Source organism: Terrimonas alba (assembly GCF_042434975.1).
GTDB classification, from domain to species: domain Bacteria; phylum Bacteroidota; class Bacteroidia; order Chitinophagales; family Chitinophagaceae; genus Terrimonas_B; species Terrimonas_B alba.
The window spans coordinates 574,568-632,238 of record NZ_JBHMQM010000004.1 but is presented as its reverse complement, the minus strand read 5'-3'; the positions used below and the strand labels follow the sequence as shown (position 1 = coordinate 632,238).

Below are 57,671 nucleotides of genomic sequence, written 5' to 3'. Positions count from 1 at the left end.
ATTCAACTCTTCAATAGAGCCGATACAAACTTCTTCTTCCCCATCTTCCGTTCTCCAAACTGGCAATGGCGTTCCCCAAAAACGGCTACGGCTCAGGTTCCAGTCAACCATATTCTCCAGCCAGTTGCCAAATCGTCCTTCACCAGTTGATTTGGGTTTCCAGTTGATGGTCTTATTCAGCTCAACCATTCTTTCCCGGATAGCTGTTGTTTTGATAAACCAGGCATCGAGTGGATAATAAAGAATGGGTTTATCAGTACGCCAGCAATGCGGATAGTTGTGTTCGTATTTTTCTACTTTAAACGCCCTGTTCTCTTTTTTCAGCTTTACTGCGATGTCAACGTTAACATCAACATAATCTTTCTCATCCTTATAATTCTTTACATACCGGTTGCTGAATTCACCAAGGCCATCAACGAATTTACCTTGCTTATCGACCATCGTCAGTATACCGATATTATATTTTTTACCAACCTTAAAGTCATCAGCACCAAAAGCAGGAGCGGTGTGTACAATACCTGTACCATCTTCGGTAGTAACGAAACTGTCTACTAAAACATGAAATGGTTTTGCACCCGGCGTTATTTCTTCAATTACCTGCAATGAGTTTGCTTCATAGGGAAGTAATTGCTCGTATTCACAGCCTTCAATATGGGAGCCTTTAAATCTTGTAACAATTTTCCAATGATTGACTTTTCCTCCTGAATAAAGCAGTTTTTTTAGTTCTTCTTCTTCCTTGTCTGTAAGATTTTCTTTTCCTTCAAGCAATTCTGTTATCGGGCTATGAACTACTTCTTCTGCTTTGATGCCATCTACTTCATATACACGAAAATATTTTTCAAGCAAATTATCTGCAATTACAACATTGATTGGGTTTGCGGTATAAGGATTAAAAGTTTTTACCAAAACGTAATCTATGTTAGCGCCGACAGTCAAACCAAGGTTTGAAGGAAGCGTCCAGGGTGTGGTCGTCCAGGCCAAAAAGAAAACCTCACTGGATTTTGCAGCATCAAATAAAAATTGCGATTTCTCATTCTTCACTGCTTTGAACATAGCAATGGCACTAGTATCCTTTACATCCTTATAAGTACCTGGCTGGTTCAATTCATGCGAACTTAAACCAGTACCCGCGGCAGGAGAATACGGTTGTATACTTACACTTTCATACAGCAATCCTTTTTTATACAGCTCACTTAGCAGCCACCACAGTGTCTCAATATACTCGTTCTTGAAGGTGATATAGGGATCATTCAGGTCAACCCAATAACCCATCTTACGGGTGATATCATCCCATTTATCTTTATAGCGCAGGACCGCTTCGCGGCATTTCTGGTTATACTCTTCTACGGAAATTTTCTTACCGATATCTTCCTTGGTAATGCCTAATTCTTTTTCTACTCCCAGTTCAATCGGCAGACCATGGGTATCCCAACCACCTTTACGTTTTACCTGGAAACCTTTCATGGTTTTGTAGCGACAAACCAGGTCCTTTAATGTACGGGAAATAACATGGTGAATTCCGGGCATGCCATTGGCGCTGGGTGGCCCTTCATAAAAAACAAAGGGGGTAGCTCCCTCTCTCAGGGACACGCTTTTTTCAAAAGCCTGATGCTCAGTCCATTTAGCCAGTATTTCCTGCTCGAAAGCGGGCAGATTTAATCCTGAAAATTCTTTGTATTTAGCTGCCATACTCCTTGTCCTGCCTGGTTTTTAAAGGGGGCAAAGTTACGGGAAAAAGGCAGGGAAATGACGGAGTAAACTGGATTTATAAGCATAGATTACAGTGTTGACAGGGACATTTTTTCAGCTATTTCTTTATCAGCCGGTTTTGCCTTCGATTTCTTTCTCCTTCCCCACCAGATCATAAAACCCGTCACCGGCAACGAAGCAGCAATAAGACTTCCAAAGAAAGCCAATATTTTTCCCGGCAAGCCCAGCACAGCACCTACATGTATGTCATAATTCATTCTTGCAATCTTATCAGCCAGGTTTGCTTCGCTGAATTTGCCATCCCAACTGCCGAGTACTTTTAAGTTTTGACCTGTGTATTGATCGTAATGAAAATAATCAGCATTGTAATAAGTACCGGGACGATGATTGACTATCACTTCAACCGGATCGGTTGGAAGATTAGCAAAATAAACGGCAATGCTTTCATTCGGCTTTACATCTTTTTTGTGTTGCTGCCAGAGATAATCAGCCATGTTTGCAATAGTTGCCGGTTTTGTTGTATCCGAAACCGGATGTTGATGCTCTACCATTGCTTCACCGCCGCTCGTAACCCAATAAACAGATTGGGCAAACCATTGAAAGCCGAATACCAAACCCGTTATCGCAATGAAGATAGCGATCCAGGTGATATAGAAGCCAAGCACATTATGAAGATCATAGTTTTTTCTTCGCCAACGTGCCGACCATTTAATGGTGAATCGTTGTTTCCTTGCTGCCTTGCTTCTGGGCCACCACAAGATCAAACCTGTTATCATCATCACTAAAAAGATCAACGTTGCTGAAGCAACAATGGGCTGGCCGATATGATGCGGCAGCCATAAATAAAAATGACCATCGAGTACGATCCGGAAAAAATCCCTGTTCATGTTCTTATGCTTCAGTACTTCGCCGCTGTAAGGATTGAGAAATATCAGCTCGTACTTTGATTCATCATAATAAGCAACAACAGCAGCTTTATATGCACCGGGATATTCAATACCCAATGCTTTTTTTGAAACAAGCTGTTTTTCTGCAATTGTCTTTAATGCTGAAGGTGGCAGAAACGATTTATCTTCTACTGTTACTTTGCGAAATGATTCAGTTAAGTTTCTTATTTCAATTTCAAAAGCAAGAATACAACCCGTGATGCCGAGAAATAAAACAACCAGCCCGGAACTGAGTCCGAGCCAGAGGTGAATTTTCCCAATGATTTTTTTAAATAACATGCTGTATTATAGTTAGCTCTTAAAACCTGTAGTTAACTCCAAGCCTCCAGTTGCGTCCTGCTTCAGCCTGCCAGTAATAATAATTGCCATAATTAGCTCCGGAATAAAGAAACTTGTCTGTAACATTAAAAATGTTCAATGCAACACGAAGTTTATCCTGCTCCCAGAAAATACCGCTATCTATTTTACTGTAATCAGGCAATGCTTCCTGCTTCGTAGCACCTGCCCATGTCCAGGTGCTGCGTTCTGCCAGGTAAGAAAATCCGCCAGAGAAACCAAGACCTCTTAATGCTCCATCGCTGATTTTATAATTAAGCCATGCATTGGCGGTATGTTTTGCATAACCCGGCACTTTGTTGCCAATAGTGGCTTGTGATGCAGCGCTGCTGTCGGCTTTGGTAATCCGCGAATCTGTCAGCGCATAGTTTGCTGTGGCAGTAAGCCCTTTTATAATTTCACCGCGCAGGTCGAGTTCAATGCCCCGTGAACGGGTTTGTCCTAATTGCACAATATATCTGCCGGTTGGATCACTGGGATCAGTAGAGTTTTCATTGTTTTTCAAAATGCGATACACAGCTAATGTAGTTCCCCATTTACCGCCAAACCAATCTCTTTTAATTCCGAGTTCCATATTGTTACCCGTTAATGGTTTTACACTGCTGCCATCTCTTTTAAAACCTGTTTGCAGCAGGAATGACTGATCGTACAATGCATAAACAGATGTTTCCCTGTCAACAGAAAAGCTTGCACCAATACGGGGAGTAATTTTTTTTGCATCAGCTTCAGTTCCATAATCATTATTTTTTACATAGCTATAGCGACCCGCCAATGTAAGACGTAACTTATTATCAAAGAATCCAAGTTCATCCTGTACATATACACCGGTATAAGTTTGGGCTACATATCCATATTGGCCGGCTCGCTGCCGGAGACTTGTTGTTCTGTCCCACACAGGATATCCGTTGGCGGGTGAACCATACACAGGGTTATGCAAACTAAACTTTGACTCATCAGTATCTAATGCATGAAACTGATTCCAGTCGGCCATATATTCTTTATCGTTTACATCGATACCTGTAAGGATGCGATGATGAATTTTACCAGTTTGGAAATCTCCGTTTAAAAATACCTGACCGTATTTAGCAGTGCTTGCCGCATCCCAGATATAAATGCCTCTCACCATGCTGTCGGCGCCAACAAAGGCCGGCCACAGGTCTGATCCCTTTTGTTTATAATCCAAATAAGCAGCCTGTGCAGTCAGTTTCCAGTTGTCATTGAATTTATGTTGCATGTTCAATGTGATGCTCTGATCGGTAACAAACGTGGGGTCCAGTCCGCGTTCTGCGGTGGTCAACCCGCGGGGCAATACACCATATCCTTCGGTTGAGAATACATAATAGCTGCCTACATCGAACATCTTTACTTTTTGCAAAACATATTCGGCAGTAAAAGTTGTTTTATCATCAAGTTTATAACTGATCACAGGAGCAATGCCGTATCGGTTACTATATTCATAAGCTCTGAAAGAATTTTTAGTTTGTCCTGCCGCATTCAAACGATACAACAGCTTTCCTTCTTTGTCGAGCTTACCGTCAAGATCAAGAGTGGCGCGGTACAAATCAAAACTGCCGGTTGTAAAACCAACTTCTCCTTTTGTGATGCCGGTAGGTTTTTTTGTAACAACATTATAAATACCGGCGGGATCGCCTACTGCCATCATAAAACCGGAAGGTCCCTTTACAAATTCAATATGATCAACAAAGCTCATATCTTCTGTAAGCGGAGACCAGTAGGATGTTATTGCATTCATGCCATTGCGAAAGGAAGAGGCACGGGAGCCACGCATATATACATTGGTATAAAGATCGGCCCAGTGTTCTAACCGCATAGCGCCGCTAACGTTGCGGATAACGCCATCAAACATGCTCACGACCTGCTGATCTGCCAATACCTTATTGGAAATTACCTGTATGTTTTGCGGTGTCTCCAGTAAAGGTGTTTGAATACGAAGGGTAGGTGACAACTTTGCTGAATTATAGCTGCGCCTGCCTGCGGCAACAATTACTTCCTGCAACTGTTTATCTGATACCTGCAACTGCAATTCTATCGTTTCAGTTTTATTGGCTGTTATTGTTACGTTACGATTGATGCTTTCATAACCTACAAGTGACAACTCTAATTCATAATTGCCGGCTTGTATATTTCGTATTTCAAATCTGCCATCGTCTCCCGACAATACATTTTTCTTGGTATTCTTTAATGATACGGTGACCATTGCAGCAGGTTTGCCATCGGTTGTAGTTATTTTTCCTTTGAGACTCCCGCTCGTCAATTGTGCTGAAATATTTAACACAAGTGTTGTTACTATAGTTAAAAGCATACTGATCTTCTTCTTCATAATTATTCCTGTTTGGTTTAGTGGTTTAGAATTTGGCGGGCACACTCCCGCAAAACTTCACAACTGCATAGCGAAAAACGGGAGTGGCCCTATTATGTAAAATGATTTCTGGCAGATTCGAGAACCGTCGGATGTAAAACCGAATGTTTTACTCAATCGTTATGATGTAAAACTATTTCAGCAATGAAAGAAGCAGATGCTTTATCGGGAAAACAGTTTTCGCAAAAAGGAAACTGACTTAGTAATGACAAACAAAATCGTTTGAAAATTTTTAGTGCCTCTCCAGGAATGAAGAGGTGTCTATCACATATTAGTATTCATCTTCGATCATTGATCGCTGAAAAGCTTCAGCAATAAAGAGGATTGCAATTCGGTATCGGCTTCCTCCAGCATGTTATCAAACTCTTTCAGCTCACGAAGACTAAGTAATAGTTTGATCCCTTCGCAAGGAGTAGGTACTGCAATGCAACGAATCGTTTCTTTTTCTATAGCAGAGTGCTCATGCATAATCCTCTTCAGCAAATTGCGAAATGAATTGAATGCATTGGTATTTATGGTTAGCATCAGGTTGCCGAACCCTATCTGTATGTGTTCACATTCATAGCAACGAACAACATATCCTATAACATCATCGTGATATAAAGCCTTGTAACAGCACACTTCTTTTTCTTTCAGTAAAAATCCATGATTGATTCTTTTGTCTCTTACGAATTCAGAAACCAATTCTTACGCAATGTGGAATCTTAGTGCAACGTGCAATAATTGCGGCAATGAAGATGCAGTGCGTTAAATAATTTTTTTGGGATATTCCCAAATCGCTATTTTTGCAACACTGGTGCAAAAAACAAAATGACTGCTTTAAGGCGATACAAGCATTTCCTGGCTGCTATTCTTTTAGCGTTATATGCTTTTGTTGCCACTCCTGTTCAACTTTGGCACCACCATGATGATGCTTCAACAATACCTGCTGCCACCTCATCCCGGGATACAAACAATGAGTCCATTTCAAAAGCTGGCAACGCCGCTTCGGAAAACAGTTGCCCGGTATGCTCTCATAAATATTCTACTTACAGCAATGAGGCAGTGGTTTCATCTGAATCATTCCTGGAAATACCAGCAGCAAAGAATGGATACTATTGTGTGCCGGTTATTTCAATTCCTGCTTTCTCTTTGCCCAATAAAGGACCGCCTGTATTATCCTGATTTTCCTTTTCGTGATTTAACCTGGCAAGTGCTGCCGGCCGTGATGCTTCTATCAAATCATCACCTTTTTATTTAAACATATACTTATGCCTGTATTACAAGCTATGCAGCTTGGCAAGCAGTACAATGGTACGCCTGCCCTGATCAATCTTAATCTATCAATAAACAAGAGCGAAATTTTCTGCCTGCTCGGCCAAAACGGAGCCGGGAAAACAACCACCATCAATTTGTTTTTAGGTTTTACAGATGCCAGCAGCGGCAAAGCCATCATCAACGATGTGGAAGTAAAACCCAATGATACGGCTACCAAAAAGTTTGTGGCTTACATACCTGAAGTAGTACAACTATATGGCAATTTAAACGGGATAGAAAACCTGGATTTTTTCAGCCGTTTAGCGGGATTCAAATACTCAAAAGAAATGCTGAAAGGTTATTTAACAAAAGCCGGTCTGCAAAAAGAAGCTCAACCCTCACGACTATCCACTTACAGTAAAGGGATGCGGCAGAAGGTGGGTATTGCTATTGCACTTGCAAAAAATGCTGATGTCATTCTGATGGACGAGCCTACATCGGGGCTCGACCCAAAGGCCACTGCTGAATTCACCAAAATATGCAAAGAACTGGCCGCTGAAGGCAAAAGCATCTTCATGGCAACGCACGACATTTTTAATGCAGTGAATGTGGGCACAAGGATCGGGATAATGAAACAGGGTGAATTAGTTCACACGGTAGATACCAATCATATTTCAGCAAACGAATTGCAGCAATTGTATTTAGAGACGATTTAAAACCAAACTAACAAATGAAATATTTTTCACTTTTTATCGCGGCAGTATTCTTTACAGCTATTGCTCACAGCCAATATAGCATTAAAGGAAAAATTACCGGCGAAAACAATAAGCCCATCATTAAGGCAACAATAAGCGTCAGTCAAAAAGCAAAAGTTACAGTTACTACAACCAATGAAGAAGGATATTATGAAATTACCGGCCTGGCAAACGGTAAGTGTGAAGTAATCGCCTCGGCAGCAGGTTTTGAAACCGGCATTGAAGTAGTAACGTTGAACAACGGTTCTCTTGAACTGAATTTTACACTGTCCATTGCATCTATACAACTGCAAACAGTAGAAGTGATAGGCCGCAGTGCCAGGAAATACAACAGCGATTATTCATTCAGCGCCACCCGAACAGCTATTTTAAATAAAGACCTTCCACAATCCATCGGCACCGTTACAAAAGAATTAATTACCGACAGGCAGGCCTTTCAATTAGCCGATGCAGTAAAAATTATTCCGGGAGTAATTCCCTCCAGTTATTATAATCAGTATGCCATTCGTGGTATCAGCCAAAATGAAGAAGGACAAATTATCAATGGCATGCGCACACGGCAGTATTATTTTCTGCAACCCATTACCAGCAACATTGAAAGAGTGGAAGTAATAAAAGGCCCGGCCAGCGCCACATTCGCCAGTGTTGATCCCGGCGGCAGCATCAACCTCGTTACCAAAAAACCTTTGCGAATTGACAGGAAAGAAATCAATCTGACAGCAGGAAGTTTCAGCACCATTCGCGGCACACTGGATTTTACCGGCCCATTGAATAAAGACAAAACATTATTATATCGTTTGAACGGCGCATACCAGGAAGCAAAAAGCTTCAGGGACCTGGTAAAAAATAATTCACTGCTCATCTCGCCATCTTTTTCATACATACCTAATGATAAAACAGCCATCAATGCTGAAATCATTATGAGCAACCTGAACGGCAACCTCGACCGCGGGCAACCCATCTTCGGAGCCGTAGCCGGCGTTACTAATCTTAACAGTACACCCACCAGTTTAAACCTCGGTGCTCCCAATGATTTTTTCAAGTCAAAAGAATTTATCATTATGGGTAATCTGTCACACAAGTTCACCAAAGCCATCAGCTTTAATGCATCGTACATGAAACAAACCTGGCAGGAAGATTTGCAGGAGCACCGTACCAACAATGCGTTTGCGCCGGATATCAATGGTCAGCCGATAAGCTCTTTAGTGGGAATGCAATTGGTACAGCGTAAACAAAACTGGAATATAGATAACATCAATAGCTATTTCAATTTTGATTTTGCCACCGGCAGTGCCCGGCACCTACTGTTAATAGGATATGATTTGCAGAGTTGGGAAAAATTAAAAGGTGGCGGACAAAATGCTGCGAGAGGTTTTTTATTAAAAGATGGTACAGTAGCTAATTCATTTATTATTGGCAATGCTTCCAATTATCAAACCATCACTTATAACGGGCAAACACTACCCAAACCCAACGTTGACCATTTCGATTTAAACAACCCTGTTTATACCATCCGCAATATCAATGATTATATTATGAACTCCAGGATTGTGATTCCTTCTGCTTTAACTACAAATAATGCAATCTACATCCAGGAGCAAATGAACTGGAATAAGTTTACTGTATTAATGAGTTTGCGGCAGGAATGGTTTAAAGACATTACTAATTACGAAGCACCGGGTGAATTATCATTTACCAACTCCAAACTGTTGCCACGCATCGGCCTCACTTATGCCGTTACCAAAAACATCAATGTTTACGGAACATACTTAGAAGGCTATCAGCCCCAGAGTAATACAGTAACATTAATGCCTAACACCGGTAACTATTTCTGGACCTCGCAATCCGCATCAAGATTTAAACCGCTTATCAGCGATTTAAAAGAGTTGGGAGTAAAAGCCACTGTATGGAAAGGAAAGATGCATATGAATGCGGCGGTGTATGAAATCAACCAGGAAAATTTATTGTTGAATGCAAACCTGCCGGCGTATCCTGATTCACTCATTACCCGTGGCGCAGAAAGAAGCAGGGGTTTTGAAATAGATGTAGCCGGTTACCTATTACCCAACTGGCAAATCAATGCATCGTACAGCTACATAGATGCAGAGATAGTAGAAGATAATTATGAGACATTAAAAGGCGCAAGAAAACAAAATACTCCTGTAAACAGCGCCAACCTCTGGACACGTTGCAACTTTTCCGGCATCCCTGCTTTAAAAGATATTGGTATTGGTATCGGCATGCAGCACAACGGAAGCCGCATCCCATGGTTTACGAGGGCTTTTGAAGTGCCGGCTTACACCATTATTGATATGGCTTTCTATTACACGCCGGGCAAAAGCAATGTGCAGATAGCATTGAATGTAAATAATGTGTTTGATAAAACTTATTGGATCGGCGCTCAAAATTATGTGCGCCTGTTTCCCGGTGCGCCGCGGAATGTAATGTTAACTGCAACGTACAGATTTTAAAACCTCTCTCCAACCCCTCTCCAAAGGAGAGGAGCTTAGACAAAATATGAATAGGACATTATTATTTACCAAACAGTTTTGCAAAAATGCTTTTCAGCAAAAAGCATTTTACATTCTGTGGTTCATGTTTGCCCTGCTATTGCTGTATGCCGGAATAACAGGTCATCAGCACATGGCAAAGCAAAACGATATCCGGCAACAATACCAGCAGGCTATCCGCAAAAGCTGGACAAATAACCCGGATAAGCATCCGCACCGCATGGCGCATTTCGGAAGTTTTGCTTTAAGGTTAAAACATCCGCTAAGCCTCTTTGATTTTGGAATGGAAAATTATGCAGGCAACGCAGTGTTTCTCGAAGCTCATAAACAAAATACAGTTAACTACAGTGAAGCAAGTTTCAGCACCGGACTTTTACGAATGGGTGAACTAAGCGTCGCCATGCTTTTGCAGATCATTCTTCCATTGATAATTTTCTTCTTAGGGTTCAATAGTATATCAGCCGACAGAGAGAACGGAACATTAAAGATCATCGGCAGCCAGGGCGCCGGAATTTATTCTTTGCTATTGGGAAGAAGTTTGGCGTTGTGGGCATTGAGCAGCTTATTTTTTATTCCTGCGTTTTTATTAACAGTTGTATTATTATCTGTTCACTCTTTAGAAAACATTCCTGCGCAGGCAGCCGGCCGTTTTGCATTCATCTGCCTTGCTTATATCATTTTCTTTTGGGTGGTATCAGTCATTGCTGTTCTAGTATCGGCCACCAGTAATACATCTAAATCAGCGCTGATAAAATTATTGGGCTTATGGTTGTTGCTGGCCATTGTTTTGCCAAAGACAACGCAAGTGGTGGGCAATAGTATTTATCCATCGCCTTCAAAGCTCAGTTTTGAAACGGCTATTGAAAAAGATATTGTGAAACAGGGTGACAGCCATAATCCCGATGATCCTTTCTTTAAAAAAGTGAGAGACAGCGTACTGAAAAAATATGGCGTAAGTACTGCAGACAGCTTACCCGTAAACATGGGTGGCATTATAGGAAAAGCAGGTGAACAACTCAGCACTGAAACTTACATAAAACATCAAAACAATTTAACCCAACTGCATAGAAAACAAAATGCCTTTTCAAAAATGTTTGCATGGGTCAATCCTTTTGTGATGATAAAAAGCAACTCTATGGCTTTTGCCGGCAGCGATTTTGAAGCCTATACTTTTTTTCAGCAGCAGGCGGAAGTTTACCGGTATGCACTGGCGCAGCGCATGAACGATCTGCAGATACAATATGTGAGCAATACAACACCCAAAGAAGGCTCGTATGGTTTGCATATTGATAAAAAACATTGGAATGAGTTTGAAGATTTTCATTACGAGTTTATGCCAGCCGGTAAAATTTTCAGGAACGAACGGCTATCTGTTGCCGCATTGCTGTTCTGGCTGGTTAGTTCTTTTGTTGGTATCAGCATTATTGCAAAACGATTTAAAATTATTGCTTAGACATGTACGGGTTAATGATCATTCAATTTCTAAGAAACAGAATCGCTGTTTTATCCCTTGCGCTTTTATTTACAGCGGGAGTTGTCAGCTTATTGGTGGGTAAAAGCTTTTTGACGAAGCAGCAGGCGGCTATTGAAGAAACAGCCGCTTATCAGCAAGACCATATAAACCGGCTGGTAAAATATGAAAACAAAGAAATGGGCTTACTGCTCTATTATTTAAAGTTTGCCTATATCAATCCCACTTCTGATCTCACAGGTTTAGCTATCGGCCAACGCGATATAAACAGCAGCATTCAATCTCCCTCCATACGAACCTTAGAGGCGCAGAAATATGATACCGATATCCGCAACCCGTATAATGCCATGGCAGGCAATTTTGATTTGAGCTTTGTGATCCTATATTTATTTCCGCTGGTCATTATCGCTTTATGCTTTAACCTGTGCAGCGAAGAAAAGGAACAGGGCACATGGCCGCTGATACAGGCGCAGAACATAAGCAGCCGCAAGTACCTTTTGACAAAAATAACCGTACCCTGTTTTTTTATTACGGCAGTATTGTTTGTTTTATACGCTTTAGCAGCTTTACTGTTGCACATTCCGCTCAATAATGCCTTTGCTGCCTTCATCATCAGCAATTTTCTGTACGTCAGCTTTTGGTTTGCGTTGGCATTGCTGGTTATATCTTTTTTTAAAAGCAGCAGTGTAAATGCCATCAGTTTATTAAGCGCCTGGCTGCTGCTCACATTGCTGCTACCCGCGGCGGTTAACAACTACATCACCAATAAATATCCCGTGCCGGAATCATTAAGCACTATGGTTAAACAAAGAGATGGTTATCATAAAAAATGGGATATACCACAGGATAGTTCTATGAGTTTGTTCTTTAAAGAATATCCTGAGTATGCATCATGCAAATGGACAAGTGAAGGATTTAACTGGCTGTGGTATTATGCCATGCAGCATCTCGGCGACGCTGATGCAAGACCGGGCAGGGATTTGTTTATGCGAAAGCTGCAGCAGCGGGAAAATTTAAGCAGTCAATTGAGCAAACTGATACCAACGCTTTACACACAATTATACAATACTCATTTAGCGCAAAGCAGCTTAAGCAATCACCTGCAGTTTTTAGACAGCACCACGCAGTTTCATGAAAGGCTGCGCAAATATTTTTATCCGAAAATATTTACAGCAGCGCCGGTGTCGCATGAAAACTGGAACCGGTTTACACCTGAATACTTCTATGTAAAAAATGAGACATCCTTACTGAGCAGTTTGTATGCAGGCTTGTTTGTGCTGCTGACAGCAGGAATAGCTATTATACGACTAAGACGTTCATCATAAAATTCTTTTTATGCGAAGGAGTTTGTCATACATCTTACTTTTGCTTTTTAACCAGGGGCTAAATGCACAGGATGCATTTAATTTTCCACCTCCTGCTGTTGCTCCGGTTGTACATGCCATTGAGGTAAACGAAACCATTATTGTAGATGGTAAATTAAACGAAGCAATATGGCAGCAGGCGCCCGCTATTAAAGATTTTTTCAAAACGGAACCGCGGCAGGGCGGAAAGTATTTGTATGAAACTTCAGTGAAAATAGTTTTTGACAAAAATAATTTATACTTCGGCGTTTTTTGCAAAGACAGTGTTGGCAAAAAAGGAATGCGGGTGCAGGATATGAAAAGAGATTGGGAGTATAGCAGCAATGATAACTTTTATGTTTCTCTTGATCCGCAAAATACCAAACGTTTCTGTGTTTCATTTATGACCACGCCATTAGGCAATGTAAGGGATGTACAGGTGTTTGATGATTCGTTTCGTGATATTGACTGGGATGCATTATGGAAAGTAAGAACATCGGTAACGGATAGCGGTTGGTATGCTGAAATGGCGATACCCTTTTCAAGTTTGCGCTACAATAAAACCTCTGAAACGGATTCAGTGAGCTGGGGCATTACGTTTGCAAGACTGGCAAGAAGAGATTATGAAAAAACAGTTTTCCCGGCGATACCGCAGGCTTTCACCCCTCAGCGAATGGCCTATGCTGCGCAATTAAAAGGACTGAGACTGCCGCCACCGGCTACCAATATCAGGCTGCAACCCTATGTATTATTTCAAAGCAATAAGAATACAATTGCAGCAGGTACCACATCTTCATCAAATCAATTTAAAAACGGTGGCGAAGCGAAGTGGGCTGTCAACCCGCAATCGGTTTTGGATATTACATTCAATACAGATTTTGCGCAAGCTGATTTGGATAGGGCAGTAAATAATCTAACAAGATTCAATGTGCTGTTTCCTGAACGAAGACAATTTTTTTTGGAGAATAGTGGACTATATGCAGGCGCAGACGTAAGAGGATTGAAACCTTTTTTCAGCAGAACAATCGGTTTGGCTAATACACAATTCAATGCCGATCCTGTGCCGATAGATGCAGGAATAAGATTTACGAACAGAAACCAAAAGCAGGCATTTGCCGGTTTATATGTTCATCAGCGGGCAACTGAATACCAGGGAGCCGCCAATTTTGCCGTATTACGTTATTTTGAAAACTACGGCAGGCAAAGCAATATAGGTTTAATGCTAACCCATCGCCTGGATGAAGCCAACGCATCTAAAGGATTTGATCAACGAAATAATACCACTGCAACGATTGATGGTTTTATTCGTCCGAAAGATGATTTTAATATTCAATACCTGCTAACTGCATCAAGAAATAATACCAGTGACAGCATCGGATTTGGCGGAAATCTCTGGTTTGAATACACACCTAATAAGCTATATGCTTATTGGAAGACCACTTTTATTGATGATAAATATTTGCCGGGGATGGGTTTCACATTTACCAGCAACACATTTTATAATAATGGCTGCGGCTATTACATGTGGCGGCCGAATAAAGGAATTGCCGGTAAACTTATACGCCGGTGGGATCCTGGTTTTTTTATCGAAACATACCAGGATGGAAGAACATATAAATTTCAAAGCGCCAACCTGTATCTTTTCCCGGTTTATATAATTTTTAAAGACAACAGCACACTCGAATATGCTATCTATCCAACCTGGGAACATTTCTTCTTTGAGCCGCTTGGTTTCAAAGTAGAACCAAAGAAATACTATTACACCCGGCAACAACTGCGGTATAATTCAGATGCCAGTAAAAAAATATCCGGTAACATTAGTTATTACTGGGGAAAATTTTATGATGGAAAGCTCGATGAACTTAATCTGGGTATCAGGCTGGCGCCCGATCCTAAAATTGCATTTACCGGAAGCTATCAACTTAACAAAAGCAGGCGACCGGGTATTGATGAAGCGGATGAAGATATTGTTTTGTGGACGATAGGTTGCCGCCTTGCCGCCAATCCACGTATACAGTTCAGTGGTTTTTATCAGTACAACACGTTTGATAAACAGGGAAGATGGAACCTGAGAGGAAGCTGGGAGTTTGCACCGTTGAGTTTTTTGTATGTAGTATTTAACGAAAGCAGTTTCCGTGATAGCCCCGTGCGGAATCAGAGTTTTATTTCGAAGCTTACTTATCTAAAGCAATTTTAGATAATCTGTAATGAAAACATCACTCAAAAGAAAAGCAGCCGTATCTCCGGCTGCTTTTCTTTATGCTTATAAAAACTGATTACAATTTCGCTCCTACGCTGATAAAGAATGTTCTTCCATCGGCGGGTAAAGCGCCGGGACCCGGATAACCACCGGCACGGCGTGTGAAGTATCTTTCATCAAACAGGTTATTGATACCTGTTTTTATATTGATTCCTTTTGAAAATTTATAGGTAGCTGTAAGATCCGCTACTGTATAAGAAGGGATCAATCCTGTTTGTGCATTACTGCTCACGGCAACGGTATTATTGGCATCGCTGAAAGTTTCACCCACATAGCTTAGCTGTGCTGTCAGCAGAAAACCTTTATACCCGCCTGTGATACCGGCACGAAGAATATTCTCCGGAGCATTTTCCACTTTCTTGCCTTTTGTAGCTTCATTTTTAAAATCGTCGCTGTATTTCGCATTGGTATATCCGTAAGAAGTGAAGATGATCAGGTCAGCTTTTGGATGTACAGCAAATGCTCGTACAGGATTAAATTCCACATAAGCTTCAACACCTTTACTGGTGCTGTTGCCCACATTCGTTACCAGGCGGTAAGAAGGAGTGCCACTAACAGTAACGGTGCCGATACGATCATTGTACTGAAGATAATAACCGCTTACATCAAACTGCAAAAAGTCTTTCACTTTGCCACGATAACCAAGATCGAGATTATATCCTTTTGAATCTTTTAATTCGGGATCTATCACATCCGTTGTAGGTGGCGCCTGCAGGTTGGCAAATTGTATGGGGCGATAAGCCTGTGAATAGTTTGCATAAAACTCTGTGCCGCTTGTAACATGATACTCGGCTCCCACGCCTGCTAACAAAAAGCCGCGGCTTCTTGTAACATTTTGTAATAAAACTTCAGCGCCAGCTTGTGTAAAACCATCTCTTCCGTTAGCCTTTCCTTCAAGCCATTCATAACGTATGCCTGGTACGAACAAAATTTTATCTGACAGACGGAAAATATTTTCTGCAAATACGGCTGCATTATTCGATGTAAAATCCACATCTCTCGGCCATACACCTTCAATACTTACATCATAGTTACTGCCGGTAGTTCCTTTACCATTTGCCAAACGATAAGTAGTTCCGGTATAAAGCCTGATACCGCCGGAGAACGTATTATCCATTTTACCCAATTTATAATCGGTGATAAAACGGCTTTCCATTCCGTAGTTGCGATAGTGATCTATCTGCACCGAGCGGTTAGCATATTGTAACGTGGCGGGATTGATGCTGTCTTTTACATTTATGCCCTGCAAATAACCAACACTGTTACGATCGCCGATAGTGGCAAAGAACTTTGTATTCAATCTTGTCTTTTCGCTGAAATAATAATTAGCGATTAAAGCCGGAGTAGTCCATTTAATATCAAACCAGTTGCGACTGCGAAAACTTTGCTGTGCGTCTGCTTCAATTTGAGCATCTGTTAATCCACCCGGCTGCTGGCTGCGGATATGCGAATGCATCAGTTCGGCTGTTAATGAAAATTTCGGCGAGAAGCGATAAGTAACCGTTCCATATCCTGCATTGGTATAGTAGCGGCTGTTTTGTCTCCAGCCATCTCCATTGCGGTGATCAAAGAAGGTATAATAATGTACTTTCTTTGTATTACCGCCTATTGCATTGTATGAATTGAATAAAGAATTGCTTCCAACGGTTTGCTGCGTTTCAAATTCAAAAGGTTTTTTGATCTCGCTGCCATTGCGCAAAATATAATTCACCAAACCGCCAAATTGCGGGCCATATTGCAATGAACCATGTCCTCTTACAATTTCTATTCTTTGCACAGCCTGCAGTTGCGGATTATAATAAGCTTCAGGATAGCCAAAAGGATCTGCAGCTATATCATAACCGTTTTGCCTTGTATTAAATTCCCAGCTACGGTTGGGGCTCAATCCTCTTGCAGCAATACCAATCTGGATACCGCTGGGATCGCTTTCCCATATTTGAATACCGGGCACTTTTGCCAATACCTGGCGCATATTGTTAGTCACCACATTTCCCTGTACGTTATCTAATACGATCAGTGCATTCTTTTTGCCCGCATAAATTGAAGTGCCCACTACTTCAGGCATTTGATGGTAATCAGATTTGCTTTGACGGCCTACCACCGTTATTTCGGGCAAATATTTGTGTTCTGGTTTGGTAGTGTCTTCAACAACCTGTAATCCGTTTTCCTGTGCAGTCAGTAAACCGGCTAAAGAAAGCAGGCCGGTCATCATTCCTATTTTTTTAAACATTTCCTCTAAACTTTTAGTGCCGCAAAGGTGCTTGCAAACAATCCAAGTGGTTTTCGGAAGTGGGAAAAACTGTTACGCAAGCCGGAATCTGACAAAATACTGACAATAAAAAAAGGCACCCCTTACAGAACAGCCTACTATACATGATTTTTGATGGTTATTTATTCTACTACAAGGATGCCTTTAGCAGTCACCCTGACCTCATTTTCCGGTTTCGTAATGGCATCTATCTCTTCTTTTGACTTTTTGGCGTCTTCAGCGTAGTGTTTTAACTCGGCTACTGAAATAGTTTTCTTTTTCACCTCGCCATCAATTACTACTGTTTTTCCTTTGGCGGCCAGCGGCAGAAAGAATCCGTAATCCTTCATTTTAACCATTGCCGTTTCTTTATCGTTTAGCTGCAGCTTCAACCAGCATCCTTTTTTGGGACATACGTCCACTATTTTGGCCTTTATTTTTGTGTTCAGTGTTTCTGTTCCTTCATTTAATTTGACTAATGCCTCACTTATGGGTATGGCATTATCAGCTGTTATTTTTTCACCATAGGTATCACCGGGTTTGGCATCACCGGCTGGCGGCTGGCTATTGCCCATAAAAGCAAAAAGAATTACAACAAGAACCGATATTGTTTTTTTCATGTGTGTAAGGTTAGATAAACAAAGATAATTTTTACAACTGATAATTGTCAGCGTCCTGGCGCTACGCATTTACCCAGGTTACTTTTTCTTCCAGTGGCAATCTTGTCGCACCTATTGACGGAATAGCTGTATGGCCGATATAAAAAAATCCAAGCAGTTTATCCTGGGCTTCCAGTCCAAAAAATGATTTTGCTTCTTCAAAATAGGTTACACCACCCGTGGTCCAATAGCCGCCCAATCCATAAGCCGTAACCGATAAATAAATATTTTGCACGGCACAGGCCACCGCTTCTATGTCTTCTATTTCAGGAATGTTTTTCGTTAGTGTTCTTTTCATGCCAATAGCAATGATATGAGAAGCTTTCAACGGATTGTTTTGCAATTTGCCATAAGTAATTTCCTTGAACTGGCTACCGGCTTTCTGTTTGTATAATTTGCTTTGAAAAGCGGCTAATTTTTTTAACCCATCACCGGTAAACACAGTGAAATGCCAGGGCTGTTGCTGACCGTGATTGGGCGCCCATGTCGCATTGATCAATATCTCGTTTATAATTTTATCGTCCACTTTTTTACCCGCTTCCAGCTGATCAGGAAAAACAGAACGACGGCCTCGGACCAATTCATTAAAAAGATCAGGATTCATCTGTTTATTTTTTATTTTTTTTGCCACATGGAACCTCGCAAATAACCATTTTCCTGTGTGATGAAAATTATCATGCCCGGTTTCATAGTAAAATTTATCCGGCAAAAGTAAAAGCCTGCGACTGCAATTAAAAACTTTACTATGGCGGTTAGCTATTTTAAAACAACTTTTAGCCTGCTAAATTCCGGCCTGATTTAAATGGAATAACATCATTTCACCAAATAAAATATTCCCCATGAAATAGACATTTTTTTGAAATGCAGTCCTGAAAACTGTTTGCTGGCCGACAAAAAAATCTATGCACATTCTGTGAAAAACTCCCAAGGGAAACTTCTATGAATTGATATTACATTCGTTCGAGTTCTTAATAAATAATTAATATCGGCGTTGGGCAGTTACCTTATCCACTACTGCCCGCTTAATAGGGAACCGTGTGAAAATCATGGGCTGACGGGCAACTGTAAAGCCACTCCCTTCAACAAAGGGAACAGACCCGGTCAAGAAAGCCACTGTCCCGGCATTAATGTCGGGGTGGGAAGGTGACCAGGTTGGGCCAAGCCAGGAGACCTGCCGTTGTTATGTTTATTGTTTGGAGCCTCCCGAAAAAGGTACAGGCAAAGATTGAATGTCGCTTCTTTCTGTAAAAGAGGTGCGGATTCTTCGTCTTTAGTCGTGCCGCTTTTTGACAACATTGAATTTATAATACTATGCACGACGAACAAGAAATCTTATTAAAAGAAAACAAAGACCGCTTTGTTATTCTCCCCATCAATTATCCAAAAATTTGGGAAAAATATAAACAACACGAAGCCAGCTTTTGGACGGCTGAGGAGATTGACCTGAGTGGCGATATCAAGGATTGGAATGGCCTGAATGATGGCGAACGTCATTTCATTTCACATGTACTGGCATTTTTTGCTGCAAGCGATGGCATTGTGAACGAAAACCTGGCAGTGAATTTCATGAGTGAAGTACAATTGCCGGAAGCCCGTTGTTTTTACGGCTTTCAGATTATGATGGAAAACATTCACTCCGAAACTTATGCGTTACTGATCGATACCTATATCAAAGATCCCAAAGAAAAGGATCGTCTTTTCCATGCCATCGACACAGTGCCTGCTGTTAAGAAAAAAGCAGAATGGGCTCTTCGCTGGATCGAGAATGGAAGCTTTGCTGAACGCTTAGTGGCTTTTGCTGCTGTAGAAGGAATTTTCTTTAGCGGAAGCTTCTGCTCTATCTTCTGGATGAAGAAAAGAGGATTGATGCCCGGCCTTACCTTCAGCAACGAGCTGATCAGCCGTGATGAAGGATTGCATTGTGAATTCGCTTGTTTGTTATACAGCATGTTGAAAAACAAAATGAGTGAAGAACAGGTACATGCCATTATTGGTAATGCAGTGGAAATTGAAAAGGAGTTTATCACCGATGCTTTGCCTGTCGACCTGATAGGTATGAATGCAAAACTGATGCAGCAATACATCGAGTTTGTAGCTGACAGGTGGTTAACTGAATTAGGTTATACTAAGATTTTCAATGCGACCAACCCTTTTGATTTTATGGAACTGATTTCTTTACAAGGTAAAACCAACTTCTTCGAAAAAAGAGTGGGCGAATACCAGAAGTCGGGTGTGATGAATGATATTAAATCAAATACGTTTTCAATTGACGAAGATTTTTGATGCTCCTGGTTTCACTTTTTAAAGACTCACAACTACTAACCTTCTAAATATAAAGACATGTATGTACTGAAACGCAATGGCAAGCAGGAAGCCGTTCATTTCGACAAGATCACATCCCGGGTAATGAAATTAAGTTATGGCCTTACCCTTAAATCAGATGACGTTATTGAAATTGCCAAAAAAGTAATTGTTGGTATTTACAATGGCGTACCCACTACCGAATTGGATAACCTGGCTGCAGAAACAGCCGCTTCATTTACCACCAAGCATCCTGATTTTGCGGTATTGGCGGCAAGGATCGCTGTGAGCAACCTGCATAAGAATACGACCAAGTCTTTTTCAGAAACGGCAAAGCTTCTTTACAATTATATCGATAATAAAACAGGAGAAAAAGCGCCTTTACTGGCTGATGATGTGTACGACATCATCCAGCAAAATGCTGATCAGCTCGATGCATCTATTATCTACGAAAGGGATTATCATTTTGATTTCTTTGGTTTCAAAACCCTGGAAAAATCGTACCTGCTGAAAGTAAATGGTAAAATAGTTGAACGTCCGCAACATTTGTTTATGCGTGTTGCCTTAGGCATTCATAAAACAGATATCGATGCAGCCATCGAAACTTATAACCTGATGAGTGAAAAATGGTTTGTGCATGCAACGCCAACCCTGTTCAACTCTGGTACACCTAAGCCGCAAATGAGTAGCTGCTTCCTGCAAAGCATGAAAGAAGACAGCATTGCCGGTATTTATGAAACATTGAAAAATGCGGCGCTTATTTCCCAATCTGCCGGCGGACTCGGTATCAATATTCATAATATCCGTTCAACCGGTAGCTATATCAAAGGCACGAATGGTACCAGCAATGGTATCATCCCGATGCTGCGTGTATTTAATGATACCGCCCGTTATGTAGACCAGGGCGGTGGCAAACGCAAAGGAGCATTTGCCGTTTACCTGGAACCCTGGCATGCGGATGTATTTGAATTTTTGGACCTGCGCAAAAACCATGGTAAAGAAGAAATGAGAGCAAGAGATCTTTTCCTGGCTCTTTGGATTCCGGATCTCTTTATGAAACGTGTTGAGGCTGATGGCCAATGGAGTTTGTTTTGCCCCAATGAAGCAAAAAACCTGCATACCACGCATGGCGCTGAATTCGAAACTTTGTATGAGCAATATGAGAAACAAGGAAAGGCAAAGAAAACAATTCCTGCCCGTGATCTCTGGAACGCTATACTCGAAGCACAAATAGAAACCGGCAATCCATACATGCTGTATAAAGATGCCGCCAACGAAAAATCAAACCAAAAGAATTTGGGTACGATTCGTTGCAGCAATCTTTGCACCGAGATCATTGAATACAGTGATGAGAATGAAACAGCGGTTTGTAACCTGGCTTCTATTTCGCTGCCCCGCTTTGTTGAAGGCAAGAAGTTCAACTTTGATAAATTGCTGGAAGTAACACAGATCATTACCCGCAACCTGAATAAGATCATTGACAACAACTATTACCCGCTGGAAGAAACAAAACGCAGCAATTTCCGTCATCGCCCGATCGGAATCGGCGTACAGGGTTTAGCGGATGTGTTTATGTTGCTGGGCTTGCCATTCGAAAGCGATATGGCGAAGCTGCTGAACAAAAATATTTTTGAAACGATCTATTATGCTGCGTTGGTTGCTTCCAATAAAATTGCCAGGGAAGTGGGAGCTTATGAAACATTCGAAGGCTCTCCTTTGTCAAAAGGTATTTTCCAATTTGATATGTGGAACGTGCAACCCAGCGATCGTTATAACTGGGATGCGTTGAAAGCTGAGATCAGAGAACATGGAGTAAGAAATTCTTTGTTACTGGCGCCAATGCCAACAGCGTCTACCTCGCAAATTCTTGGCAACAACGAATGTTTTGAACCCTACACGTCCAATATTTACAATCGTCGTGTATTGAGTGGAGAATTTGTGGTAGTAAATAAACATTTGCTGAAAGACCTGATGAGCCTTGGTCTTTGGAACGATAGTATGAAGCAACGCATCATTGCTGCCAACGGATCTGTTCAGAATATTGACGAGATACCAACCAACCTGAAAGAAATTTATAAAACAGTTTGGGAGATCAAGCAGCGTTCATTGATCGATATGTCGGCTGACCGTGGTGCATTTATCTGCCAGTCGCAATCGCTCAACCTGTTTGTAGAGCAGCCTAATTTTGCCAAGCTAAGTTCGATGCATTTCTATACCTGGAAAAAAGGATTAAAAACGGGTATGTATTACCTGAGAACAAAAGCGGCTACTGACGCTGTTAAATTTACAGTTGACTCATCTGTTATCAAGCAAGCACAAACAGTTGCTGATAAAGCAGAAGCTATTGAACAAATATCCTGTTCACTGGACAACCCGGAAGGTTGCATCAGCTGCGGATCATAAATACTTACTGACGGTTTATACATCTGGAGGAATGGGAAACTGTTCCTCTTTTTTATTTCTGCTTTTTTTACATTTGATTTTAAACCTAACTTGTAATAAAATCTATTGTTATGCTATCAAAATCAATACAGGAAGCACTTAACAGCCAGGTACAGATGGAAGCCGAATCTTCGCAAGCTTACCTGGCCATGGCATCATGGGCCGAAATTCAACCGGGATTGCAGGGAGTAACTGATTTTTTCTACAAACAGTCGGATGAGGAAAGAGTGCATATGTTGAAGTTGATCCGTTTTATCAACGAGCGGGGTGGGTTTGCCGTTGTTCCCGCATTGGCCCAACCCATTATTACATTTAAGTCACTGAAATTCGTTTTTGACGAATTTCTAACTCACGAATTGAAAGTAAGCAATAGCATCAACGATCTCGTACATCTCTCACTTTCCGAAAAAGACTACGCTACCCATAATTTCCTGCAGTGGTATGTGAATGAACAAATGGAAGAAGAACATACAGCCCGTACACTAAATGATAAACTGGAATTGGTGGGCGATGATAAAGGGGGATTGTATTTGTTTGACCGGGACATTATGATGTACCGGGGAGCGGGTGAAAAGGGTAAAAGATAAATCCCAGCCAACTAAAGGGAAGTAAAAAATGTACCAGCACAGAACTCTGGTACATTTTTTTTTAAAATCTCAGCTTAATTCCACCATTAATAACAAACCCATCCAGCGGTGCATAAATATCTTTGAACACCGGGTTATCGATCGATCCTGTATAAATGCTGCCAAATCTTGTTTGCCTTGTATCGAGGAAATTTTCAAAATTGATATACAAAGAAAATTTCTCCCATAGCTTTTCCACCATGAAGCCATTGATCCAATAAGGTTTGCCGGTGCTACCATCGCTTAGCTTTTGTTTGCTGAAATAATAACCTTCCAATCCAATCTTCCATTTATCTTCCACCTCATACAGCAAAACGGAATTGAGACGGTGTCGTGGTGTGAGATAATTTTCTGTTTTACTATTTCCTTCGTGCAGGTAAGCTTCAGTAAAGGTGTAACCGAGAAACAGTTTAAAATCACTGTAGCCCAGTTTCACATTCGTTTCCATTCCCCGGCTATCAATATGACCCTTCACCGTATAAAAGCGATAGTTATTACCATCCGGTTGCAGCAATAGAGGATCAGCAATTCGTGTATAAAAGAAAAGATGATTGACACCGAAACTCACCTCGCCATCAGCAAATCTTGTTTTGTAATTAATATCTGCATTTACACCATAGCTGCGTTCCAGTTTATTTACCTTATCATCCACCGGCAACACATTTCTATATTGCAGCCTTTCACTTTCTTCGGTAAAAATAGTTGGCGTTTTATAACCCAGTCCACCGCCAATCCGGGATGTAAGCTTCGGCGTGATATTGAACAAAGCGGATATCCTTGGTAAGAATGCAAATCCATAATCCTTTACCTGGTCGCCTCTTAAGCCTGTCTCCAAACTAAACTTATTGGTGAGCTTCAGATTGTTTTGTACAAAAGCCCCTATTGTTATTTGATCATAATTTCTCAAAGGGGTTGGTGTAGTTTTCACCTCGCTGAAATGATCGGTATAAAGATTGAGGCCGGTGACCCATTCCGATCTGTCACCATGATAAGCATAAGTGGCTTCAGTAAAAGTTCCGCTTTGTTTACCATTAAACACATAGCCGGGCAAACTCATTATGCGTTTAAAGTGATTGAAGCTATTCTTTAATGCGATGTGACTGCATTTGCCAAATCGATGTTCAAGGCTGAACTGCGTGCTGATACGATCACTGTTGTTTTTTTCAAAAAAGCCTGCTGCTTTTTTCTCTTTGATGAAATCAACATCACCACCAGTTCTGTCTTCAGTTGTTAGATTTACTCCCAAATTCAATTGAGTATTCTTGTTGAAGTACACAAAGAATTTGGGATTTAATGTATATCGTTCAAATTTTGGAATAGCAGTTAATCCAATATCCGCCGGGTCGTATGCTTTATTACTATTTCTTGAAGCGAATATTGTCGTTCCAATTTTTCCAAATCGCTGTCCAAAAAATCCGCTGGTGTTTAAACCACCGCCTGAAGTGGCATCTAAATGAAATTTTAATTCTCTTTCATCAGCAGGCGTTTTCGAAATGAGGTTGACCAGACCGGCAATCGCACCACCGCCATATAAGGTTGAAGCAGATCCTTTGATCACCTCGAACTGCTTAAGATCTAAAGGAGGCGTTTGCAACAAGCCCAGGCCGCTGCTGAAGCCCGCATATAAAGGCAATCCATCTTTCAAAATTTGTGTGTATCTCCCATCAAGACCTTGTATGCGAATAGATGCGTTGGCTGAAGTAGCAGAAGTTTGTTGGGTTTGAATACCCGTACTTTCCGTTAATACCATCCGGATATCACCCGGTTTCATATTGGCTTTTTCATCCAACTCTTCACCTGCGATAAACTCGACTCTTGTTGGAATGCTTTGTATAGTCCTGGTACTTCGGGTGGATTGAACGATCACTTCTTCCTCTTCCTCCTCTTCTTCGGCCCGCAATAAAATTTCATAAGGCTGCCCTTCTCCGTAGGGAATGTTTATGGTCTCCTGCCTGGATTGAAAGCCGGTATAAGAAAAACGAAAATTGTATTTTCCGGCAACAAGCCCTGAAAATGTTACAAGTCCTGCTGAGTCTGCCGCATTGCCTGTTTTTGATGCGGTGATCACAACAGATGCTCCTGCCAAAGGCTCCGCAGTTTCAGCATTTTTTATCAAAAAACTGATGGAATGTTGTGCAAGTAGTGTGGTACTGCAAATCAATGCAGCCACACATAAAGATATTTTATACATGTGTAGGGATAGGTTAATAATTTGTAATGAGCCATGATCCGCCGCGGCGGATCACCAACCGTGATGATATTTAGCGAACCTGTCTGCCGACAGGCAAGATTCCATTTGGCTAAAAAACAATAAAAATAAACAAATGAAACTCTCCGTCACGTGACGAAGTCGGGGTATTAACCTAGCTTTGGCGGTTGCCAGAAATCATAATGAACATCAGGAATGACAGAAGTAAGAAATCCTGTATAAACCTGTTTTACAGGCAAAGAAGTCATATCAAAATAAACGGTCTCTATAGTCATGGAAACAGCAGCGCAACCTTCACAATTAAAGAAGGGCGAACAGTTGCCGCAATCTTCGTCACCATTTTCATGACCGGCCAACTGCTCGGTTTTTGTTTTATCATCGGGGCAATCATCTACCAGGCAGCAGGGAAACACGGCCAGCAACAACATGTATAAGGATAATATGTATCCAAGCCATTTCATGGGTGCAAAAATAGAAACGGAAAAGAATGTAGAATAGTATTACAGGAAATATAATCGCAACAACAGTTCACAAAATAAAATTATGTACTTTCAGAATCAACTAAAGAATAGCGCACCTAAATAAGCGAAGCCAATCGCTTCGCTTATTCTATATATTAAACAGATGGGCTTCCTGTGACCCCCTATTAATAATTTCACTCTATGCTATTATGTTATCTACTTTGTCTTTTTCTTTTTAATCTGGAACACCCTCGATAAATTAAATCCAAACCTTACTTCTCCTTTTCCCCATTTACCGGTGGTTTCAGTAATAAAAGCCCGTTCATTCATTCCTGTAGAATTGGAAAAATGTAACTGAAAAACGTGACCGCCGGTTTCAATATCAAATCCGACTGAAAGCGGATTTTCATACGCATTATCCGTCAGTGGGTTCAACACATAAAAATAATCCCAGGTAAAAGCAATTCTTCTTGACAATCTTAACCTGCCACCCACTCCAACGGAATAGATATTGTTGGAATCAGCCGCTAATTGTATCAAATTTTTATGCACTACCGTTGGCACTATTTGCAGCGAAATTCCTTCAGAGATTTTTCTGCCGACTATCATTTGAAAATAATAGGCCAGCCGGGATGTAAAAAAATTTTTTCTTTCCGGGTCGGCCCAGGGCAGTCCATCCATTGTCATCCCCGAAACCAATGCAATGGTAACCGGGAATGACCCTTCACCGGTTGATTGCAGAAAAGGTGCATATTTTATAAATCCATCCAGTTCCTTCTTATAAGTGCTTCTGCCAAGACCCACCATCAGGTTTTTCAAAATTCCAAAATCAAAACCCAATCGCATACTCGCCTGGTCAAGACCAAAGAAGTTTTTATATCCCTGGTCAAGCTGGCCAAAGCGGTGCAGAATACGGAGATCCATTGTTCCCGGCCTGAGAAACTCCATCGAATGACCATTGATCACCCGTGGTGATTTGAATGCATTTTTTACAATTTCTCTTTTGGGTTTTTCATTGTCAATTAATTTCAGCAAATCCTCGTCCTGGGCTTTACTATTCCAATGGATAAAAAATAAAAAGAATAACAAACCGGCTCTGACTAATCGTTTTTGCATAGCATTTGAATTTTATAATTATCCTTTTAATGGCTCCAATGCACAGGACACACTTATTTTAACTGTTTTTGCAACTTTATCTGCCACAAGGCCCGGTATCGAAATTTTAAAATCAGATAAGGAAACGGCAAACGCTGCAATAGCATTAATTTTCCCTCCTTGTATGGTCAGTTTTCCTTCCGTTTCTACATCACGGGTTTCACCGTGGAGAGATAATTTTCCCTTTACTTTTACCAGGTAAACACCATCCGTGCTGTAATTAACTTTATCGTTACCGGCAATGCTTCCCTTAAATTCCGCTTTAGGAAACTTATCGCTTTCTATATAGTTCTCGTTAAAATGCTCTTCCATCAACGCTCTTTCAAACTCAAATCCTTTCATTAAGGCAGCGAATTGCAGGTTTCCTGTTTTGGTATCTACCACGCAGGTAACAGTTCTGTTTACCGCTTCAATTTTTTCAGGTGAGGAAGCTGCTGTTGCATCAAAATTGATCTTGCCTGTTTTGGTAAAATATTTTTGCCCAAACGAGGTGGTAGTAAACAAGATGACTGCTAACAGCAATAAAAAAATATTTTTCATACTTGAAATTTTAAGATTTAAAAATTATTTGCTTGAATGAAGAACGCAGCGAACAAGGATTACATCTGAACCCAGCAATTCATCGGCATTAAAGCCTGTGCAGATGCCTTTTACTGCTACATGGTTTCCTTTTTTTACATCTGCGGCTTCTTTATTGTGAGTGCTATCCAAATTGCAACGTACTGAAGACATAGAGGAAGTATCGCCAAGCACTACTGAATAAACACCTCTCTCGTCCACGGTCACCGCTTTTACCATTCCATCAACCAGGATCACTTTATCCCAGTATTTTTTTCCTGCCGATGATTCTCCTGTTTCAAACTCGCTTAAAAGATCAAGAGCCGCTATTGAATAATCAGGCGGCAGTTCAGATGTATCTTTATGAGAACGGTTATACTCCTTGTATACATAAAACGCCGCAACTGCGAATATCAGCAATGCAACAAGCGCAATATTTATGATCAGTTTTTTCTTTTTCATGATAGCATTATTTTAAATGATGAACTAATACTAAGCAGCAGTTTTTATTTCTACGTAAACAGTTAATTATTCTGCATACCTGCATCAATCCATTTTTTAATAACCGCAAGCTGGCAATTGCTCATTTTTGACATCCCTTTGGGCATGGGAGAATAGCCGGCTGCATGACTGATACTACCATATAATGATCCGTTCTGAGCAATAATTTTATCTGCCGTATAGGTACCCATTGCAACATTGCCGGATGGAAAACTCCCCGTGTGGCAGCTATAACAATGCTGCTGCAGCATCGGCGCTACCTTTTGAGCATAAGAAACAGCTCCTGCTGTATCGGTGCACGGAGCATTGTTTGCAGAATGATATAACAGTTCTTCTTTATCATAATAACAGGAGCTTATTGCCGCGGTGAACACCACTAACAGTATAAAAAGTATTTTTTTCATTTTTATTGGATTTAATTGTTCAGTGATCCGCCATTGATCCATTTTTGTATCTGGCTGATTTCACAATCCGAAAGCTTTGCAGCGTTTTTTGGCATAGGTGAATAACCTGGCTGGTGCGAAACAGAGCCAAACAGTTTTCCGTTTAATGCAATTACTTTTACAGCGCTATAGGTTGATACATCAATATTTCCTCCTAATGAAGAAGGATTATGACAGCCTCTGCATTTATTATCCATAATTGGTTTTATGGCTCTGCTATAAGTGAACACTGATGTATCGCAACTTGCTGTACAGTTATTATTCAGGGCGCCCTGGTTTATCCACTTGGCAATTTTATCCTTTTGATCCTGCGTAAGTGGAGCCATTGGAGGAGGCGGCATCCTGTCTCCGTCTGTCTTAATTATAACTTTATACAATTTGCTGTCGCCTGCATTGCCGGCCGTAACGTATCGTTTGATGTTGGCGTAAGAAGTAAGATTTACTCCATCAGCATGAGTTATATTATCATGACAACCGCTCATCGTGCAATTGGAAGAAATGATTGGCATGATCTCGTTAACAAAATAAACTGTATCAGCACTGCAGGTTGAAACAGCAGGAGGATTGCCACCGTTGTCATTTCCGGTTCCCGATGTATTGGGAAAGGGAATTTGATGACGACAGGCATAAAAGGTAATGACCATTGCCCCAACAGCAATAATTACTTTAGTTACATGGTTTTTCACAAAGACTAATTTTTAGAGTTAACTTTTAATGATTCGCTGGTGGCTTTGGTTTGATTGCAATGCGATACGCTTCATAACAATAGCATGAGCTACTGCTACGAGGTGATCATAAGTATGGCAAACAAGCAGATCAGGAAAAAATCAATTTTCCTTTAGTAGTGATTTACATAGCGGATAAACTTAGGCTTGGCGGGGAGGCTGCAAAACAAGCAGCACATGTTCAGAAGGGTTGCCTGGCTGTAAATGACTCCCGTATTCTGCAGAAATATTCATTTCAACAGCAAGTGATGGAACATCATTTTCGAAAACAGAATAAACTATTGACAAAGTATTATTATTAATATTATGACAGGGCAACTGATCATCCCTGTCGTCATCAGCATGCGTTCCGTCATCACCGCCATAATGCATGGCAATAAAATCAAAAAAACTTATCCGCGGATTTTGGCGATGATGTTGAAAAAAATGACTTAGCAGGTTTGGCAACCTGAATACCTGGCCTACCTCTGTATGAGCAAAAAGGTGAACCAACATCAATCCTATAATCAAGGTCTTACGCATCGGTGTCGCAAAGTCCAAAAAAAATGCCATAACGGCTGTGACTTAGGTCATATATATATATATATATATTAGGAACAAAAAATATTAAGGAAAATTGTGTTTGTAGGTAGTAATTTTTTTTTTGCCGTCCGTTAAAATTGCTCTTTTAACGCAACAACAGTTCACAAGGCTTCAAACCCGTGTGTTTTTTAAAGGCAGTAGAGAAGTGAGATATGGAAGAATAACCCAGAAGCATAGAAACCTCCGTAACACTCAGCCCTTTCTCATATAAAAGAAAACGGGCATGTTCCATTCGCTGGCTTTGATAAAAATCGAAAATGGTAGAACCAAACATTTCTTTAAACCCTTTTTTCAGGTAGCATTCATTCATCGCCACCTTACGGCTCAGTTCCTTAATTGTGATGGGCTCGCCGATATGCTGAATCAGAATTTCCCTTGCCCTGCTCACTTTTTCCCGGTCGGCTTCGTTGGCCAGGAACTTGCAGTTGATCACATCAATTTCTTTATCCCCAATCATGCAATCCATGCTGTAGAGCAACAGCATCTGCATCTGCGCATTGATAAAGATATTTTCCAGGCTATCGGTATAGTTATGATTGAGTAATGACTCGATCACCATTCTCGTCTTACTGCAAAGGGGTAGTATTTTGGTAAATGAAGACTCTCTTTTAAAATTCAATATGTCCTCATTCAGGGTATCGTTTGAGTTCCGGGGCTTTACAAATTGTGATAATAATGCAGGTGAAAAACGAAAACCCAATACATCAAGGCTCTCTTCTTTATCAGCGCAACTATTGGAGACGCCTGCTTTGCACTTGTTACATTCGGTTCCTTTTGACCGGCAATACATGTTACCGGCTATGCAAAACTTCAGCTCCAGGTAATTTTTTGCAGGATCCTTTTTCTCGTAATGGTACACCATGATCCCGGTATCTTCAATATTCCATTGAATATTTCTGCCATATCTTTTAATGGAATACTGTACCGAGCCCGGCATTTGCTGTTCTTTCTCCTGCAAAAGCAGGAGCTGCTCCTGCATAGGAGCTTGTTTATACGCCAGCGTTAATATGTCCGGGGGATTGAACATGAGTTGCAAATTTACAGTCCAAACACCGATTTTGAACACCAATCTTAATCAAAAACAGGGTTTTGCCGCCTGGTTTAAAAAAAATCCTTTTTTTGGTTGTAACAATTACCTTTGCACGGTCTCCGCTTATGGCGGAGGTTTTTTTATATAAACTGCATGATTCATCCACATACCTATATTCACCCGAATGCAAAGCTGGCAACTAACGTAAAGGTTGATCCTTTTACAGTTATACATCAGGATGTGGAGATTGGCGAGGGCACCTGGATAGGGTCAAACGTGACTATTATGGAGGGTGCAAGGATCGGGAAAAACTGCCGGATTTTCCCGGGTGCCGTGTTAGGAGCCATTCCCCAGGATAGAAAGTTCGACGGCGAAAGAACCACTGTTGAAATTGGTGATAATTGCACTATTCGTGAATTTGTGACCATTCATCGCGGCACCTCGGACCGGATGAAAACGGTAGTGGGTGACAATTGCTGGATATTAGCTTATAGCCATATCGGCCACGACTGTATTATTGGAAATAATTGTACCATCAGCAACAATTCGCAATTGGCCGGGCATGTCGTGCTGGGCGATTGGGTAGGCCTGGGAGGCGTTTGTGCTATTCACCAGTTTGTGCATGTGGGATCACATTCATTTATATCAGGCGGTTCATTGGTGGGTAAAGATGTACCGCCGTATATCAAGGCTGCCCGCCAGCCACTTAGCTATGCCGGTGTTAATTCTGTCGGCCTCAAAAGACGTGGCTTCACGGTTGAGAAGATCAATCATATTCTTGATATCTATCGCATCCTGTATAATAAAGGGCTAAATACTTCACAGGCACTGGAATTTTTAGAAGAAGAATTTCCGGCCACCGACGAGAGAGATGAAATTGTGACTTTCATCAATGAAAGTACCCGGGGCATCATCAAACGTTTTTCAAAAGCCAACGGCGATGAAGATAATTCTCTCTGATGTAGGCAAACGCTTTAACCGGGACTGGATATTTCGTCATTTCACCTACACTTTTGAACAAGGCCGCTCCTATGCCATCACAGGGCCTAATGGTTCCGGCAAATCAACCCTGCTGCAGGTATTGAGCGGCTCCATGCATTTTAATGAAGGGAGTTTGAGATATGAAATCGGAAGCCGGAAGTCAGAAGTCAGCCTTTCGACTTCGCTCAGGATGGGTGAGAAATTGGAAATCCCTCATGAAAAAATTTACCAACATGTTTCGATCTGCGCTCCTTATTTAGAAGTAGTGGAAGAAATGACGTTGAAAGAATTTTTGGATTTTCATCATGGGTTCAAACCTTTTTTACCTGGCATCACCACCAGTTCCATTATTGCCAGGCTTGGCCTGGAAAAAGCCGCGGACAAGCAAATTCGTTATTACTCATCGGGTATGAAACAAAGGGTGAAGCTGGCCCAATGCATTTTTTCCGATACTACGTTGGTATTGCTGGATGAGCCCTGTACCAATCTTGATGCGGCCGGCATTGAATTATACCACCAACTGATCAGTGAATACTGTGATAACCGACTCGTGGTTGTAAGCAGTAATGATAAAGTGGAATATAGTTTTTGCAAAGAGGTGATCAGCATCAGCGACTATAAATAATTTATTCCGCGGGACCTTTTATATCAGCGGTAAATATCTCCCCTTCCAATTTCAGTAATTTACGATAGCTAAAGCTCTTCTATATGAAAAAGTTTCTTCATCTGCTGCTTTGCCTGTTTGGCATTTCAATGATAACAAATGCCCAAAACAATTACAATGAAATCAGTCTTCCGGCGCTCATGGAGAAAAAACAAAAGGGGGACGATAACATCGTCATCGTAGATGTAAGAACCAAAGGCGAATACTGCGACACTGTTTCAAGAGGAAAGCAATCCAATATTGGTAAGATCAAAGGCGCTATCAATATTCCCCTGCAGGAATTGCAGAAAGACCCCGAAGCAGTAAAACAACTGGATGCTTACAGGGACAAGGATATTTACCTGATTTGTTCCCATAGTTACCGTAGCCGCTCCGCATCCAATATTCTTTTAAAAAATGGATTCACTCACGTCAATAATGTACAGGGCGGGATGACAGAATGGTTCCGACGCTACGACGAGCTGGCTCCTTATCGTACCCGGTTTTATGAAACGGCAAATAGTTATAAGAATATCTCACCGGCGCAATTACTAAACCTGCTTTCATCCGGTGAAAAAGTGCAGCTCATCGGCATAACGAATACGCCCCGGTTTTTCTGGGACTCAGCGATGGTGAGATTTTACCAGTATTATCCCGCCTTTAAAAACGCTGTTTACTTTAATTATGCTGATTCACTCAAAATACTCGAGCAAATACAGAAAGATAAAACAAAACCTGTCGTGTTATTTAATATGGTAAACAATGGTGCAGCGGAAACAACAGAATGGTTGACGCAAAAAGGTATTCCCAATGCCGCCTATCTTGTTGGCAACAGTTATTTGTTTTATGAATTTTTCCGAAATAAAAACCCCGGTCAAAAGACAAACAAGTTTATCAAGTCTAAAAGCAATATAGATTTTATAACCGCTCCTAATTATTGCAGTAAATTAAAAGCCGGTAACATAGTTCTCGTAGACCTACGGCACGATAGTCTTTATAACAAAGTAAATAAAGGCACAAAACATGATTATAAACATTTGGCCAATTCGGTTAACTTCTTTGAAGGAAAGGGTATTGACCAGTTTGAACAACAATTTTCCGATAAAAAAAAGAACTATGTTTTTATTTCTGAAAACGGCATCGATGGATTGGCGCGGGCGGATGATCTGACAAAAAAGGGATACACCATCAGCTGGCTGATTGGCGGCTTGCAACGTTGGGAATGGTATATGAATAATGTGGGTGATTTTGGGTGCAATGATTCCCTTGTAAAATAAGTCAGTTAATAGCGCCGATAAGCCTCTTCTCACCCACGATCCAAACGATATCGCCCAGCTCAAAGGTCATAGAAGATTCGGGATTAAGCAGACGTTGCCCGTTTCGTTCAATACCAACCACTAAGCCATTGGTGCTGGTACGAATGCCGGAATCCCGGATAGTTTTATGAATAAAAGGAGAGTCAAAATCAATAGTGAATTTATCCAATTCCACTTCAGTTTCTTTTTGGTTTTCCACCAATTTTTTATCGGGACGAAGAATTGCATTCATCTTTTTCTCCTGCGCATCTGTGCAGATGATGAATAAGCGATCTCCGGGAAAAATGCGATCGCCTTTTTGTGGTGTCGTGATCGTTATTTGTCCCCTTTTTATCATGGCCACATTTACCCCGATCAACTCCCGCCAACGAAGCTCTTCTAATGTTTTTCCAATAATACTCACTTCAGGTTCTACTTCAAATGTCGTCATATGAGCATCCCAGGGGGCCAGTTCAACATTTCTTTTGCCGGCTTGCAATTCCAGTTGCCTTAATTCTTCCTGCAATTCCCTGTCATTCAAATTTTTTATAAACCGGCTTTCAATACTATCGTACAATGCCTGGATCTTTTTTCGAAACATGGCGAACAAGCTAATCATAAAAATAGCTGCATATAATGCGATCGCTATTGAAAAAAACCTATTTAAAAGGAAGATGATTGAAAATAAAGCCAGCGACAATTTTATGGCCCGCATGAGCCAGATAGGGCCACGGTATTTTTGCTGGGCATAAATTTTTGCGAACGACTCGTTCCGCTCATTCCTCAATACCAATCCCCAAAGAAAAGGGGCCATCAACAATAATGTGGCTACAGCCGCTGTGATACCGCCAAACGCATATGATGTATGAGAAGCCACCCAGGGCTTTACATGCACCGATGACAGATAAACGATAGCACCTACCAACACTGAAAAAAGCACCACATTGATGATAAAGGACTTTACCACCTGTTGAAAATCATTGGCGGCAGTAATAGTAGTGGCTTCAGAACTATACCGGTTCAACCAGGCCCGCCATTTTTCAGGAAGCCGCTTATCGATCCAGTTGTAAAGCGGGGCTCCTGCTTTTATTAAGTAAGGTGTTGTGAAGGTGGTAATACCTGACACTGCGACAATAACGGGATATAGAAAATTACCCGTGACGTTTAGGCTAAGGCCTAAAGCAGCTATAATAAAAGAGAACTCACCAATCTGTGCCAGGCTCATGCCTGTCTGCAATGAAACTTTTAATGAATTACCCGAAATAAATGCGCCAACACCGGTTGTGACAACCTTACCCAGGATACAAATAACAGTGATAAGAATTATTGGCACTACATAATCACCGATCATTTTTAAGTCAATTAACATCCCCACCGACACAAAAAAGATAGCACCAAACAAATCCTTTACCGGCTTTACCAGGTGTTCGATCTTCTCAGCCTTGGTGGTCTCCGCCAATAAAGACCCCATGATAAACGCACCCAAAGCTGGTGAAAAGCCTGCCTGCGCCGCCAGGTACACCATCAGTAAACACATGGCAATCGACACAATCAGCAATGTTTCATCTGACATCAGGTTTTTTGCTTTCTTTAAAAGGGTAGGAATAAAAAATATTCCTGTTACAAACCAAAGGATCAAAAAGAAAATAAGCTTCACTATGGAAAGCAGCATTTCCGTACCAACAAACTGCCGGCTCACCGACAATGTTGTTAGCAATACCAGGATGGCAATGGTAATTAGATCTTCTACAATCAGGATACCAAAAACAAGTGAAGCAAACTTTTTCTTTTTCAAACCCAGTTCTTCTACCGCTTTGATGATAATGGTAGTAGATGACACTGCCAGGGCAGCTCCAAGGTAAATACTATCCATCGTTGACCAGCCCAGTACCTGGCCGCAGGCATATCCTAATGCAGACATACCAAGAGCCTCTACAAAAGCCGACACGGACGCTGAGCCGCCTACCTGTACTAATTTTCTAAAACTGAATTCAAGACCCAGGCTAAACAAAAGAAAGATCACCCCAATTTCCGCCCACACATTCACACTTTTTGTTTCTATAATGGAAGGCAACCAGTCAAAATTGGGACTGACCAATATCCCGGCAATAATATAACCCAAGACCAATGGTTGCTTTAATTTTTTAAACAACAAAGTCATGATGGCCGCTGCACCAAGAATCAATGCCAGGTCTGATATCAAATGGGGTAAATGATTCATACAATTGCTTTTTCCAACAAATACAATAGCTCTTAGATCATTGACGTAACCTACACAACTTCTATCAACAGTTGACGACTGGAAGAACTCATAACTTATTCGACGAACTCAATTTTACCAGAAATAATGTGAAGGAAATATATGCAACAGGTAATCTTTCAGTACTCTTTCTACTTCGGATTTTTGTACTGTTTCTTTTTTAGCCAGGTCGGTAATTAAATGGAAAGATCTTCCCCTATCAACTGGCGAAGAAAATACGGTGTTGGCAACCCTGGAACCCATTCGGTTAAAGAAATTGTCAGCAATATTACCTGCCTTTGTATCAAATGGGAATTGAAAAGATTTTTTTAGGATCGTAGCATTTTTTGCAGGCGAAAAAGAATAACCATGTGAAGATTTTTTTACTGGGTCCACCGCTGAAGCCCATACAGCAACATGTATAAAACATAAAAGCAAACTGTATGTAATCAGCATTTTTTTCATTACGGCGAAGGTAGCCAAAAAATGCCAAAAGGGCGGCCTGTAAAGACTTCTGAAAGAATGCACTTCTATAAATTAACGCTGGCTCGCAATCAGCAAGTTGAGATCGGTATACTTGAGATCAAATCGTTCACTCAAATAAAAATTAGTCAAGGCTCCTTTGAAAAGATAGATACCACTGCGAAGATGAACGCGGTGCCAAACCAATTTTTCAAAACCACCTTCTTCACCTGCTTCCAGTAACAGTGGCATTAATACATTACTGATAGCCTGGGAAGCCGTTCGTGAAAACCCGGATGGAATATTGGGAACACAATAGTGTATGACACCATACTTCATAAAAATAGGATGCTCATGCGAAGTGATTTCGCTTGTTTCAAAACATCCGCCGCGATCAATACTAACATCAATAACCACCGAACCGGGTCGCATATTGCTGACCATTTCTTCCGTCACTACCATGGGTGTTCTTCCGGTTTCAGATCCGAGTGCACCCACGGCCACTTCACAAGTTTTTAATTGCTTGGCTAACATCCGGGGTTCTATCACTGATGTCCACAGACGATGACCAATATTATTCTGTAACCTTTTTAACCGGTAAACGCTGTTATCAAAAACTTTGACAGAGGCGCCCAATGCCAATGCCGCTCTCGCTGCATATTCACCAACAATACCAGCGCCGATGATGATAACTTTGGTTGGCGCTATACCGGATATGCCGCCTAACAAAACTCCTTTTCCATGATTGGCTGAACTCAGGTATTGAGCAGCTATCAGCATTACCGCACTTCCGGCGATTTCACTCATGCTGCGAACAATTGGATAAGAATCGCTGTCGTCTTTGAGGTTTTCAAAAGAAATAGCAGTTACTTTCTTTTCCATCATTTTTTCCAGTATCTCTGCTTTCAACACCGAAAGATGGATAGGAGAAATAATCACCTGGTTCATCTGGAGCAGGGGAAGATCTTCTTCAATTACCGGAGCGCTTTTAACCAATATCGGTGCTCTGTACACTTCGGCTCTCTCATATACAATCTTGGCTCCGGCCTCGCTATAATCTTTGTCACGGAAATGAGATGCGTCGCCGGCATTATGCTCGATTACTACCTGGTGGCCATTACTGATCAATACGCTGACTGCATCGGGGGTTAATGCGACACGATTTTCCTGGAAAGCAAATTCCTTGGGAATCCCGATCATCATACCTTCTGCTTTCGGTTTAATGTCTAAGGTTTCCTCTAATGTTTCGTAGCTGAATGAAGTGCTTATCCTTGGTTTTTGCTGGCTCATGGAAGTTGGCAGTCAGTAACAATACTGTTTTTTCAAAAATAGTTAATTCCTATCTATTCTGAGCCGTCGCGAAGAGGAATCTACAGTATCGATGTAAACATGCACTGTATCTTCCGGGAAAATACCCTTAGCCTTCTCAGGCCATTCTACCAGGCAGGTATGATCGCTGTATAAACAATCTTCTACCCCTGCTTGTATGGCTTCTTCTTCATCTTTCAGCCGGTAAAGATCGATATGAAATATCTTACCGGTTCCATTTGCGTAGATATATTCATTGATGATGGAAAAAGTGGGACTACCTACCACATCTTTCACTCCTTTCACATCACACAAGGCATGAATAAAGGTGGTTTTACCGGCCCCCATGTTACCATGAAAAGCAAATACCCTGGCATTTTCTACTAATTTCCAAAACGTCGTTGCAGTTTTTTGAATGGTATCCAATGAAAAAATAAGTTCCATCCGGCAAATTTAAAAGAATAGCAACCCTGTTGCCAATATTCATTGTTGTAAAAATAACCCCGTTATTACTGCTCAGTAAATTTGCAACAAGATAGCCTGCCTTTTGTTATATCAATAGTAGTTATTATGGAAAAAATTCAATGGAAAGTAGAAGGCATGGATTGCAATACCTGCGCAATCAATATTCACCGTTACCTGGAAAAACAAGGAATGAAGAATGTGAAGGTGAATTTTGCTACCGGTGATGTAATCTTTGATAAAGAAAATGCTGTTGCTAAAGACAAAATCAGCAAGGGCATCAATGATCTTGGTTATAAAGTGGTGGACGAAAAATTGGCTCATCAAGGACATGGTCATTCTCACGAACACGAAGATGGTAGTAGAAAAATTTTTCATTCTCACCTGCAGCGGTTCTTCTTTTGTTTGCCCTTCACGGCCGTTCTTATGCTGGATATGATTCCCGGTGTACACTTTCATTGGCTCATGAATCCGTGGTTACAATTTGCACTCACCCTACCGGTTTTTATTGTCGGCATGAGCTTTTTTGGTAAAAGCGCCTGGAAAAGTATTCGCAATGGCATGCCGAATATGAATGTGCTTATTGCCATTGGCGCCTTGTCATCATTTATCTATAGCCTGTATGGCACATTGACCGGGCAAGCTGAACAGTACATGTTTTATGAAACAACAGCCACCATCATTACATTGGTTTTTCTCGGCAATTATATGGAAGAAGCTTCGGTGAAGTCTACTCAAAAAGCATTAAACAAATTGGCCAAATCGCAGAAAGTAATGGCCAACATGATTACATACGATGATCAGAAACAGGAACATATTTTCCCTGTCGAAAGCGATCAGCTCAGGAGTGGGGATTTGATCCTAATAAAATCCGGCGAACAGGTACCCGCCGATTGCAAAATACTGTGGGGTGAAGCGGATGTAAATGAAGCCATCATTACAGGAGAAAGTATCCCGGTTCATAAAGTAAGTAAAGACAAACTGATTGGCGGCAGCATATTGGTCAATGGGACAATAAAAGGTTATGTAACTGCTGCCGGCAATGATACCGTTTTATCCGGCATCATCAACCTGGTAAAGCAAGCACAGGGTGAAAAGCCACCGGTGCAGCAATTAGCTGATAAAATAAGCGCTGTTTTTATCCCGGTTGTTCTTGGCATTGCAGTGGTTACCTTGATCGGCAACTGGATCATTCTAAAAGACTTTACCCCATCATTGATGCGGAGCATTGCAGTTTTGGTTATTGCTTGTCCTTGCGCCATGGGTCTTGCCACGCCGGCGGCTATTGCAGTTGGCCTTGGCCGGGGAGCAAGAAATGGAATTTTGTTTCGTAATGCAAGAAGTCTTGAATCATTTAAGAATATCCGGCAAGTGGTGTTTGATAAAACAGGAACTCTAACAACCGGGGAGTTTATAGTTGACAAGTGGGAGTTAACGAAGCAAGGCAGTATAACTGAAGAAGAGTTTAAGAAAATTGCTTTCTCCCTGGAAAAATATTCCAACCATCCAATTGCCCGGAGCATCAGCAGGGAATGGAAAATAAAAGATGAGATCCGCTGGAAAAAAATAGAAGAAATAAAGGGACTTGGTATGAAAGCGGAGGATAAAGAAGGCAATACCTATACAGCCGGCTCATTCAAAGTAGCGGAGAGTTTTACAAAAGATGATGGTCATAATGTGTACGTCATCAAAAATGATGAACTGCTCGGGTGGGTCGATGTCAAAGACGAGTTACGACCTGAAGCAAAAACGGTAGTTGATTATTTACATGGAAAGAATATCAAAACCATTTTGCTCAGTGGAGACCGCTTTGCAAAGACAAAAGCTTTAGGTGATCAATTGGGCATTGATGAAGTGATTGCAGAGCAAACCCCCGAACAAAAACTGGAAAAGGTCGCTAATCTTAATGCTTTGACCCCAACCGCTATGGTGGGCGATGGCATCAACGATGCACCTGCTTTGGCAAAAGCCTCTGTTGGCATTTCTATGAGTGATGCATCACAAATAGCTATGCAAACTGCACAGGTTGTATTGATGAATTATGGATTAAAAAAATTACCGATGGCGCTGGGCCTGGGTAAACATACATTTCTTACGATCAAACAAAATCTTTTCTGGGCCTTTGCTTACAATATTGTTGCCATTCCAGTAGCAGCATTAGGTTTCCTGAAACCAGGTTTCGCCGCATTGGTGATGGGTCTTAGTGACGTGGTACTGGCAATCAATTCAGGAAGGCTATTCGTAAAGAAAGTGGAGTAATTTTTTTAAATTGTGTTGAAATAAGTAGGTATGATAATAGAGCTCCCCAAAAATGCTACAAAAAAACAAGTGGAAGAAGCGATAAAAAAACTGCAGGCTAATATAAAAAAAAAGAAAGGCAGGGGAAATATCTCCAAACATTTTGGTGTTTGTAAAAGCAAGGTAGATGGTCTTGAATTTCAAAAAAAGGTAAGAAGTGAATGGGATTAAATCTTTTTTAGCCGATACAAATATTCTTGTCTATTATCTTGAGGGCAGACCCCAACTACAACCTTACACTGAAAATAATTTCCTCATATCAACTATCTCGGAAGTCGAATTTTTAGGAGTAAAATATATACAGGGAATAAGCTTGCAAAAAAGAGAAAGTCTTGTAAAGGACTGCATCATTCTTCCTTTTGATGAAACTATTAAGGATATTGCCATTCATGTCAAGCAAAAAACCAGTGTCAAAACACCTGATGCGATAATTGCAGCTACCGCCATAAAATATCAGCTAACCTTATTAACCGCAGACAAAGAATTCAAAAAAAATACCAGATCTGAGCCTCTTACTTCTCGAAATATAGACCACAGTAAATGTTTAACCTAAAACAACTTCTAAAAACTTACTGGGGCTTCGATTCTTTTCGTCCATTACAGGAAGAAATTATTCATGCTGTTTTGAATGGAAATGACACTCTTGCCCTGATGCCGACAGGAGGAGGCAAATCACTTTGTTACCAGGTGCCAGCTATGGCAAAAGAAGGAACCTGCCTGGTTATTTCTCCATTGATCGCTTTGATGAAGGACCAGGTGGAGCACCTGCGAAAAAAAAACATTACGGCTTATGCTATCTACTCAGGCATGAATTATAAGGAAGTGGTCAACACTCTCAAAGTTGTTACGGAAAGTAACTGCAAGTTTTTATATGTTTCACCCGAAAGATTAGAAACAGCTTTATTCAAGGAATATCTGCCCGGCATGGGTATAGAGTTGATCGCTGTCGATGAGGCCCATTGTATATCGCAATGGGGTTATGATTTTCGCCCGCCTTATTTGCGAATTGCTGCCCTTAGGGAAGAATTACCCCGTGTTCCTGTTTTGGCATTAACCGCATCGGCAAACCCCGAAGTGCAGAAAGATATTTGTGAGAAATTAACCTCACCCCTAACCCCTCTCCAAAGGAGAGGCGAGCAGTCTATGCCAATAGAAGATTCTCAACGACATTGGAAAGTTTTTCGGCAATCATTTGAAAGAGCTAACCTTTCTTATAGTGTCTTTCATGTTGATTCAAGGATCAATAAGATCATTGAAATACTAAACAAAGTACCAGGCACGGGTATTATTTACTGTAAAAGCCGGAAGCGAACCAAAGAGATCAGCGAGCTATTACATCTTCAAAATATTTCCAGCGATTATTATCACGCCGGCCTTGCACAGGAAGAAAGAAACAGGAAACAGGAAGCCTGGATCAATAACAAAATAAGAGTGATTGTCTGCACCAATGCATTTGGAATGGGTATTGACAAACCGGATGTAAGATCAGTTATCCATGCAGACATGCCGGATTGCCTGGAAAACTATTACCAGGAAGCCGGTCGGGCGGGCCGTGATGGGAAAAGAGCTTATGCAGTTCTCTTGTATGATGAAAAGGAACTTTCAGAGCTTGCTGAGTTAGCTGCTTTACGTTTTCCTCCACAGGATGAGATCAGGAAAATATATCATTCCGTCGCCAATTATCTGCAGATACCTGTAGGAGTTGGTGAAGGGATCTATTATGATTTTGACATCGCGGATTTTCTGAAAAAATTTAAACATGACAGCCACACTGCACTTTACTCATTGAAAGCCCTGGAGCAGGAAGGCTGGCTTTCATTTAATGAGCAGGTCTTTCGCCCCTCCACCGTGCAGTTTACTGTTACAAAGGATCGGCTGTACAGTTTTGAAGCTGACAATTCCAGATTAGAGCCTGTACTCAAAACGTTGTTGCGTGCCTATGAAGGAATATTTGATCATCCTTCCTTTATTTCTGAACTGGTAGTCGCCCAACTAATAAAGAAGGACGTAGAGGAAGTCAAACAGCAGCTCCATGAAATCGACAGGGCCGGTATCATCGAATATATTCCCCGAAAAGATACACCACAATTGTATTTTTTAAGGAACAGGATCAAAACAGAAGAGCTGACGATCAACATGGCTGCTTATAAGCAGCGAAAGGAAAAATTCCTAAGCCGGTCAAAACAAATGATCCACTTTGTAAAAGAAGAATTACAATGCCGCAGCCAGGTGATCGGTTTCTATTTTGGCGATGATGCATTAAAGCCATGTGGCATTTGCGACAACTGTCTCCGCCAGAAAACAGTTGAATTAACCAGACAGGAGTTTGATTCCATCCATACGGCTATTTTAAAAATAACACCAGGAAAAGTTATACATATAAAAGATCTGCTGTTACAACTAAATGACGTTAAAAAAGAAAAAGCCTGGAAGGTGATTGAATTCCTCCAGGCTGAGAATAAAATTAAAATTGATGATAAAGGCTGGCTCAGGCAGACATAAGCTTTTAACTAGCCTTTATAACTATATGCAGGCAGTATTATCCGGAGGTGGCGTATTGATTGGAGTCTTGATTGATTCATCGCTCAAAACAGGCTTCTTCTTCTGCTTCTTCCACCCAGGCCCAATGCTCCCAGTAAAGAACGGACAATGGTATTACCCGCAGTGCGGGTCATGCTTTTTACAACCGGGTCGTCAAAAAAACCTTTTTCTTTTTTGGCGGTAGTTTTTGTTTGCTTTTCTTCCTCCTTCCGCCGTTCGATCTCTTCAGATCGTTCAGCTGCTTCATTTAGCTTATCGGTTAATATTTCGTAGGCACTTTGACTGTCGATTACCTGGTTATATTTAGCTGCAATCTTCGACTTACTAACGATGTCATCAATTTCCCTTTCAGACAAAATATCCATCCTGCTTCGCGGTGCGCAAAGCATACAATGTACTAACGGCGTTGGAATACCTTTTTCATTTAATATTGTTACCAGGGCTTCGCCAATTCCCAGTTGGGTAATCAGGTCTTCTGTTTTATAGTAGGTTGTCTCGGGGTAGTTTTCTGCGGTCTGCCTGATTACTTTCCGGTCAGCTGCGGTAAATGCACGAAGAGCATGTTGCACTTTTAGTCCCAACTGAGCTAACACCGAAGCCGGAACATCCATCGGATTTTGTGTGCAGAAATAAATTCCGATCCCTTTGGAGCGAATCAGCTTGATGACCGTTTCAATTTGTTGTAGCAAGGCATCATTGGCTTCCTGGAAGATCAGGTGCGCCTCATCGATAAACATCACCAGCTTCGGCTTGTCCAAATCACCTTCTTCAGGACAGGTGGCATATAACTCTGCCAGCAGTTGCAGCATAAACGTAGAAAAAAGCTTTGGCCGGTCCTGCAAATCCGTTACCCTGACGATGGATATAATGCCGCGGCCATCATCACTGATGCGCATGAGATCATCCACCTCAAAACTTTTTTCGCCAAAAAAAACATCCGCACCCTGCTGTTGCAACTCGATCACCTTCCGCAGTATTGTTCCTGTGGAAGTAGTCGATATTTTACCATAACTTTTTTCCAGCTCCGCTTTTCCTTCATCGCTGACAAATTGAAGCACTTTAATAAAATCTTTCAGATCAAGCAATGGCAATTTGTTATCATCACAATACTTAAAGATCATGGCAACAAGACCGCCCTGCGTGTCATTTAATCCCAAAATCTTTGAAAGCAGCACAGGGCCAAACTCACTTACGGTGGCTCTCAGTCTTACTCCTTTTTGATGACTCAAGGTTAAAAGATCTACAGGATAAGCAGCAGGTTTGTAGTCCAGGTTGAGCTTTTGATAGCGTTCTCTTATTTTATCATTTACTGATCCTTCAGCAGCAATACCGCTGAGATCGCCTTTGATATCCATCAATAAAACCGGCACACTGGCGTCACTTAATGCTTCTGCTAATACCTGCAATGTTTTTGTTTTTCCCGTTCCTGTAGCCCCCGCTATCAGCCCGTGACGGTTCATTGTCTTAAAAGGTATCTGCACATCAGCGCCGACTACCACTTCGCCATCCAGCATGGCACAGCCAATCTTAAAACTATCGCCCTTGAATGTATAACCATCTTTTACAGCCTGTAAAAACTTTGCACTGTCAGCCATTGATTTTATTTTAATAGAAAGGTAGAAAAAAAGTATTAACCGGCATTTACAGATCTTCTTCCCGCTCCAGCATCAGCACGGCACTCTGTGGCACGATAAAATATTTTTCATTTTCGTACATCACTTCTGTTGCGCCACTTAACAGGAAAATGGCGAGATCGCCTTCTTTTGCCTGCAGCGGCACATATTTCACCTGTTCTTCCTCACCTTTCCAGGCCTCGTCTTCAACCGGCATGGGGATGGCATAACCCGGACCTGTTTTAATGACATAACCTTGTTGCACTTTCTCTTTTTCCTGCACGCCCGGTGGCAGGTAAAGACCACTGGCGGTTTGCTCATGAGGTTTGGTCGGTTTGATTAATAGACGATCGCCAATTACGATCAGCTTCTTCAACCTGTTATCTGGTGTTATATGCATTGCCATAATATAGTAGTAGTATTGAACAGCAAATTTAAAAAATGACCATGAATAAGGTAAATGCAGGTACTCTTAACAAAATATTAGTTAGCCGTGGCCATGTTTGGCAAATGATTTAATTTTATTTGTACGTCTAACAACTATAAAATAAAAACTATGGAAGGAAAGAAACCCAAAATCTTGTTGTGCGAGGATGATCCAAACTTAGGAAGTGTACTGAAGAACTATCTTGAATTAAACGACTATGATGTCACGCTGGAAAGAGATGGCCGTTTGGGTCTTGCCGCTTTTCAACGGGAGAAATTTGACCTTTGCCTGCTGGATGTGATGATGCCCAACATGGACGGTTTCACCCTGGCCGAAGAAATAAGAGATGTAGATCCGGATATTCCCCTGTTTTTCCTGAGTGCCAAAACAATGAAAGATGATATCATCCAGGGTTATAAACTGGGGGCGGATGATTATATCACCAAGCCATTCGACAGCGAAGTGCTGATGCTGAAAATAAAAGCTATCCTGAAAAGAAACGAGGAAATCAATAAGGAAACAGAGAACAAGGAATTTGACCTGGCCAGCTATCACTTCAATCCCAAACTTCGCCAGTTGACACATAGTGGCATCACGCAAACCTTATCACCCAAGGAAAATGAATTGCTGAAAATGTTGGCGGAGCATCTGAATGATCTTTTACCAAGAGACCAGGCTTTGAAAAAAATCTGGGGCAGCGATACTTATTTTAATGGCCGCAGCATGGATGTGTATATTGCCAAATTAAGAAAGTACCTGAAAGATGATCCAAAGATTGAGATCGTGAACATCCACGGGAACGGTTTCAGGTTGGTGGTACAATAGTCTGAACGGGACCTGTCTGCCGGCAGGCAGGTTTATAAGATTTTTGGGATTGAGGGGACAGCCGCTCAATCCCTTTTTATTTTAAGAACTAAAAGAATCTATCTCTTTCACTATTTTCAATTTGCTTCTTTCCCCATCAGGTCATCATTGGAGACGCCTTTTTTCTTTGACACTCTTTCCTGTAGTTTGCCAAAGTTGAAGGTAAAACCAAATGTAAATACCTGGCCCGGGTAGATGGATTTTGATTTTTTCCAAAACAAATCTTCGTTGACCTGGCTGGCAAAGATCTTTTCTTTCTCAAAAAAATTGAGTGCCGAAACAGTCAGGCTTAGTTTTTCTTTCATCATTTTATATGTAAGGCCTGTATTGTACCACACATTGCTATTTCTTACCGATTGAAAACTGACTGATGGCCGCCAATAGCTGACCCAGCCACTCATGATAAATCTTTTTGAGAAAGCATAACTCGTATTCATCGTGGCATAACCACTAAATCCTTCGTTGGGCGGCCTGCTTGCGTATTTGTTTCGTGCCCTGTTGTAAGTAAGGTTTGTATTTAGCGAAAAACTCCATTTAGGACTAAATCTTGTATTCAGGTTGGCATTCATGGCTACCCTTCTATCCTCGCCAAGGTTAGCGTTCGTATTGACAGTAACACCTGTCGTCGGATCAAAAAAAGAATAATAAACAATACTGCTATTGCTATAGCTGCCTGTAAATGTAATCCCCAGGAAAGTAGAGCCCATTTGAAAACGGTTTTGCATGGCGACACTATGTGAAGTCTGTGGATCCAGTTCAGGATTACCATAGGAAATATTCAGCGAGTCATTTGTATTGATAAAAGGATTCAGGTTCCAGATATAGGGACGCTGCAGCCGCTTATTATAGGATAGCACCAGGCTATATGCTTTGGATAGCTTCCAGGAAAATTGAACGTTGGGCAGAAAGCTAATATAATCCTGCTTCACCGTAGTTTTAGAAGTTACAAAATCTCCGTGTACCATGGTTTTTTCGACCCGCAGGCCAAATTTATAACTGCTTTTTTTCGTTTTTAAATTATAGATGCTGTAAGCACTGTAAACATCCTGTTCATAGTTAAAATAATCCGTATTCCTGGGCAATGGCTCATATGCCGCGGCGGCATCATATTTTACCAGGCTTTTAAAATCTGAACTGGCCCTTCGCATGACCAGCTTTGTACCTGCTTCCAGCCGGTGATTATTTTTAAATGGAAGGATGTAATCCATTTGTGCTATGAATTGTTCATTATCCGCATCATTGTTGTTAATAATATATCTTTTGCCCGAGTAACTATCCTGCACACTATGCATGGCCGATCCATCTTCTCCCCTGTCGGCACTCAGCCTGATGGAAAATTCTTTTTCTTTATTTTTTCTTCCTTTTGAAATAAAATCAAGACCGATATTTTCTCCGGGATAAACCGTATGATTGGTTTCATTGAGGCTTGCAGTAACCAGGGGGTCAGCCGGAAATTCCGTGGTTATATAGGTGTTCGAAAATGTTTTGTTATCGCTATCGTAACGCCCGGCATAGAGCGAAAAAGTGTTGACACTATCCGCTTCAAAAACCAATTCAGCATTTTCTGAAGTACCGTGGGAGTTGACAATCGTTTTTCCCTCCAGCGTTCTGCGGCTGTATACGCTTGCAGTAAAAGGAACAGTCTGGCTATAGGAACTGCTGGGCACTTTATCGCCATTATTAAGATAGTGAGAAAGACTAAGTCCCCATTTTCCTAATTTGACCGACAGGTTACCGCTATGATAATACTCCTGGTTGGTAGTGTAACTCGCAGTTACCGATCCATTATAGCCCTTTGTTTTTTTCTTTGTAATAATATTGATAATGCCGCCCACTCCTTCACCATCATACTTCGCAGAAGGGGATGTAATCACTTCAAGTTTTACGATAAGCGATCCCGGAAAACCTTTTAATGCATCTTTTACGTTTCGGGCAAACATGGATGTTTCTCTTCCATTCAGCAATACTTTAAAACTGCTTTGACCATTGACAGTAATATTATCCGAACCATCTACGGTTACAAAAGGTGTTTTTCTCAAAATATCCATCGCCGATTCTGTTTTCGCCAACGGATCATTTTCAACATTAAAAACCACTTTATCCTCTTCTACTTCTACCAGCGGCTTTTTGGATTCTACTGTCACGGCCTTGAGTTCGGTTCCTTTTCTTGCCAGTACTACCACCCCCAGTTCTGCCTGTTGATCAATAGTGATTATTACTTCCTGTTGTTTTGCTATAAACCCGGTATGTGTGATTTGCAGTAAATAGCTGCCGGTGTCTACTTTTGAAAAATTAAAATATCCTTTTTCATTGCTATATGTCGTCTGTAAAAATGTCTGCGGTTTTTGCAGGTATGCAAGCGTTACAGTAGCAAAAGCGATTGGTTGATCAAGACTATCTTTTGCAATGCCGTTGATGTTTCCTGTTTTTACCTGCGCATGGAGAGACAAGCAACATAAATAAATAACGATCAGGGTAAGTGTTCTTCTCATCTGCTAGTGTTTGATTCATTGACAGATGATTCCTCATAGCATAAGGATAATGACGGCCATATTTGCTACCTGCGTCAGTGACTTTTCATGATGCTGGAGATAAAGGATAAGTCACGGGTTTCTTTGAGGAAAATGGTTGTAGCTGTAAGAATTATGCTCTCAAACTTACAATCTATTTAGGAATAGTGAAAGGATTGGGCCGCCAATGTTTTACTTAGCCTAAGAAAATAAGGTACCGGCAGTGTTCATACCGGGATTTATCTTGCCGAGGTGTTGGTAGGCTTTTGCTGTTACCTCCCGGCCCCGCGGAGTTCGTTGCATAAACCCTTCCTGTATCAAAAAAGGTTCGTACACTTCTTCCAGGGTTCCGGCCTCCTCACCAACGGCGGTTGCTATCGTAGTGATACCAACGGGTCCTCCTTTAAATTTTTCGATAATGGCGAGCAGGATACGATTGTCCATATCATCTAATCCATATTCATCGACATTCAACGCTTTTAATGCATGTTGGGTAATGCCGAGATCAATTTCACCATCATTCAGCACCTGGGCAAAATCCCGTACCCGGCGAAGAAGGCCATTAGCAATACGGGGGGTGCCGCGACTTCTGCGGCCGATTTCTGCTACTGCATCGTTGGAAATGGTAGTTCCCAGGATTGCGGCCGACCTGTGAATGATCTTATTTAATGTTTCAGCAGAATAATATTCGAGTCGTGATTTAATGGCAAATCTTGATAACAACGGAGCCGTTAATAAACCACTTCTTGTAGTAGCACCGATCAACGTAAAAGGATTTAGGTTGATCTGTATGCTCCGTGCATTGGGGCCACTGTCGATCATAATATCAAGCCGAAAATCTTCCATGGCTGCATACAAATATTCTTCGACTACCGTACTGAGGCGGTGAATCTCATCAATAAATAAAACATCATTCGGCTCCAGGTTGGTAAGTAGCCCCGCCAGGTCGCCGGGCTTTTCAATAACCGGTCCCGAGGTCTCTTTGATATTCACTCCCAATTCATTGGCAACAATACGTGATAAAGTCGTCTTTCCCAAGCCAGGAGGACCATGGAACAATACATGATCCAGGGCCTCGCCTCTTATTTTAGCCGCCTTGATAAAAATTTGCAGGTTTTCGATAAGTTGTGGCTGCCCCGAAAACTCGTTGATATGTGCAGGCCGGATATTGTTTTCGAACTCCCGGTCGGCGGCATTTAAATTTTCTTTATCCTTACTCAGGTTGGGGTTTGCCATGCGGTAAAATTAACCCCTATCCCCTAAAGAGGAATTAAAAAAATAAAATTCCTGTTGTCTTGACACGCAACTTTGTTTCTGAAGGATTACTATTTTTGAAAATGAACTTTGAACAATTCAGGGAAAGTCTTTCACAAGTTTCCCCTCCTGCGGAACTATCAGTCTATCTTCGATCGCTTTGGTATGAAGGGAAGGGAGACTGGGAACAATCACACAACATCATCCAGGATATTGAAGATAAAAATGCGGCCTGGATTCATGCTTACCTGCACCGTAAAGAAGGTGATATTTGGAATGCCGACTACTGGTATTCTAAAGCAGGAAAAAAAAGACCGGCCCTTTCCTTAGACCAGGAATGGGAAAATATTGCCAGTACACTTATTGGACAATGACACATTTTTTTATAGATACTTGTTCATCTGTAAAATCAAATCCGGGTCAGGACAATTGCTCAACCATTTTTCTTTTTCTGAAAACTTGCAAACACCGGGGTAGTCTCCCTCCCAACCTTGCAAATCAGCAATGATTTGAAAATGTAAATGCGGCGGCCATTGGCCATTTTCATGTGGCAAGCCAAATTCTGCAAATATTTCCCCCTGTTTAATTAGTTCCCCTTCCCGTAAGTTTTTAATAGAATTTAAACTTAGATGTCCGTACAAGGTATAAAATGAAACACCCTTCAACTGGTGCGTTAAGATTATTGTAGTACCATAATCACCAAAGGAGTCATTGAAAGCAAAACTATGAACGATACCATTGCAAGGCGCCATCACGGCGGTATGAGGTTTGCCCCAAATATCTATTCCCAAATGCAGCCGGCGCGGTTCGGCCCCCTCTAAACCTGCCTGCCGACCAGGCAGGTCTCCTCCGCCAGGTGGCGGAGAGACTTCTGATGAGTTGAATAATTTGCTTCGGCTATATACGGTTCGATGCTCAGCATATCCCCCCATACCATATCTCGCATTAGCTGCCTGAAGTTTTTGATTGATCCATTGTGTAAACAGTCGGGTATCCTGTAAAATAGTTTCCGTTAATTCTGTATTAACTGCTGTAAAATCCAATGCCAGCAACTTGTCTTTGGAGGCAGAAAAAGGTACCACCGGTGAAAAGGCCGCAGCATTTTCCTGTAGTAAAATAAACAAGGGATTTGCCTGCATAAAATACGTGTAAAGATAAAATCTTACCTATGAAAAACTCGTCTATAACAAAAAGCTTCTTAATATTCCGTGAACTATTTACAGTTTGGCAAAAATGTTGGCTATTTTCAAAATATTATTTTTTCAAACAAGTTTCTATTCTTTCACCAAACCGTACCGCCTTGGAAAAACTAAAGTTCACCATCAGCTTGCTTCTTTTTTTTATTAGTGGAACTATTGTTACTAAAGCCCAAATGATAACCGGCGTATGGACAGGAAAAATCAACCGGCAAAAGGTAGAAGTGAAAATTGTACAGAAAGGTGGCAGTTTAACGGGCACTACTTATTATTATGAATCGCCCAATAATTACCGGCGATATAGTATCAAAGGATATTTTGATCCCGGCACAAATGAAGCAGTGTGGTGGGATGATCAGTTGATTGAAGAAAACGGCCGCGGATCTTCAGGAGGTAAAACACCTCTTTTATCAAGAGCAGATTTCAATTGCCCTGGTTATGGTCGTATGATGCTAGGAGGAAAGGCTTCCAAAGTGGATAATCAAAATGAACGGGCCGGTGAAGTGACCCTGGACAAAACAGATTGGTCAAACTTCACAGACGAATGGGACTTTGTGCTGGAAAATTTTACGGTGGGAGCCAATGACCCCGAGATCATTGACAGTGTTGACCTGATAGCAACGGCAAAAAAAACAATTGAAGATCAGCCTGTGAAACCCTTCAGGGAAGAAGAGCCCGTTATCTCAATACCTGAACCAACACTGACGCAAATTGAGTTTCCAAAACCGGAATCAACAATTACAGTTATGCCTGTTGAGCCAATCAAACCGTCGTCAGGCATCGAACAAAAATATACTGCCCGCAAAAAGGTCTTTGCTACCGAAATCCCTGTTAGCGGTGATTCTATAGAACTTCATTTTTATGACAACGCACAAATTGATGGAGACTCTATTTCTCTTTTCCTGAATGATAAACTAATTTTTGAACATATCCGGCTAACCGACAAAGCTTATTCAATAAAGCTGGCAGTCACGGAACTGAATTCCTCCAATGAACTCATTATGGTTGCAGAAAACCTTGGCTCTATTCCTCCTAATACATCTTATATGGTGGCGATTGTTGGTGACAAAAGATATGAGGCGAGACTTGAAAGCACGGAAGGAAGCAGTGCCCTGATACGATTGGTGAAACCAACGGATGAGCGATAACCTTCATTGATCTGTTAGCAAGTAGTCGAATCTTTTTTGTCGCTGTAAAAACAAGCGGCCCAAAGAACATTTGTTTAAAAACTGATGGGCTCTTTAGCAATTGGTGTTTTGTAGCCCTTCAACATTATACTTGTGCAGGCACAGGTGTTTCAAAAAGTTCTTTCACATCTATATTAACTGACTGAATCAATCTTTCGTCCAGCATGGCAGCGAATGCTTCAAAGTAAAGGATCACATCTTCCCGCACATTTTTCCTGAGCCAGCGAAATCCTCCGGGCAAATGCTCCAATACTTCCCGGTCCGTCAAACACTCGATATGACGGATATCCACTGGCGTTAAACCAGCTTGTTCCAATTTTGACATGACCAGGCTAACCGGGGAATTGGTAACACCGCAATATTCCTCTGCCAATTCAGTCCATTCGCCAACTCCTGTATGAGCATAACGCAGAATTTCTCCTTCAGTTAGTGGCGTAATCACCTGTAAAAGATTACCGCAATTGCAAGCGCCATGATGACCCCAACTATAGTTTGCACCATTACGAAGCCGGCGTGCCGTTTCTCTTAACGCTTCAATCAGCTCTATGGAAGGCTTTGCCATGTTGCAACAATTGCCCCCTTCCGACTTCCCCCTTCAGGGGAAGCCACCAAGACACAGCCCTGGCTTTTCGAAGAGGCTTGTTTGTGTGTACAATTTCTATTCCGAAAGTGTAGTTTACACTACCACGTTTACCATCTTACCTTTTACAAAAATGATCTTCTTTGGTTGCTTGCCTTCGAGCCATTTTTGTATCACTTCATTTTTCAAAACGATCTGTTCAATCTCCGGCTGGGCCGCTTCCAATGAGATATTCATCGTTGTACGCAATTTACCATTTACCGAGATTGGGTACTCTTTACTGCTTTCGATCAAATACTTCGGATCGTATAAAGGATAGCTTGCATCCAATATCGTTCCCTTGTTTCCCAGTTGTGACCATAATTCTTCAGCAATATGCGGGGCATAAGGGGTAAGCAGGATCAGCAACTTTTCCAACACTTCTTTCTTATGACATTTCAGATCTGTAAGTTCATTTACTGCGATCATAAAACCACTGACACCGGTATTGAAGCTGAAACGTTCGGTTACTTCCTCAATTTGTTTGATGGTTTTGTGCAACACTTTCAATTCAGCCTCTGTTGCTTTTTCTTCATTCCAAACTTTGCCTTTCAACTCATCGTAGAACAGGCGCCAGAGTTTTTTCAAAAAGCGGTGAACACCTTCAATCCCCTTGGTGTCCCAGGGTTTACTCATTTCTACAGGACCCAAAAACATTTCATACATGCGGAAAGTATCAGCACCGTATTTAAGCACCAAATCATCAGGGTTATCGACATTAAATTTTGATTTGGACATTTTTTCTGATTCTTCTTTCACATATATAAACTCTATTCCATTTTCTTTTTCCCATCTGATATCATAAATAGGCCTTTCTATCAGGCCTTCCTCGATTCTACTTTCGAATATTTTTCTAAATAGTCTACCATCATTTTCTACAAATTGATGCCCGTATTTCAGCCTAAGAAAAACGTTTGGTGGATTATTTCGATCATAAGACCCGACATATTGTTTTACTTTGTTTATGTCTTCATGATCTTCCATATAAACAGCAAAAAAATATGATCGCCCTGTAATCATTCCCTGATTCACCAATTTTTTATACGGCTCATCGTGACCGATATAACCCAGGTCATACAAAGCCTTTGTCCACATGCGGCTGTACAATAAATGGCCCACGGCATGTTCGGTGCCACCAATATATAGATCCACTTGCCCCCAGTAATCAGATACTTTGCGGTCGCAAAATGTTTTATCATTATGCGGATCCATGTAACGAAGAAAATACCAGCTGCTGCCTGCATAACCCGGCATGGTGTTCGTCTCCAATTCCCTTGCCACCCATTCGGGGATATTCGCCAATGGACCTTCGCCTTCTGGCCCGGGCTTATAACTTTCCACATGAGGCAATTCCAAGGGCAACTCTTTTTCATCCAGCGGATAAGCCATTCCGTTTTTCCATTGAATCGGAAAAGGCTCACCCCAGTATCGCTGGCGGCTAAAGGCCGCATCCCTCATTCTATAGTTGATCTTCCTTATCCCAATTCCCAATTCCTCAATCTTGTTTATCACTACTTCGATGGCATCACGCATCAGCATGCCATTGATAAACCCTGAGTTTTCCAGTTTTGCATCCTTGGTGGGATTGGCTTCTTCACCATTGTAGTGTGAACCAATAATGTTAGTGATCGGTATATTAAAATGCCTGGCAAACTTATGATCCCTTTCGTCGCCACAAGGCACCGCCATGATGGCTCCGGTTCCATATCCGGCCAATACGTACTCACTGATCCAAATGGGTATTTCTCTTTTATCGAATGGATTGATGGCATAGGCGCCGGTAAATACGCCGGTGATCTTCTTCTCTGCCTGTCTTTCCCTGTCACTTCGGCTTTTAACGTAGGTGATGTATTCTTCGACAGCAGTTGACTGTCCGGCGGACGCTATTTCATGGATCATCTCCAGTTCAGGAGCCACTACCATAAAGTCGACTCCGAAAATGGTATCAGGCCTTGTAGTATAGACCCGCATTTTTTTTACTGTTGCCTTTTCACTTTTTACCTCAAAATCCATCTCGGCACCTGATGACTTCCCGATCCAATTGCTTTGCATTTCCTTCATTGCCTCGCTGAAGTCGATGCGTTCCAAACCTTCGAGCAAGCGATCGGCATATTCCGTAATCCGCAAGTACCACTGGCGCAATTTCTTTTTTACTACGGGGTAGCCACCTCTTTCACTTACGCCATTCACTACTTCATCGTTCGCTAATACAGTTCCCAGGGCTTCACACCAATTCACTTCGCCATAGCCACAGTAGGCCAGGCGGTATTGCATGAGGATGTCCTGCTTAACCGGCTCATCGAAAGACTTCCATTCATCTGCGGTAAACTTGTTGCCTGTTACCAGTTCCCGGTTACCGGTAGCACTTCGACTGTCGCTCAGTGGTAACTGGTAACTGCTGTTTGGCATCGTGTGACCAGCATTACCTTCTTTTTCAAAAGCGCTAATCAATCTTTCAACAGGCTCCGCTTTATTTGTATTCCTGTTATAAAAGCTATTAAACAGTTGCAGAAAGATCCACTGGGTCCATTTATAATAATGCGGATCGCTGGTTCTTACTTCGCGGTCCCAATCAAAACAAAAGCCGATATTATCAAGCTGCTTGCGAAAATTGATGATGTTCGCATGGGTTGATACCGCAGGATGTATACCATGGTCGATGGCATATTGCTCCGCAGGCAGGCCAAATGCATCATAACCCATCGGGTGTAATACATTGAAACCTTTTAGTCTTTTATAGCGGGCATAAATATCACTGGCTATATAACCCAATGGATGACCGACATGCAAACCAGCACCGCTTGGATAAGGGAACATATCCAACACATAATACTTGGGTTTCGTGGACTCATTAGAAACTTTGTAAACTTTTGACTCTACCCACTTCTCCTGCCATTCTTTTTCAATTTTTCTGAAATCGTATTCCATAGCTATGCTTGATTCAATTTATATTCAACGTTCTGTTTATTTAACCCACCCCGGTCGTTTTACTTAGGTTTATCATTAGTTCGCCCCTCCGGAGGAGGGGATAAGTCTTTTAGAGTACTCTTTACCTTTTCTGCTCTTTTAAGTTCAATAAGCAGGGTCTCTATCCCCTCCTCCGGAGGGCAGCAACATCTACCATTCACAATCTCATCGAAAGGGTGGGTCGATGAACAAAAGAACCGAACGATGAAGAGTGCGACGCAACAGGCGATGCCAGTAGCACTATTGCCAACTCAACAAATCTTTAACAAATAACTTTTTATATACGGCAATATCAACCTGTTACAATCGTTTAATTGGGCAGCAAAAATACTGATTGTACCCTGAATCCGTTAATTTTGCCTGCCCCGGTTTCATTTGATCGAAACAATAAATGAAAGCGGAGCGGCAACCCATTCATTTCTAAAAAATTCGATACTATGGCTCAAACTGGAAAGGGCTACGGCAAACGTGGTAAACCCTCCTATTTTATGTCTATCTTGGGTGTAACACTTGTGTTATTTCTCCTCGGTATTATCGGCTGGCTGGTGATCAACGCAAATAAGCTTGGCAATTATTTTAAAGAAAACGTGGAAGTGGGCGCCTATCTCCGCGGCGACCTGAACCCCAAAGACAGTGCTGCACTGATGGAATATATTTCTGCAAAACCTTATGTAAGATCTATGGAGTTTGTGACCAAGGAGGCTGCGAAAAAGAAATACCTCGGCGATGGTAATGAAGACTGGGATAAGGTGCTTGAAGAAAACCCGCTACCCAACAGCATCAATTTTAAGGTAAAGCAGGAATACATGAATAGTGATTCGCTGGCTGCCATACAAACTGACCTGCAACAACAGACCTATATCAGTGAAGTAAGATACCCGAAAGCATTGGTTGACAATCTTAACAAGAATATTCAGCGTATCAGCGTCATTTTATTGGCGGTTGCCATTCTTCTTGCCCTGGTAGTGATTATCCTGATCGACAATACTATCAGGCTGGCCATGTTCAGCAATCGTTTCCTGATCAAAACCATGCAGATGGTAGGTGCTACCCGCTGGTTTATTGCCAAACCCATGAACATCAGGGCTATTATCAATGGCGCTTTAAGCGGCATTATTGCGATAGCTGCCGTTGTTTTGGTGATTTTTGGGGCGGAAAGGATTTTGCCTGAAATGAAAGCCATTCATGATAATACCACACTGGCCTTGCTTTTTGCCGGTCTTATTGTGTTAGGCATTTGCATCACCCTGTTCAGCACACACCGCAGTGTGTTGAAATACCTGAGAATGAAGCTGGATGATTTGTATTAAGCCCATCCCAGCCTTCCCGAAGGGAAAGAGCGCCAACTCACAAGCCTAAAAATTAGAAATCACATTACTATAATAAAGTCAATAACGCAGAGTCTTCAAAAGCCTCCCCGGGGAGGTTTGGAGGGGCTTTTTCCCTATATTGCGACACCAAATCGATAAAAAATGGCTGAAAACAAGACTACACCCTCTATTTTTTCAAAAGATAATTATATCTGGATGGGCATTGGCGCCCTGGTAATCACCATCGGGATGTTCCTGATGTCAGGTGGCAGCAGCAGCGACCCAACTGTCTTTAACAAAGATGAAGTGTATAGTACGACAAGGATCACCATAGCGCCTATCCTGATTTTGGCCGGGCTTGTTATCGAGATCTATGCTATTTTCAAAAAAACCAAAGCATAATAAAAAAATAATCGGACTGACCGATTTGAAAATTTGAAAGTTCATCAAGTTTTTAAATCGGTTTTTTATTTTTTAATTCGCCCTCTTATTCAAATTTTCAACCAAGTCAATGACCATTTTTGAAGCTATCATTATCGCTGTTGTGGAAGGGTTGACGGAGTTTCTGCCGATTTCTTCCACGGGCCACATGATCATTGCCAGCACT

49 protein-coding genes and 1 riboswitch (2 of these 50 running past the window's edge) are annotated in these 57,671 nt (G+C 41.5%); of the genes, 22 read left to right on the top strand and 27 right to left on the bottom strand.

The window, feature by feature from the left end; all coding sequences use genetic code 11:
• The 4 genes from ileS to ACFEL9_RS14620 form a co-directional block, all read right to left on the bottom strand.
• Positions 1-1,689, bottom strand: the start of a protein-coding gene (gene ileS / locus ACFEL9_RS14635; RefSeq protein WP_385891383.1) for an isoleucine--tRNA ligase. Its footprint begins 1,743 nt before the window's first position; 1,689 of the gene's 3,432 nt are visible here — the first part of the coding sequence; its start codon is at positions 1,687-1,689; the stop codon falls past the left edge of the window.
• An 89-nt stretch (positions 1,690-1,778) separates the two neighbouring features.
• Positions 1,779-2,936, bottom strand: coding sequence for a PepSY-associated TM helix domain-containing protein (locus tag ACFEL9_RS14630; protein WP_385891380.1), 1,158 nt, complete (start codon positions 2,934-2,936; stop codon positions 1,779-1,781).
• A gap of 19 nt (positions 2,937-2,955) precedes the next feature.
• Entirely contained in the window at positions 2,956-5,334 is a 2,379-nt protein-coding gene (locus ACFEL9_RS14625; protein ID WP_385891377.1) for a TonB-dependent siderophore receptor, read from the bottom strand.
• A gap of 327 nt (positions 5,335-5,661) precedes the next feature.
• A complete protein-coding gene (locus tag ACFEL9_RS14620; RefSeq protein WP_385891375.1) occupies positions 5,662-6,057 on the bottom strand; it encodes a DUF6686 family protein in 396 nt (131 codons plus the stop codon).
• 126 nt (positions 6,058-6,183) lie between these two features.
• On the opposite strand from ACFEL9_RS14620, the gene ACFEL9_RS14615 reads away from it, so the two are divergent.
• From ACFEL9_RS14615 to ACFEL9_RS14590, 6 genes are all read left to right on the top strand, one after another.
• Positions 6,184-6,537 carry a hypothetical protein gene (locus ACFEL9_RS14615; RefSeq protein WP_385891372.1) on the top strand — a complete coding sequence of 118 codons (354 nt, stop codon included), beginning with the start codon at positions 6,184-6,186 and terminating at the stop codon, positions 6,535-6,537.
• Between the two features lie 86 nt (positions 6,538-6,623).
• A complete protein-coding gene (locus tag ACFEL9_RS14610; protein ID WP_385891369.1) occupies positions 6,624-7,325 on the top strand; it encodes an ABC transporter ATP-binding protein in 702 nt (233 codons plus the stop codon).
• 14 nt (positions 7,326-7,339) lie between these two features.
• Positions 7,340-9,835, top strand: coding sequence for a TonB-dependent siderophore receptor (locus ACFEL9_RS14605; protein ID WP_385891368.1), 2,496 nt, complete (start codon positions 7,340-7,342; stop codon positions 9,833-9,835).
• A 46-nt stretch (positions 9,836-9,881) separates the two neighbouring features.
• Positions 9,882-11,327 (top strand): DUF3526 domain-containing protein, encoded by a 1,446-nt coding sequence (locus ACFEL9_RS14600; RefSeq protein ID WP_385891366.1) that lies wholly within the window; start codon positions 9,882-9,884, stop codon positions 11,325-11,327.
• 2 nt (positions 11,328-11,329) lie between these two features.
• Entirely contained in the window at positions 11,330-12,670 is a 1,341-nt protein-coding gene (locus ACFEL9_RS14595) for a DUF3526 domain-containing protein (RefSeq protein WP_385891365.1), read from the top strand.
• Positions 12,671-12,680: 10 nt separating this feature from the next.
• On the top strand, positions 12,681-14,885 hold the full coding sequence (locus ACFEL9_RS14590) for a DUF5916 domain-containing protein (RefSeq protein WP_385891362.1): 2,205 nt from the start codon (positions 12,681-12,683) through the stop codon (positions 14,883-14,885).
• Between the two features lie 79 nt (positions 14,886-14,964).
• Here ACFEL9_RS14590 and ACFEL9_RS14585 read toward each other — a convergent pair whose 3' ends face one another.
• From ACFEL9_RS14585 to ACFEL9_RS14575, 3 genes are all read right to left on the bottom strand, one after another.
• The gene (locus ACFEL9_RS14585) at positions 14,965-17,178 is read right to left on the bottom strand and encodes a TonB-dependent receptor family protein (RefSeq protein ID WP_385891359.1); all 2,214 of its coding nucleotides are present in this window, start codon (positions 17,176-17,178) and stop codon (positions 14,965-14,967) included.
• A gap of 161 nt (positions 17,179-17,339) precedes the next feature.
• Positions 17,340-17,816, bottom strand: a complete 477-nt coding sequence (locus tag ACFEL9_RS14580; RefSeq protein WP_385891357.1) for a DUF4920 domain-containing protein — start codon at positions 17,814-17,816, stop codon at positions 17,340-17,342.
• Positions 17,817-17,877: 61 nt separating this feature from the next.
• Complete coding sequence (locus tag ACFEL9_RS14575; RefSeq protein WP_385891355.1) at positions 17,878-18,459, bottom strand: nitroreductase family protein; 582 nt, start codon at positions 18,457-18,459, stop codon at positions 17,878-17,880.
• Between the two features lie 365 nt (positions 18,460-18,824).
• Positions 18,825-19,048, top strand: a riboswitch (cobalamin riboswitch).
• 118 nt (positions 19,049-19,166) lie between these two features.
• On the opposite strand from ACFEL9_RS14575, the gene ACFEL9_RS14570 reads away from it, so the two are divergent.
• The 3 genes from ACFEL9_RS14570 (at position 19,167) to ACFEL9_RS14560 (ending at position 23,185) form a co-directional block, all read left to right on the top strand.
• Positions 19,167-20,138 (top strand): ribonucleoside-diphosphate reductase small subunit, encoded by a 972-nt coding sequence (locus tag ACFEL9_RS14570; RefSeq protein ID WP_385891352.1) that lies wholly within the window; start codon positions 19,167-19,169, stop codon positions 20,136-20,138.
• A gap of 57 nt (positions 20,139-20,195) precedes the next feature.
• Complete coding sequence (locus tag ACFEL9_RS14565; protein ID WP_385891350.1) at positions 20,196-22,559, top strand: ribonucleoside-diphosphate reductase subunit alpha; 2,364 nt, start codon at positions 20,196-20,198, stop codon at positions 22,557-22,559.
• A 110-nt stretch (positions 22,560-22,669) separates the two neighbouring features.
• Positions 22,670-23,185 carry a ferritin gene (locus ACFEL9_RS14560; protein ID WP_385891347.1) on the top strand — a complete coding sequence of 172 codons (516 nt, stop codon included), beginning with the start codon at positions 22,670-22,672 and terminating at the stop codon, positions 23,183-23,185.
• A 61-nt stretch (positions 23,186-23,246) separates the two neighbouring features.
• On the opposite strand, the gene ACFEL9_RS14555 is transcribed toward ACFEL9_RS14560, so the two are convergent.
• The 9 genes from ACFEL9_RS14555 to ACFEL9_RS14515 all read right to left on the bottom strand — a co-directional run bounded on the left by ACFEL9_RS14555 (position 23,247) and on the right by ACFEL9_RS14515 (position 30,885).
• On the bottom strand, positions 23,247-25,415 hold the full coding sequence (locus ACFEL9_RS14555) for a TonB-dependent receptor (protein WP_385891345.1): 2,169 nt from the start codon (positions 25,413-25,415) through the stop codon (positions 23,247-23,249).
• Between the two features lie 167 nt (positions 25,416-25,582).
• On the bottom strand, positions 25,583-25,894 hold the full coding sequence (locus tag ACFEL9_RS14550; protein ID WP_385891343.1) for a DUF6660 family protein: 312 nt from the start codon (positions 25,892-25,894) through the stop codon (positions 25,583-25,585).
• Positions 25,895-26,110: 216 nt separating this feature from the next.
• A complete protein-coding gene (locus tag ACFEL9_RS14545) occupies positions 26,111-27,010 on the bottom strand; it encodes a DUF5777 family beta-barrel protein (protein WP_385891340.1) in 900 nt (299 codons plus the stop codon).
• An 18-nt stretch (positions 27,011-27,028) separates the two neighbouring features.
• Positions 27,029-27,589 carry a YceI family protein gene (locus ACFEL9_RS14540; protein ID WP_385891338.1) on the bottom strand — a complete coding sequence of 187 codons (561 nt, stop codon included), beginning with the start codon at positions 27,587-27,589 and terminating at the stop codon, positions 27,029-27,031.
• A 24-nt stretch (positions 27,590-27,613) separates the two neighbouring features.
• Positions 27,614-28,069 (bottom strand): OB-fold protein, encoded by a 456-nt coding sequence (locus ACFEL9_RS14535; protein ID WP_385891335.1) that lies wholly within the window; start codon positions 28,067-28,069, stop codon positions 27,614-27,616.
• 62 nt (positions 28,070-28,131) lie between these two features.
• Positions 28,132-28,512, bottom strand: coding sequence for a hypothetical protein (locus ACFEL9_RS14530; protein WP_385891332.1), 381 nt, complete (start codon positions 28,510-28,512; stop codon positions 28,132-28,134).
• Positions 28,513-28,523: 11 nt separating this feature from the next.
• Positions 28,524-29,237 (bottom strand): hypothetical protein, encoded by a 714-nt coding sequence (locus ACFEL9_RS14525; protein ID WP_385891329.1) that lies wholly within the window; start codon positions 29,235-29,237, stop codon positions 28,524-28,526.
• A 180-nt stretch (positions 29,238-29,417) separates the two neighbouring features.
• A complete protein-coding gene (locus tag ACFEL9_RS14520; protein ID WP_385891326.1) occupies positions 29,418-29,828 on the bottom strand; it encodes a hypothetical protein in 411 nt (136 codons plus the stop codon).
• Between the two features lie 115 nt (positions 29,829-29,943).
• A complete protein-coding gene (locus ACFEL9_RS14515; RefSeq protein WP_385891323.1) occupies positions 29,944-30,885 on the bottom strand; it encodes a helix-turn-helix domain-containing protein in 942 nt (313 codons plus the stop codon).
• A 156-nt stretch (positions 30,886-31,041) separates the two neighbouring features.
• Here ACFEL9_RS14515 and lpxA point away from each other — a divergent pair, with 156 nt between their 5' ends.
• From lpxA to ACFEL9_RS14500, 3 genes are all read left to right on the top strand, one after another.
• The gene (gene lpxA, locus ACFEL9_RS14510; RefSeq protein WP_385891320.1) at positions 31,042-31,848 is read left to right on the top strand and encodes an acyl-ACP--UDP-N-acetylglucosamine O-acyltransferase; all 807 of its coding nucleotides are present in this window, start codon (positions 31,042-31,044) and stop codon (positions 31,846-31,848) included.
• Entirely contained in the window at positions 31,829-32,494 is a 666-nt protein-coding gene (locus ACFEL9_RS14505; RefSeq protein ID WP_385891317.1) for an ABC transporter ATP-binding protein, read from the top strand. The genes lpxA and ACFEL9_RS14505 overlap by 20 nt, the downstream gene beginning before the upstream one ends.
• 83 nt (positions 32,495-32,577) lie before the next feature.
• Positions 32,578-33,789 (top strand): rhodanese-like domain-containing protein, encoded by a 1,212-nt coding sequence (locus ACFEL9_RS14500; RefSeq protein WP_385891314.1) that lies wholly within the window; start codon positions 32,578-32,580, stop codon positions 33,787-33,789.
• A 1-nt stretch (position 33,790) separates the two neighbouring features.
• Here the strand turns inward: ACFEL9_RS14500 and ACFEL9_RS14495 are convergent, their stop codons facing one another.
• The 4 genes from ACFEL9_RS14495 to tsaE all read right to left on the bottom strand — a co-directional run bounded on the left by ACFEL9_RS14495 (position 33,791) and on the right by tsaE (position 38,260).
• Entirely contained in the window at positions 33,791-36,028 is a 2,238-nt protein-coding gene (locus tag ACFEL9_RS14495) for a cation:proton antiporter domain-containing protein (protein WP_385891311.1), read from the bottom strand.
• 114 nt (positions 36,029-36,142) lie between these two features.
• Positions 36,143-36,502, bottom strand: coding sequence for a hypothetical protein (locus tag ACFEL9_RS14490; RefSeq protein ID WP_385891308.1), 360 nt, complete (start codon positions 36,500-36,502; stop codon positions 36,143-36,145).
• Between the two features lie 81 nt (positions 36,503-36,583).
• A complete protein-coding gene (locus ACFEL9_RS14485) occupies positions 36,584-37,798 on the bottom strand; it encodes an alanine dehydrogenase (protein WP_385891305.1) in 1,215 nt (404 codons plus the stop codon).
• Between the two features lie 42 nt (positions 37,799-37,840).
• Positions 37,841-38,260 (bottom strand): tRNA (adenosine(37)-N6)-threonylcarbamoyltransferase complex ATPase subunit type 1 TsaE, encoded by a 420-nt coding sequence (gene tsaE, locus ACFEL9_RS14480; RefSeq protein ID WP_385891303.1) that lies wholly within the window; start codon positions 38,258-38,260, stop codon positions 37,841-37,843.
• A gap of 126 nt (positions 38,261-38,386) precedes the next feature.
• Between tsaE and ACFEL9_RS14475 the strand changes: the two genes are divergently transcribed.
• From ACFEL9_RS14475 to ACFEL9_RS14460, 4 genes are read left to right on the top strand one after another with little or no spacing between them, the layout of a single operon-like run.
• The gene (locus tag ACFEL9_RS14475; RefSeq protein WP_385891301.1) at positions 38,387-40,537 is read left to right on the top strand and encodes a heavy metal translocating P-type ATPase; all 2,151 of its coding nucleotides are present in this window, start codon (positions 38,387-38,389) and stop codon (positions 40,535-40,537) included.
• A gap of 30 nt (positions 40,538-40,567) precedes the next feature.
• The gene (locus ACFEL9_RS14470) at positions 40,568-40,747 is read left to right on the top strand and encodes a hypothetical protein (protein WP_385891298.1); all 180 of its coding nucleotides are present in this window, start codon (positions 40,568-40,570) and stop codon (positions 40,745-40,747) included.
• The gene (locus tag ACFEL9_RS14465) at positions 40,734-41,129 is read left to right on the top strand and encodes a type II toxin-antitoxin system VapC family toxin (RefSeq protein ID WP_385891296.1); all 396 of its coding nucleotides are present in this window, start codon (positions 40,734-40,736) and stop codon (positions 41,127-41,129) included. Before ACFEL9_RS14470 ends, ACFEL9_RS14465 begins: the two co-directional genes overlap by 14 nt.
• On the top strand, positions 41,117-43,078 hold the full coding sequence (locus ACFEL9_RS14460; RefSeq protein ID WP_385891293.1) for a RecQ family ATP-dependent DNA helicase: 1,962 nt from the start codon (positions 41,117-41,119) through the stop codon (positions 43,076-43,078). Before ACFEL9_RS14465 ends, ACFEL9_RS14460 begins: the two co-directional genes overlap by 13 nt.
• 83 nt (positions 43,079-43,161) lie before the next feature.
• Here the strand turns inward: ACFEL9_RS14460 and ACFEL9_RS14455 are convergent, their stop codons facing one another.
• Both ACFEL9_RS14455 and ACFEL9_RS14450 read right to left on the bottom strand, forming a co-directional pair.
• Positions 43,162-44,712 (bottom strand): helicase HerA-like domain-containing protein, encoded by a 1,551-nt coding sequence (locus ACFEL9_RS14455; protein ID WP_385891290.1) that lies wholly within the window; start codon positions 44,710-44,712, stop codon positions 43,162-43,164.
• 46 nt (positions 44,713-44,758) lie between these two features.
• Positions 44,759-45,136: a co-chaperone GroES gene (locus ACFEL9_RS14450; RefSeq protein WP_385891288.1), complete on the bottom strand. Its 378-nt coding sequence runs from the start codon at positions 45,134-45,136 to the stop codon at positions 44,759-44,761.
• Between the two features lie 150 nt (positions 45,137-45,286).
• Here ACFEL9_RS14450 and ACFEL9_RS14445 point away from each other — a divergent pair, with 150 nt between their 5' ends.
• On the top strand, positions 45,287-45,982 hold the full coding sequence (locus tag ACFEL9_RS14445; protein ID WP_385891285.1) for a response regulator transcription factor: 696 nt from the start codon (positions 45,287-45,289) through the stop codon (positions 45,980-45,982).
• A 116-nt stretch (positions 45,983-46,098) separates the two neighbouring features.
• Here the strand turns inward: ACFEL9_RS14445 and ACFEL9_RS14440 are convergent, their stop codons facing one another.
• Positions 46,099-48,513, bottom strand: a complete 2,415-nt coding sequence (locus tag ACFEL9_RS14440) for an outer membrane beta-barrel protein (RefSeq protein ID WP_385891282.1) — start codon at positions 48,511-48,513, stop codon at positions 46,099-46,101.
• 219 nt (positions 48,514-48,732) lie between these two features.
• On the bottom strand, positions 48,733-49,767 hold the full coding sequence (gene ruvB, locus ACFEL9_RS14435) for a Holliday junction branch migration DNA helicase RuvB (RefSeq protein WP_385891279.1): 1,035 nt from the start codon (positions 49,765-49,767) through the stop codon (positions 48,733-48,735).
• Positions 49,768-49,826: 59 nt separating this feature from the next.
• Between ruvB and ACFEL9_RS14430 the strand changes: the two genes are divergently transcribed.
• The gene (locus ACFEL9_RS14430; RefSeq protein ID WP_385891276.1) at positions 49,827-50,159 is read left to right on the top strand and encodes a hypothetical protein; all 333 of its coding nucleotides are present in this window, start codon (positions 49,827-49,829) and stop codon (positions 50,157-50,159) included.
• A 9-nt stretch (positions 50,160-50,168) separates the two neighbouring features.
• Here ACFEL9_RS14430 and ACFEL9_RS14425 read toward each other — a convergent pair whose 3' ends face one another.
• Positions 50,169-50,924 (bottom strand): peptidoglycan DD-metalloendopeptidase family protein, encoded by a 756-nt coding sequence (locus ACFEL9_RS14425; RefSeq protein ID WP_385891273.1) that lies wholly within the window; start codon positions 50,922-50,924, stop codon positions 50,169-50,171.
• A gap of 161 nt (positions 50,925-51,085) precedes the next feature.
• Here ACFEL9_RS14425 and ACFEL9_RS14420 point away from each other — a divergent pair, with 161 nt between their 5' ends.
• Positions 51,086-52,129, top strand: coding sequence for a hypothetical protein (locus ACFEL9_RS14420; RefSeq protein WP_385891270.1), 1,044 nt, complete (start codon positions 51,086-51,088; stop codon positions 52,127-52,129).
• Positions 52,130-52,253: 124 nt separating this feature from the next.
• Here the strand turns inward: ACFEL9_RS14420 and ACFEL9_RS14415 are convergent, their stop codons facing one another.
• Together ACFEL9_RS14415 and ACFEL9_RS14410 are read right to left on the bottom strand one after the other, a co-directional pair.
• Positions 52,254-52,730: a hypothetical protein gene (locus tag ACFEL9_RS14415; RefSeq protein ID WP_385891267.1), complete on the bottom strand. Its 477-nt coding sequence runs from the start codon at positions 52,728-52,730 to the stop codon at positions 52,254-52,256.
• A gap of 114 nt (positions 52,731-52,844) precedes the next feature.
• Entirely contained in the window at positions 52,845-55,715 is a 2,871-nt protein-coding gene (locus ACFEL9_RS14410) for a leucine--tRNA ligase (RefSeq protein ID WP_385891264.1), read from the bottom strand.
• Positions 55,716-56,191: 476 nt separating this feature from the next.
• Here ACFEL9_RS14410 and ACFEL9_RS14405 point away from each other — a divergent pair, with 476 nt between their 5' ends.
• From ACFEL9_RS14405 to ACFEL9_RS14395, 3 genes are all read left to right on the top strand, one after another.
• Positions 56,192-57,064 (top strand): cell division protein FtsX, encoded by an 873-nt coding sequence (locus tag ACFEL9_RS14405; protein ID WP_385891261.1) that lies wholly within the window; start codon positions 56,192-56,194, stop codon positions 57,062-57,064.
• Positions 57,065-57,226: 162 nt separating this feature from the next.
• The gene (locus ACFEL9_RS14400) at positions 57,227-57,466 is read left to right on the top strand and encodes a DUF3098 domain-containing protein (RefSeq protein ID WP_385891259.1); all 240 of its coding nucleotides are present in this window, start codon (positions 57,227-57,229) and stop codon (positions 57,464-57,466) included.
• A gap of 109 nt (positions 57,467-57,575) precedes the next feature.
• Positions 57,576-57,671, top strand: the 5' end (the start) of a protein-coding gene (locus ACFEL9_RS14395) for an undecaprenyl-diphosphate phosphatase (protein ID WP_385891256.1). It continues 729 nt past the right edge of the window; the window shows 96 of its 825 coding nt (coding positions 1-96); its start codon is at positions 57,576-57,578; its stop codon lies off the right edge, out of view.

Coding starts and splice junctions, on each gene's coding strand:
- ACFEL9_RS14630 (WP_385891380.1), bottom strand. CDS start 2,936: ATGTTATTTAAAAAAATCATTGGGAAAATTCACCTCTGGCTCGGACTC.
- ACFEL9_RS14625 (WP_385891377.1), bottom strand. CDS start 5,334: ATGAAGAAGAAGATCAGTATGCTTTTAACTATAGTAACAACACTTGTG.
- ACFEL9_RS14615 (WP_385891372.1), top strand. CDS start 6,184: ATGACTGCTTTAAGGCGATACAAGCATTTCCTGGCTGCTATTCTTTTA.
- ACFEL9_RS14610 (WP_385891369.1), top strand. CDS start 6,624: ATGCCTGTATTACAAGCTATGCAGCTTGGCAAGCAGTACAATGGTACG.
- ACFEL9_RS14605 (WP_385891368.1), top strand. CDS start 7,340: ATGAAATATTTTTCACTTTTTATCGCGGCAGTATTCTTTACAGCTATT.
- ACFEL9_RS14600 (WP_385891366.1), top strand. CDS start 9,882: ATGAATAGGACATTATTATTTACCAAACAGTTTTGCAAAAATGCTTTT.
- ACFEL9_RS14595 (WP_385891365.1), top strand. CDS start 11,330: ATGTACGGGTTAATGATCATTCAATTTCTAAGAAACAGAATCGCTGTT.
- ACFEL9_RS14590 (WP_385891362.1), top strand. CDS start 12,681: ATGCGAAGGAGTTTGTCATACATCTTACTTTTGCTTTTTAACCAGGGG.
- ACFEL9_RS14585 (WP_385891359.1), bottom strand. CDS start 17,178: ATGTTTAAAAAAATAGGAATGATGACCGGCCTGCTTTCTTTAGCCGGT.
- ACFEL9_RS14580 (WP_385891357.1), bottom strand. CDS start 17,816: ATGAAAAAAACAATATCGGTTCTTGTTGTAATTCTTTTTGCTTTTATG.
- ACFEL9_RS14575 (WP_385891355.1), bottom strand. CDS start 18,459: ATGAATCCTGATCTTTTTAATGAATTGGTCCGAGGCCGTCGTTCTGTT.
- ACFEL9_RS14570 (WP_385891352.1), top strand. CDS start 19,167: ATGCACGACGAACAAGAAATCTTATTAAAAGAAAACAAAGACCGCTTT.
- ACFEL9_RS14565 (WP_385891350.1), top strand. CDS start 20,196: ATGTATGTACTGAAACGCAATGGCAAGCAGGAAGCCGTTCATTTCGAC.
- ACFEL9_RS14560 (WP_385891347.1), top strand. CDS start 22,670: ATGCTATCAAAATCAATACAGGAAGCACTTAACAGCCAGGTACAGATG.
- ACFEL9_RS14555 (WP_385891345.1), bottom strand. CDS start 25,415: ATGTATAAAATATCTTTATGTGTGGCTGCATTGATTTGCAGTACCACA.
- ACFEL9_RS14550 (WP_385891343.1), bottom strand. CDS start 25,894: ATGAAATGGCTTGGATACATATTATCCTTATACATGTTGTTGCTGGCC.
- ACFEL9_RS14545 (WP_385891340.1), bottom strand. CDS start 27,010: ATGCAAAAACGATTAGTCAGAGCCGGTTTGTTATTCTTTTTATTTTTT.
- ACFEL9_RS14540 (WP_385891338.1), bottom strand. CDS start 27,589: ATGAAAAATATTTTTTTATTGCTGTTAGCAGTCATCTTGTTTACTACC.
- ACFEL9_RS14535 (WP_385891335.1), bottom strand. CDS start 28,069: ATGAAAAAGAAAAAACTGATCATAAATATTGCGCTTGTTGCATTGCTG.
- ACFEL9_RS14530 (WP_385891332.1), bottom strand. CDS start 28,512: ATGAAAAAAATACTTTTTATACTGTTAGTGGTGTTCACCGCGGCAATA.
- ACFEL9_RS14520 (WP_385891326.1), bottom strand. CDS start 29,828: ATGGCATTTTTTTTGGACTTTGCGACACCGATGCGTAAGACCTTGATT.
- ACFEL9_RS14515 (WP_385891323.1), bottom strand. CDS start 30,885: ATGTTCAATCCCCCGGACATATTAACGCTGGCGTATAAACAAGCTCCT.
- lpxA (WP_385891320.1), top strand. CDS start 31,042: ATGATTCATCCACATACCTATATTCACCCGAATGCAAAGCTGGCAACT.
- ACFEL9_RS14505 (WP_385891317.1), top strand. CDS start 31,829: ATGAAGATAATTCTCTCTGATGTAGGCAAACGCTTTAACCGGGACTGG.
- ACFEL9_RS14500 (WP_385891314.1), top strand. CDS start 32,578: ATGAAAAAGTTTCTTCATCTGCTGCTTTGCCTGTTTGGCATTTCAATG.
- ACFEL9_RS14495 (WP_385891311.1), bottom strand. CDS start 36,028: ATGAATCATTTACCCCATTTGATATCAGACCTGGCATTGATTCTTGGT.
- ACFEL9_RS14490 (WP_385891308.1), bottom strand. CDS start 36,502: ATGCTGATTACATACAGTTTGCTTTTATGTTTTATACATGTTGCTGTA.
- ACFEL9_RS14485 (WP_385891305.1), bottom strand. CDS start 37,798: ATGAGCCAGCAAAAACCAAGGATAAGCACTTCATTCAGCTACGAAACA.
- tsaE (WP_385891303.1), bottom strand. CDS start 38,260: ATGGAACTTATTTTTTCATTGGATACCATTCAAAAAACTGCAACGACG.
- ACFEL9_RS14475 (WP_385891301.1), top strand. CDS start 38,387: ATGGAAAAAATTCAATGGAAAGTAGAAGGCATGGATTGCAATACCTGC.
- ACFEL9_RS14470 (WP_385891298.1), top strand. CDS start 40,568: ATGATAATAGAGCTCCCCAAAAATGCTACAAAAAAACAAGTGGAAGAA.
- ACFEL9_RS14460 (WP_385891293.1), top strand. CDS start 41,117: ATGTTTAACCTAAAACAACTTCTAAAAACTTACTGGGGCTTCGATTCT.
- ACFEL9_RS14455 (WP_385891290.1), bottom strand. CDS start 44,712: ATGGCTGACAGTGCAAAGTTTTTACAGGCTGTAAAAGATGGTTATACA.
- ACFEL9_RS14450 (WP_385891288.1), bottom strand. CDS start 45,136: ATGGCAATGCATATAACACCAGATAACAGGTTGAAGAAGCTGATCGTA.
- ACFEL9_RS14445 (WP_385891285.1), top strand. CDS start 45,287: ATGGAAGGAAAGAAACCCAAAATCTTGTTGTGCGAGGATGATCCAAAC.
- ACFEL9_RS14440 (WP_385891282.1), bottom strand. CDS start 48,513: ATGAGAAGAACACTTACCCTGATCGTTATTTATTTATGTTGCTTGTCT.
- ruvB (WP_385891279.1), bottom strand. CDS start 49,767: ATGGCAAACCCCAACCTGAGTAAGGATAAAGAAAATTTAAATGCCGCC.
- ACFEL9_RS14425 (WP_385891273.1), bottom strand. CDS start 50,924: ATGCAGGCAAATCCCTTGTTTATTTTACTACAGGAAAATGCTGCGGCC.
- ACFEL9_RS14415 (WP_385891267.1), bottom strand. CDS start 52,730: ATGGCAAAGCCTTCCATAGAGCTGATTGAAGCGTTAAGAGAAACGGCA.
- ACFEL9_RS14410 (WP_385891264.1), bottom strand. CDS start 55,715: ATGGAATACGATTTCAGAAAAATTGAAAAAGAATGGCAGGAGAAGTGG.
- ACFEL9_RS14405 (WP_385891261.1), top strand. CDS start 56,192: ATGGCTCAAACTGGAAAGGGCTACGGCAAACGTGGTAAACCCTCCTAT.
- ACFEL9_RS14400 (WP_385891259.1), top strand. CDS start 57,227: ATGGCTGAAAACAAGACTACACCCTCTATTTTTTCAAAAGATAATTAT.